Source organism: Mycetohabitans sp. B8, assembly GCF_021991875.1.
In the GTDB taxonomy this organism is placed as follows: Bacteria; Pseudomonadota; Gammaproteobacteria; order Burkholderiales; family Burkholderiaceae; genus Mycetohabitans.
Map to the genome: position 1 here is coordinate 1 of NZ_JAHLKR010000019.1, position 57,671 is coordinate 57,671.

At 61.5% G+C, this 57,671-nt stretch carries 40 protein-coding genes and 1 pseudogene (1 of these 41 running past the window's edge); 10 read left to right on the top strand and 31 right to left on the bottom strand.

Translation table 11 applies throughout. The features are described 5' to 3' along the window. Positions 1-11 precede the first annotated feature (11 nt). Complete coding sequence (locus tag KQH60_RS10730; protein ID WP_255779125.1) at positions 12-7,685, top strand: amino acid adenylation domain-containing protein; 7,674 nt, start codon at positions 12-14, stop codon at positions 7,683-7,685. Positions 7,686-8,184: 499 nt separating this feature from the next. Here the strand turns inward: KQH60_RS10730 and KQH60_RS10735 are convergent, their stop codons facing one another. The 7 genes and pseudogenes from KQH60_RS10735 to KQH60_RS10765 all read right to left on the bottom strand — a co-directional run bounded on the left by KQH60_RS10735 (position 8,185) and on the right by KQH60_RS10765 (position 24,177). After that, on the bottom strand, positions 8,185-18,438 hold the full coding sequence (locus tag KQH60_RS10735; protein ID WP_237576442.1) for a non-ribosomal peptide synthetase: 10,254 nt from the start codon (positions 18,436-18,438) through the stop codon (positions 8,185-8,187). Positions 18,439-18,900: 462 nt separating this feature from the next. Continuing rightward, positions 18,901-20,084, bottom strand: a pseudogene (locus KQH60_RS10740) (IS3 family transposase). Between the two features lie 281 nt (positions 20,085-20,365). Continuing rightward, positions 20,366-21,376 (bottom strand): 4-hydroxy-2-oxovalerate aldolase, encoded by a 1,011-nt coding sequence (gene dmpG, locus KQH60_RS10745; protein WP_237576443.1) that lies wholly within the window; start codon positions 21,374-21,376, stop codon positions 20,366-20,368. Beyond that, entirely contained in the window at positions 21,373-22,335 is a 963-nt protein-coding gene (locus KQH60_RS10750; protein WP_237576444.1) for an acetaldehyde dehydrogenase (acetylating), read from the bottom strand. The genes dmpG and KQH60_RS10750 overlap by 4 nt, the downstream gene beginning before the upstream one ends. 60 nt (positions 22,336-22,395) lie before the next feature. Next, positions 22,396-23,163: a 2-keto-4-pentenoate hydratase gene (locus KQH60_RS10755; protein WP_237576445.1), complete on the bottom strand. Its 768-nt coding sequence runs from the start codon at positions 23,161-23,163 to the stop codon at positions 22,396-22,398. Further along, positions 23,163-23,966, bottom strand: a complete 804-nt coding sequence (locus KQH60_RS10760; protein ID WP_237576446.1) for a 2-keto-4-pentenoate hydratase — start codon at positions 23,964-23,966, stop codon at positions 23,163-23,165. Before KQH60_RS10760 ends, KQH60_RS10755 begins: the two co-directional genes overlap by 1 nt. A 1-nt stretch (position 23,967) precedes the next feature. Continuing rightward, on the bottom strand, positions 23,968-24,177 hold the full coding sequence (locus KQH60_RS10765; protein WP_237576447.1) for a tautomerase family protein: 210 nt from the start codon (positions 24,175-24,177) through the stop codon (positions 23,968-23,970). A gap of 141 nt (positions 24,178-24,318) precedes the next feature. On the opposite strand from KQH60_RS10765, the gene KQH60_RS10770 reads away from it, so the two are divergent. The 5 genes from KQH60_RS10770 to KQH60_RS10790 all read left to right on the top strand — a co-directional run bounded on the left by KQH60_RS10770 (position 24,319) and on the right by KQH60_RS10790 (position 29,511). Further along, on the top strand, positions 24,319-25,215 hold the full coding sequence (locus KQH60_RS10770; RefSeq protein ID WP_237576448.1) for a LysR family transcriptional regulator: 897 nt from the start codon (positions 24,319-24,321) through the stop codon (positions 25,213-25,215). A gap of 178 nt (positions 25,216-25,393) precedes the next feature. Beyond that, entirely contained in the window at positions 25,394-26,803 is a 1,410-nt protein-coding gene (locus KQH60_RS10775; protein WP_237576449.1) for a hypothetical protein, read from the top strand. 317 nt (positions 26,804-27,120) lie between these two features. After that, positions 27,121-28,848, top strand: a complete 1,728-nt coding sequence (gene leuA, locus KQH60_RS10780; RefSeq protein ID WP_237576450.1) for a 2-isopropylmalate synthase — start codon at positions 27,121-27,123, stop codon at positions 28,846-28,848. A 53-nt stretch (positions 28,849-28,901) separates the two neighbouring features. Then, complete coding sequence (locus tag KQH60_RS10785; protein ID WP_237576451.1) at positions 28,902-29,132, top strand: hypothetical protein; 231 nt, start codon at positions 28,902-28,904, stop codon at positions 29,130-29,132. 127 nt (positions 29,133-29,259) lie between these two features. Further along, positions 29,260-29,511: a hypothetical protein gene (locus KQH60_RS10790; RefSeq protein ID WP_237576452.1), complete on the top strand. Its 252-nt coding sequence runs from the start codon at positions 29,260-29,262 to the stop codon at positions 29,509-29,511. 270 nt (positions 29,512-29,781) lie between these two features. Here the strand turns inward: KQH60_RS10790 and KQH60_RS10795 are convergent, their stop codons facing one another. The 24 genes from KQH60_RS10795 to KQH60_RS10910 all read right to left on the bottom strand — a co-directional run bounded on the left by KQH60_RS10795 (position 29,782) and on the right by KQH60_RS10910 (position 54,540). Further along, the gene (locus tag KQH60_RS10795; protein WP_237576453.1) at positions 29,782-31,002 is read right to left on the bottom strand and encodes an O-succinylhomoserine sulfhydrylase; all 1,221 of its coding nucleotides are present in this window, start codon (positions 31,000-31,002) and stop codon (positions 29,782-29,784) included. 28 nt (positions 31,003-31,030) lie between these two features. Beyond that, on the bottom strand, positions 31,031-32,566 hold the full coding sequence (purF, locus tag KQH60_RS10800; protein ID WP_237576454.1) for an amidophosphoribosyltransferase: 1,536 nt from the start codon (positions 32,564-32,566) through the stop codon (positions 31,031-31,033). Between the two features lie 36 nt (positions 32,567-32,602). Next, positions 32,603-33,109 carry a CvpA family protein gene (locus KQH60_RS10805; RefSeq protein ID WP_368669342.1) on the bottom strand — a complete coding sequence of 169 codons (507 nt, stop codon included), beginning with the start codon at positions 33,107-33,109 and terminating at the stop codon, positions 32,603-32,605. A 15-nt stretch (positions 33,110-33,124) separates the two neighbouring features. Continuing rightward, entirely contained in the window at positions 33,125-33,982 is an 858-nt protein-coding gene (locus KQH60_RS10810; protein ID WP_237576455.1) for an SPOR domain-containing protein, read from the bottom strand. 56 nt (positions 33,983-34,038) lie between these two features. Continuing rightward, positions 34,039-35,364 carry a bifunctional tetrahydrofolate synthase/dihydrofolate synthase gene (gene folC / locus KQH60_RS10815; RefSeq protein ID WP_237576457.1) on the bottom strand — a complete coding sequence of 442 codons (1,326 nt, stop codon included), beginning with the start codon at positions 35,362-35,364 and terminating at the stop codon, positions 34,039-34,041. A 28-nt stretch (positions 35,365-35,392) separates the two neighbouring features. Beyond that, positions 35,393-36,265, bottom strand: coding sequence for an acetyl-CoA carboxylase, carboxyltransferase subunit beta (gene accD, locus KQH60_RS10820; RefSeq protein ID WP_237576458.1), 873 nt, complete (start codon positions 36,263-36,265; stop codon positions 35,393-35,395). A gap of 43 nt (positions 36,266-36,308) precedes the next feature. Continuing rightward, the gene (trpA, locus tag KQH60_RS10825) at positions 36,309-37,112 is read right to left on the bottom strand and encodes a tryptophan synthase subunit alpha (RefSeq protein WP_237576459.1); all 804 of its coding nucleotides are present in this window, start codon (positions 37,110-37,112) and stop codon (positions 36,309-36,311) included. Beyond that, positions 37,099-38,007 carry a site-specific DNA-methyltransferase gene (locus KQH60_RS10830; protein WP_237576754.1) on the bottom strand — a complete coding sequence of 303 codons (909 nt, stop codon included), beginning with the start codon at positions 38,005-38,007 and terminating at the stop codon, positions 37,099-37,101. Before KQH60_RS10830 ends, trpA begins: the two co-directional genes overlap by 14 nt. A gap of 29 nt (positions 38,008-38,036) precedes the next feature. Next, positions 38,037-39,230, bottom strand: coding sequence for a tryptophan synthase subunit beta (gene trpB / locus KQH60_RS10835; protein WP_237576460.1), 1,194 nt, complete (start codon positions 39,228-39,230; stop codon positions 38,037-38,039). 48 nt (positions 39,231-39,278) lie between these two features. Next, a complete protein-coding gene (locus KQH60_RS10840; protein ID WP_237576461.1) occupies positions 39,279-39,998 on the bottom strand; it encodes a phosphoribosylanthranilate isomerase in 720 nt (239 codons plus the stop codon). Continuing rightward, positions 39,991-40,791 carry a tRNA pseudouridine(38-40) synthase TruA gene (truA, locus tag KQH60_RS10845; protein WP_237576462.1) on the bottom strand — a complete coding sequence of 267 codons (801 nt, stop codon included), beginning with the start codon at positions 40,789-40,791 and terminating at the stop codon, positions 39,991-39,993. Before truA ends, KQH60_RS10840 begins: the two co-directional genes overlap by 8 nt. Before the next feature lie 11 nt (positions 40,792-40,802). Continuing rightward, on the bottom strand, positions 40,803-42,350 hold the full coding sequence (locus KQH60_RS10850; RefSeq protein WP_237576463.1) for a FimV/HubP family polar landmark protein: 1,548 nt from the start codon (positions 42,348-42,350) through the stop codon (positions 40,803-40,805). A 185-nt stretch (positions 42,351-42,535) separates the two neighbouring features. Then, the gene (gene asd / locus KQH60_RS10855) at positions 42,536-43,657 is read right to left on the bottom strand and encodes an aspartate-semialdehyde dehydrogenase (protein ID WP_237576464.1); all 1,122 of its coding nucleotides are present in this window, start codon (positions 43,655-43,657) and stop codon (positions 42,536-42,538) included. 348 nt (positions 43,658-44,005) lie between these two features. After that, positions 44,006-45,079 carry a 3-isopropylmalate dehydrogenase gene (leuB, locus tag KQH60_RS10860; protein WP_237576465.1) on the bottom strand — a complete coding sequence of 358 codons (1,074 nt, stop codon included), beginning with the start codon at positions 45,077-45,079 and terminating at the stop codon, positions 44,006-44,008. A 58-nt stretch (positions 45,080-45,137) separates the two neighbouring features. Beyond that, a complete protein-coding gene (leuD, locus tag KQH60_RS10865) occupies positions 45,138-45,791 on the bottom strand; it encodes a 3-isopropylmalate dehydratase small subunit (protein ID WP_237576466.1) in 654 nt (217 codons plus the stop codon). Positions 45,792-45,885: 94 nt separating this feature from the next. After that, positions 45,886-46,026, bottom strand: a complete 141-nt coding sequence (locus KQH60_RS10870; RefSeq protein WP_237576467.1) for an entericidin A/B family lipoprotein — start codon at positions 46,024-46,026, stop codon at positions 45,886-45,888. 21 nt (positions 46,027-46,047) lie between these two features. Beyond that, a complete protein-coding gene (leuC, locus tag KQH60_RS10875) occupies positions 46,048-47,457 on the bottom strand; it encodes a 3-isopropylmalate dehydratase large subunit (RefSeq protein ID WP_237576468.1) in 1,410 nt (469 codons plus the stop codon). Positions 47,458-48,623: 1,166 nt separating this feature from the next. Beyond that, positions 48,624-49,925: a citrate synthase gene (gltA, locus tag KQH60_RS10880; protein ID WP_237576469.1), complete on the bottom strand. Its 1,302-nt coding sequence runs from the start codon at positions 49,923-49,925 to the stop codon at positions 48,624-48,626. A gap of 51 nt (positions 49,926-49,976) precedes the next feature. Further along, positions 49,977-50,246, bottom strand: a complete 270-nt coding sequence (locus KQH60_RS10885; protein WP_237576470.1) for a succinate dehydrogenase assembly factor 2 — start codon at positions 50,244-50,246, stop codon at positions 49,977-49,979. A 7-nt stretch (positions 50,247-50,253) separates the two neighbouring features. After that, on the bottom strand, positions 50,254-50,958 hold the full coding sequence (locus KQH60_RS10890) for a succinate dehydrogenase iron-sulfur subunit (protein WP_237576471.1): 705 nt from the start codon (positions 50,956-50,958) through the stop codon (positions 50,254-50,256). Positions 50,959-50,988: 30 nt separating this feature from the next. Then, positions 50,989-52,764, bottom strand: a complete 1,776-nt coding sequence (sdhA, locus tag KQH60_RS10895; RefSeq protein WP_237576472.1) for a succinate dehydrogenase flavoprotein subunit — start codon at positions 52,762-52,764, stop codon at positions 50,989-50,991. Positions 52,765-52,768: 4 nt separating this feature from the next. After that, the gene (gene sdhD, locus KQH60_RS10900) at positions 52,769-53,137 is read right to left on the bottom strand and encodes a succinate dehydrogenase, hydrophobic membrane anchor protein (protein ID WP_237576473.1); all 369 of its coding nucleotides are present in this window, start codon (positions 53,135-53,137) and stop codon (positions 52,769-52,771) included. After that, positions 53,138-53,548: a succinate dehydrogenase, cytochrome b556 subunit gene (gene sdhC, locus KQH60_RS10905; RefSeq protein WP_237576474.1), complete on the bottom strand. Its 411-nt coding sequence runs from the start codon at positions 53,546-53,548 to the stop codon at positions 53,138-53,140. 203 nt (positions 53,549-53,751) lie between these two features. Beyond that, positions 53,752-54,540 carry a GntR family transcriptional regulator gene (locus KQH60_RS10910; RefSeq protein WP_368669343.1) on the bottom strand — a complete coding sequence of 263 codons (789 nt, stop codon included), beginning with the start codon at positions 54,538-54,540 and terminating at the stop codon, positions 53,752-53,754. A gap of 401 nt (positions 54,541-54,941) precedes the next feature. Between KQH60_RS10910 and KQH60_RS10915 the strand changes: the two genes are divergently transcribed. The 4 genes from KQH60_RS10915 to KQH60_RS10930 all read left to right on the top strand — a co-directional run. Then, on the top strand, positions 54,942-55,925 hold the full coding sequence (locus KQH60_RS10915; RefSeq protein ID WP_237576475.1) for a malate dehydrogenase: 984 nt from the start codon (positions 54,942-54,944) through the stop codon (positions 55,923-55,925). Positions 55,926-55,950: 25 nt separating this feature from the next. Continuing rightward, positions 55,951-57,027, top strand: coding sequence for a CoA ester lyase (locus tag KQH60_RS10920; protein WP_237576755.1), 1,077 nt, complete (start codon positions 55,951-55,953; stop codon positions 57,025-57,027). Between the two features lie 66 nt (positions 57,028-57,093). Next, on the top strand, positions 57,094-57,630 hold the full coding sequence (locus KQH60_RS10925) for a hypothetical protein (protein WP_237576476.1): 537 nt from the start codon (positions 57,094-57,096) through the stop codon (positions 57,628-57,630). 30 nt (positions 57,631-57,660) lie between these two features. Beyond that, positions 57,661-57,671, top strand: partial view of a hypothetical protein gene (locus KQH60_RS10930; RefSeq protein ID WP_237576795.1) — the 5' portion only. The gene runs 247 nt beyond the window's last position; only the first 11 of its 258 coding nucleotides appear in the window; its start codon is at positions 57,661-57,663; its stop codon lies beyond the right edge, outside the window.

Consider the following 57,671-nt stretch of genomic DNA (forward strand, 5'->3'; position numbering starts at 1 on the left):
GTCAACACGATCTGGTCATCGGCACGCCGAGCGCGAACCGGGGACACACCGCGATCGAGCCGTTGATCGGCTTCTTCGTGAACACGCTGGCGTTGCGCGTGGACCTGTCGGGTGAGCCCAGTGCGGCGCAACTGCTCGAGCGGGTGCGGCGCACGACATTGGACGCGCAAACGCATCAAGACCTGCCGTTCGAGCAGGTGGTGGAAATCGTGCAGCCGTCACGCCGCCTCGCACATACGCCGCTGTTTCAGGTGATGTTCGCGTGGCAGAACAACGAGACCGAAGCGTGGCAGCTGCCGGAGTTGGAAGTCACGCCAGCGGACTTGGCCTACGATGTGGTCAAGTTCGATCTGGAGCTGAATCTGTATGAGGCGGATGAGGAGATCGTCGGCACGCTGAGTTATGCGACAGCGTTGTTTGAGCGCGCGACGATCGAACGGCACGTCGAATACCTGCAAACGATGCTGCAAGCGATGGTGGCCGACGCGCAGCAACCGGTGGCTCGCGTCGAGCTGCTCACGCCAGCCGAGCGCACCTTACTGCTGCAAACGTGGAACGCGACGCAACAGGATTATCCGGCGCACCAATGCATCCACCAGCTGTTCGAAGCACAGGCTGAGCGCACGCCTGAGGCCACCGCACTCGTGTACGAAGACCAAACGCTCAGCTACGCGCAACTCAATGCACGGGCCAATCGCCTTGCGCATCGGCTGATCGAGTTGGGCGTGCAACCCGATGCGCGCGTGGCAATCTGTGTCGAGCGCTCTCCAGCGATGGTGGTCGGGCTGCTGGCGATTCTGAAGGCAGGGGGCGCGTATGTGCCGCTCGATCCAGCGTATCCGAGCGAGCGCTTAGCGCATATTTTGGCCGATGCCGCGCCCGATATCGTGCTGGCCGATGCGGTGGGCCAGGCCGCACTCGGTGAGGCGGCGCTCGTCAAGTGCACAGTGCTCGATCCTAATGCGCTGCCCAATCGGGCGCACACGAATCCGTCGGTGCCGGGCTTGACGGCCCGCCATCTCGCCTATGTGATCTACACGTCCGGCTCCACCGGCACGCCGAAGGGCGTGATGGTCGAGCATTGCAACGTAGTCAACCTTGCCCAGGCGCAGATCGCGTGTTTTGAAGTTCGTGCAGACAGTAGAGTGTTGCAGTTTGCCTCGTTCAGTTTCGATGCGAGCGTCTCTGAAATCGTGATGGCCTTGGTCAGCGGTGCGGCCTTGTTTTTGCCACCCGATATGGTCCGTCGTGATCAGCATGCATTGTGCAATTATTTGACCTGTCATGCGATTACGCACGCGACCTTACCGCCTGCACTGCTTCAAAATGGCGAAGGGCTGTTCAGCTTTAACCTACCCCTGACGCTGATTCTGGCTGGCGAAGCACCCAGTGCAACACTGACTCGGACCTTAAACGAGCAACACACCGTATTCAATGCATATGGTCCAACCGAGGCGAGCGTTTGTGCGACAGCATGGCGTAGCTCGCGGGACTTTAACGGTGAGGTCATCCCGATCGGCCGGCCGATCGCCAACACACAAGTTTATTTGCTCGATGCCTACGGTCAACCGGTACCATTGGGCGCGGTCGGTGAACTGTATATTGGTGGTGCGGGTGTCGCACGCGGTTATCTGAACCGCCCGGAGCTCACGGCCGAGCGCTTTGTGCCCGATCCGTTCCGCAACTGCGAGGATGCGCGGATGTACAAGACGGGCGATCTGGCCCGCTACCGGCCCGATGGCAATCTGGAGTTCGTCGGCCGCAACGACCATCAAGTCAAGCTGCGTGGCTTTCGCATCGAACCGGGAGAAATCGAGGCCTGTCTCGCTGGGCACCCGCAGGTGCATGACGCTGCGGTGCTGGCGCTGGGCGACGGCGGCGACAAGCGCCTGGTCGCCTATGTGGTGGCCGAACCCGATGACGCGCTGGCCAGCACGCTGCGCGCGCATGTGGCCGCCGTGCTGCCCGAGTACATGGTGCCGGCTGCGTTCATGCGCCTGGATACGTTCCCGTTAACCCTCAACGGCAAGCTCGACCGCCGAGCATTGCCGGCACCCGAGTTTATCTCAGATCACTGCTATCGTGCCCCGCGCACGCCTCAGGAACGGACACTTGCCAAGTTGTTTACCGATGTGTTGGGTGTACCGCGCGTGGGCGTCGATGACAGCTTTTTTGATCTGGGCGGTGACAGCATTCTCTCGATCCAGTTAGTGAGCCGCGCCCGCAAGGCAGGATGGGCGATCACTCCACGCGAGGTTTTCCAGCACCAAAGCGTTGCCGCACTCGCCATTGTGGCCAAGCCGTTGGACGATACACAGCCTGCCGTGGCCGATATCGCTACCGGCGAGGTGCCGCTCACGCCCATCATCCGTTGGTTCCTTGAGTATGACGGGCCTATCGGCCGCTTTAATCAAACGATGCTGCTGCAAGTGCCGGCCGCGCTGCAAGCTGATCATCTGATCACAGCCTTGCAAGCCCTGCTCGATCACCACGACGCGTTGCGCTTACAGCTATTGCCATCGTCTGCACAAGGCGCCGGCTGGACGCTGCAGATTCCGCCTGCCGGAGCGGTATCCGCTAGCGCCTGCCTGCGTCGCGTCGAGATCGCGGAGTTGGATGAGGACGTCCGCCAGGCAAGGATCAGTCAGGAAGCGCAAGCTGCCGAAATCCGGCTCGACCCACAAGCCGGCGTGATGCTGCAAGCGGTCTGGTTTGAGGCGGGCGACGCGCCTGGCCGGTTGCTGCTGACGATTCATCACTTGGTAGTCGACGGGGTATCCTGGCGCATTCTACTGCCCGATCTGGCCAGTGCCTGGCAAGCCGCGCAGGCCGGACAGCCTATCGCGCTCGAGCCCACCGGCACCTCCTTGCGCCGTTGGGCGCAATGGCTCTCGCACGAGGCGCTGAGCGAAACTCGGCATGCCGAATTGCCATTTTGGAAGCGAATGCTGAGTGGCACTGATGCGCTTTTGTCCGCGCGCCCGCTGGACCCCGCGCACGATACCATTGCGACAGCGCAACGTCTAAGCCTAACGTTACCTGCCACGCTCACCTCGCCGTTACTCGGCGCAGTGCCGGCGCGCTTTCACGGGCGTGTCAATGATGTACTGCTGAGCGCGTTCGCGTTGGCGGTGGCCTGCTGGCGGCAACGTCAAGGGCATTATCACCCTGATGTCCTGATTGATCTGGAGGGACATGGCCGCGAATCCCGTGACGTGAGCCTGGATTTGTCGCGTACGGTGGGCTGGTTCACGAGTCTTTTTCCGGTACGGTTCGAATTGGATGAATTAGAGCTCGAGGCGGCCTTGGAGGGCGGCCCCACGCTGGGCCGGTTGGTAAAGCGCGTCAAGGAACAACTCCGCGCATTGCCGGATCATGGCTTAGGCTATGGCCTATTGCGATATTTGAATGCCGAAACCGCGCTGCATCTCAAGCATTTGCCGATGCCGCAGATCAGCTTTAATTATCTGAGCCGCTTTGCCGCTCCCGAAGCGCAAGACTGGGAACCGGCGCCTGAGAGCACGTTGGTTGGGGGGAGTGATCCGGCCATGCCGCTGTTCCACGCGATCTCATTGAACGCATTCACGCTAGATCGCCCCGACGGGCCCGAGCTCATGGCCAACTGGTCTTGGGCAGGCGCGCTTTTCACCGTCGAGCAAATGCAAGATCTGGCACAGACCTGGTTCCAGATTTTGGAAACCCTGGTCGCCTACGCTGAGCAGCCCTATGCGGGCGGCTTGACGCCCTCGGACGTACCGCTCGTGAGCCTCAGCCAGGACCAAATCGAGCAATTGGAAGCAACGCAAGCTGGACTCGAGGACATTCTGCCGCTCTCCCCATTGCAAAAGGGTCAACTCTTTCACGCCCTCCAGGCTGACCAGGGATCAAATGCTTATGCGATGCCGATGATTTTCGATCTGGAAGGCACGCTGGACAGTCAGGCCCTTCAAGCCGCGATACAGGCGCTGCTGCAACGCCATGCCAGTCTGCGCGCCAGCTTTGTGCACCAAGGGCTGAATGAGCCAGTCCAGGTGATTCCGCGCACCGTCCCGCTGCCTTGGCAGGAGAGCAACCTCAGCGGACTGGATGACGCCGCGCGTGAAGCAGCCTATCAGCGCTTTTTACAGGAAGTCTGCTCACGCCGCTTCAATCCTAGCCAGCCACCACTGTTACGTTTCGGTTTAGTCCGTCTGACGTCGAACCAATCTCGATTGGTTTTGGTATGTCATCATATCTTGCTGGACGGCTGGTCGATGCCAGTGCTGATCCAGGAGTTGTTCGCGTTATATGCCAATGGCGGTGATGGGCACGCGCTGCCGCGCGTGACACCCTATCGGGACTACCTGGCTTGGCTCAAGGCACGCGATCACGCGACTGCTGAACGCGCTTGGCGCGAGGTGCTCGCAGGACTTCAGGAACCGACCCGTCTCGCACCCGCACGGCTGACCACATCGACACTCCAAGAAAGCTTGACTTGGACGCTATCCGAGACGCTTACTCACACGCTAAACCAGCAGGCTCGCCAGCAGCGCCTCACACTGAATACCTTGGTGCAAGGCGCTTGGGGTCTCTTACTGACCCACCTAACGGGGCGCGACGATGTGGTCTTCGGTGTGACCGTGGCCGGGCGGCCGCCCGAATTGCCGGGTATCGAGCACATGGTGGGGCTATTGATCCACACCCCGCCGTTACGCTTCCAGTGCAGCCCGATGCAGCCTATCGCCGATGTGTTGGCGCGCCTCCAAGATCAGCAAATTTGCCTGCTTGAACATCAACACCTTGATCTTGCCGATATCGAGCGTGTGACTGGACTCGGTCAGCTGTTCGACACGCTGGTCGTGTTTGAAAACTACCCGGTCGATCACCGTGCGGGGCAGGCGGTGGATAAGCTAAGGATCGTGGGTATCAGCGGCAGCACCGCGACGCATTATCCGCTCAGTTTGACCGCCGTCCCGGGCGCACAGTTGTCATTCCAATTGGGTTATCGCCCTGACCTATTCGATCGTGAGACGGTCGAGCGGCTGATACAGCGCCTGATTCGCCTCTTCGAGGCCATTGCGCAGGATCCCGACCAGCTCGTTGGGCGCATCGAATGGCTCGATGCCACGGAACGGCAGCAGTTATTGGTCGACTGGAACACCACTGCGCGTCGGATACCCGAGACAACACTGTCCACGTTATTCGAAGCGCAAGTGACCCAGACGCCCGACGCCATCGCTCTGGTCTTTAAGGATCGATTGCTCAGCTATACCGAACTGAATGCGCAAGCCAACCGACTCGCGCATTGCCTGATTCGGCAAGGCATCGAGCCAGAGACACCGGTTGCGATCCTCATGCCGCGCACGCCTGAGCGGATCGTGGCCACCCTGGCCGTGATCAAGGCTGGCGGTACTTATATACCGCTGAATGACACGGATCCGGACAGCCGGTTACAAGCCGTACTGTGCGAGACGCGCGCGCGGCTCTTGCTGACAGACCGTACCTTGCAAGCACGCGGCAAAATACATGATGCCCGTATCATTGTCGTCGATGCTGATCCCTCGGCGGCTCGCGAACCGAGCCATAATCCGGCCCCGGCCTGCGCCCCTGAACAGTTGGCCTGTCTGACGTACGCCTCGGATTGCACCGGTCAGCCCAAGGGGATTGGCATTACCCATCGCAATGTGCTCAATTTGGCATTGAACGGGCCCCTGGCGGGAACACGAGAGTGCGTACTGTTGCATTCGCCGCCGACCTTCGGTGCGTCGATGTATGAACTGTGGACGCCGCTGCTTACCGGGGGGCAGGTGGTCATTGCCCCTCCAGACGCGCTTGACGTACCGGCCTTACAAGATGTAATCCAGCGTTACCAGGTCAGTGCGCTTTGGCTCACCACAGGATTGTTTCATCGAATGACCGAAGGCGATCCGAGCTGTCTCGGGACGGTGCGCCACGTGTTGGTGGAAGGCGAAGCCCTCTGCGCCGATGCAGTGCAGCAGGTGCTCGACTCGTGTCCCGAGATGAGTCTCATCCATGATTATGGGCCAACGGAGATCACCGCCTTCGCGATCTGTCATGCAATGCGAACGGCAAACTCAGAACAAGCCACTGTGCCGATCGGTACCCCGCTGGGCAACGTACAAGCTTACGTTTTAGACGCAGGTCTGAGGCCCGTTCCTGTCGGCGTGCCCGGAGAGTTGTATCTCTCAGGCGACGGGGTGGGCCGAGGCTATGTTCACCGCCCGGGATGGACAGCCGAGCGCTTTGTGCCTCATCCGTTCGGTCCGGAGGGCGCGCGTTTGTATCGCACGGGCGATCTCGTGCGTTGGCGGCCAGATCGAACGCTGGACTTCATCAGTCGCACCGATCGGCAGGTCACGATCGATGGCTGGCGCATTGAGCCTGGCGAAGTGGAAGCCGCGCTGCGCCGCCATCCGGCCGTGGCGCAAGCCGCGGTCATTGCCCGCAAGGATAGCGCGGGCCACAAACAACTCATTGGCTATGCAGTCCCTCATCAGCCTAGCGCAGAAGGCGGAGCACGCATCGAGCCGGCGGATCTGCGCCAGTATGTGGCAACACAATTACCCGCGCCGATGGTACCAGCCGCTGTGATATGGCTAGACAGCTTGCCGCTGATGTCCAACGGCAAGCTTGACCGCAAGGCACTTCCAGCATGGGATGCATGGGAGTCGATGTCATCCCAAACACCGATGGAAAAGGCGCTAGCTGAATTGTGGGCAGAGATCTTCGGATTGAAGAAGGTGCATCGCCACGACAACTTCTTTGATCTGGGCGGTCATTCACTGCTCGCAATGCGGCTTATCAGTCGTATCCATGCGCGCCTGAACGTCAGCATCACGATCCGGACTTTGTTCGAAGCGCCGAGCGTCGCTGAGTTGGCACAGCGCTTGATCATGCTGGACGGCGTACAAGAGAATGCCTTTGCCGTCCTGCTTCCCCTCCAACCGAAAGGCACTCGCCCACCGCTTTTCTGTATTCATCCCGGCGGCGGCTTGAGCTGGAGTTATATCGGTCTGTCGAGACACTTAGGTGCCGATCAACCCGTCTATGGCTTGCAAGACCGTGGATTCGATGGCGCCGTGCCACTGGCGGAAACAATCGACGCGATGGCGTCGGACTACATCGAGCACATTCGCCGCATCCAGCCTAACGGACCTTACCATTTGCTAGGATGGTCCTTCGGTGGCTATGTGGCGCACAGCATGGCGACTCAACTCGAACAGCAGGGCGAAAGCGTGGCGCTGCTGGCTTTGCTCGATAGCGATCTGAACCCCGACCGCTTGAGCGATGAGCGGGAACTCGACCAAGATGCGATATATGCTCTAGTTGCTTCTCACTATGGGGATGAAATGATTTTTGCCATAGATGAGCGGCTATGGGAAAACGCCTGTAAGGTTATGCAAAACCACAGACGTATTCGGAGGATATTTTCCCCATCCATTTATAGCGGCGATGCGCTCTTCTTTCGTGCAACCATAGCAGAAGATGGATTCCATACGCTCGCTTCCTCCAACGAGTGGAAACCATATGTGCTTGGGAATATCGCAGTCTATGATATTCATTGCAAACACGCAGACATGGTTCAGCCAGAACCGACCGCGGAAATCGGTCGCATTCTGGCGCGCAAGCTGGAGGAGCTAACAAAGATTCAACCATCCCCAAAAGCAGGAGAAATTTTAGAATGACTCATTCATTAGTTAATCTCAATAACACCTTTCTGGCTTGGGCCGACGACGCAAACGCGCACTCATTGGGGCGAGTTTTGTCGAGGTGCCGACGGGCTGGCGGACCGTGGTCAATAGCAACTTAGAAGTGGCTCTTCCCCACTTTGTGTGAAGTTTGCGCGGCGAATTAGCACCGATTCAACACACGGGTGCGAAATAACTGGAAGCCGGTGTCTGGCGGCTGAACTGTTGAGGGCGCAGCCGCCGCTATCATGCGGCTACTTGCGAAGCCAGCATGAAAAAAGACGGAGAAAACAAATTGTTGCGGGAAGAACGGCGCAAAGGAGCGCGCTAGAAGCTGGCTGCAGCGCGCACAAGCATGAGCGAACGTACGGCCCACCCACGGGAGCGCAAGGGAACTTTCCCCTTGCGCTACCCGATAAGGCCCATACTGACAGTAGCCAATCTCAGCCCAATTCACACGCTGACTCGGCCGGCAGGTTCAAGGCGGCAGTGTTGATCATGCCGCTTGTAGCGCATTCAGCTTCTGGCGCAAAATGCGACCAATCTGTGCAGTAGGCACGGGCAATTCCATGTCGTAATGTTGGCAGGCGATGTCATGAACCTCAATATTGCCTAACACGTAAGGCTGCCAGACTTCCGGTGAGATGGGTTGAGTCCATGCATCTCGTGCCATTGTCGCCCTAAAAAACAGCATATCGCCACCATAAGTACGTGGCGAAAAATTTTGAACGAGCTGCACATTATTTTGAAGTACTGCACGGGTTTTCTCCCACAAATAATGGCCAGCTTCCGACAGACTGCCTGCAGCGTGGCGTACAAACAGATGATAAAAATCGTCTTCGGTGATCTTTGACTTATTATCCCGTTGCACATAATCTGGCGTCGCATCGAGCACCGCTAGCAACGCGACCCGCTCACCCTGTTGTTCAAGCTGCGTTGCCATGCTATGGACCACTTTTCCGCCAAATGACCAACCTAGCAGATAGTAAGGCCCGCGTGGTTGGATACGGCGGATCTGCTGAATATAGTCTATCGCCATCGCTTCGATCGTGACGGCGGGCAACGAGCCACCGTCGAGTCCACGAGCTTGTAGGCCATAGACCGGTTGATCTGCCTCCAAATGGCTCACCAGGCCTCGATAGTGCCAACTTAACCCAGTCACAGGATGGACACAGAAAAGCGCAGGCCGAGCGCCATGAGGTTGAATTGGCAGTAGCACAGCAAAGGACTCGTCCTGCACGTTCTCTTGTACCGATACACGCTGCGCTAGCGCGGCAAGGGTCGGTGCTTCAAACAGAACGGGCATCGGAATGGAGACACCCAAAGCGGTGCGGCTCCGACTGATCATCTGCACCGCGAGCAGCGAATGGCCACCGAGCGCAAAGAAGTTATCGTGCCGGCTGATCCTCTCCACACCCAGCAACTCGGACCAGATCTCGGCCAACGTGGCCTCGAGCTCCCCCTGTGGTGCCTCATACGCTTGATGCGCAAACGCGTCAGCGCTGGGTGCCGGCAACGCTCGCCGATCCAGCTTGCCGTTCGGTGTCAGTGGCAATGCATCGAGCCGCACAAACGCACTGGGCACCATGTACTCGGGCAACGCTGCTGCCACATGCGTGCGCAAGGTGCCCGCTAACGCGTCATCGGGATCGGCCACCACATACGCGACTAGCCGTTTATCTTGTCCTTCGCCCCTGGCCAGCACGACCGCGTCGTGCACCTGCGTATGCTGGGTCAGACACGCCTCGATCTCGCCCAGTTCAATGCGAAAGCCGCGAAGCTTGACTTGATGATCGTTGCGGCCCAGAAACTCCAAGTTTCCATCAGGCAAGTAACGCGCCAAATCCCCGGTCTTGTACATCCGTGCATCGGGCTCGCCCACGAATGGGTCGCGCACGAAACGCTCAGCGGTCAACTCCGGGCGATTCAGGTAGCCGCGCGCCACCCCCGCGCCACCGATATACAGCTCACCCACCGCGCCCAACGGTACCGGCTGACCGTAGCGATCGAGCAAGTAAATCCGGGTGTTTGCGATCGGACGACCGATGCAACGCCCGTGATCACTCTCATCTACTACTTCATATATCGTAACGATAACCGTCGTTTCAGTCGGACCATAAGTATTCAATAAGCGCGCCCGATGGCCTCCAGCTAACCATGCACTTTGTGTCGATGCGCTTAATGTGTCTCCGCCAATGAGAATCGCACGTACGCTGCTTGCAACAGCCGCTTTTTCCTGAATTAATTGTGCCCAGAACTGAGTGGGTAAATCTACCAAGCTTATGCGGTTTGCTTCGCAAAGATCCCAAAATTGCTTGGCGTCTGCCAGCCAAGCATCCGTTCTCAAAACTAACGTTGCGCCATAGCATAAAGTGCAAAAAATTTCTTCGACTGAGGCGTCGAAAGATAACGAAGAAAATTGCAAAAGGCGATCTCGCGAACTCAGTCCAAGTCGCTGCGCCATTACTATTCCATGGTTGACTACACCACTGTGCTGAACCAAAACGCCTTTGGGTATGCCGGTGGAACCGGACGTATAGATCACATACGCGAGATGCCGGGACGTCAGTGCCAGCACCGACGGATTGGTGTCCGCCCGCGCCGGCAATACATTCGGATCGAGCACCGTGCGATGAGCCAAGGCCGCCTTACCCAGCGCCGCCCGGCCCGCTGCATCAGCCAACACAATGTCCGGCGCCGCATCCGTGAGGATATGCGCGAGCCGCTCGTCCGGATACGCGGGATCGAGCGGCACATACGCGCCCCCTGCCTTCAGGATCGCCAGCAGCCCCACCACCATCGCAGGACTACGCTGCACACAGATCGCCACCCGGGCATCGGGCTGCACACCCAGTTCGATCAACTGATGCGCCAAGCGATTCGCTTGTGCATTCAACTGGGCGTAGCTCAGCGTTTGCTCCTCGTAGACCAGCGCCATCGCCTCGGGCGTGCGCTCCACTTGTGCTTCAAACAGCTGGTGAATGCATTGGTGCGCCGGATAGTCCCGCTGCGTCGCGTTCCACGTCTGCAGCAACAACGTGCGCTCGGCCGGCGACAGTAACTCGACGCGCGTCACAGGCTGTTGAGCGTCAGCGGCCATCGCCTGCAACATCGTCTGCAAATATCCGATGTGTCGCTCGATCGTCGCGCGATCGAACAGCGCCGTCGCATAGTGCAGAACGCCGACCATCTCTCCACCGGCTTCGTGCAAGTGCAGATTCAGATCGAATTTGGCCACGTCGTAAGCCCAATCCGCTGGCGTGACCTCTACCTCCGGCAAGTCCCACACAGCACGCTCGTTGCTCTGCCACGCGAACATCACCTGGAACAGCGGCGTATGCTCGAGCCGCCTCGGCGGCTGCACAATCTCCACCACCTGCTCGAACGGCACATCCTGATGCGCTTGCGCTTCCAGCGTCGTGCGTCGCACCCGCTCAAGCAGCTGTGTGGCGCTCGGCTCGCCCGACACATCCAGGCGCAACGCCAACGTGTTCACAAAAAAGCCAATCAACGGCTCAATCTGAGGATGGTGGCGATTGGCGCTCGGCGTGCCAATGACCAGATCCTCCTGCCCCGACAGCCGCGCGAGCACCGCGCTCCACGCGGCGAGCACCGTCATGAATAGCGTCGCGCCATGCGCTTGGCTTAAACGCTTCAGCGCTTGCGTGATGGACGCATCGATCCGAATCGGCACGTAGGCGCCGGCAAACGATTGCTGCGTCGGACGCGGCCGGTCGGTCGGCAATGCCAGCAACACCGGTGCATCGGCCAGCGCCATGCGCCAGTACTCGCTTTGCGCCTTGAGCCGCTCACCCGAGAGCCACTGACGCTGCCACGCCGCATAATCCGGATATTGGATCGTCAGCGCTGGCAGCGGATCCGCCTGTCCGTCACAGGCGGCGCGATACAACGTATTCAGTTCGCGCACCAGCACGCCGATTGACCAACCATCCGACACGATATGGTGCTGCACAAGCAGCATCACGTACTCGTCATCGGCCAACTGCACCCCGCACGCACGCATCAACGGGCCATGCGCCAGATCAAACGGCACTTGGGCCGCCTCAGCACTCAGTCGCACCAACTGGGCCTTCGCGTCACGCACGCCGCGCAGGTCATGCCAGGTCATCGGCATCCCCGCCTCGGCGGGCAACAGCTGCACCTGCGGCTGACCCTCGACGCTGACGAACACCGAGCGCAGCGCTTCGTGACGCGCCCACAGCGCATCCAGCGCTTGTTGCCACGCCACTCGGTTCAAGGTACCGCGCAGGCGCAATGCCATCGACATATGATACGACTCGCTCGCACCATCGAGCTGTGCGAGGAACCACAGCCGTTGCTGCGCGAACGACAACGGCAACGCCCCGTCACGCGAGATCGGCGTGATCGCGGGTAGCGCCGCACCGTCTGACGTGCGTTGCGCCTCGAGTACGGCAGCTAAGCCGGCCAATGTGGGTGCAGCAAACAACGTCGCCAGCGGCAATGTGATGCCCAGCGCAGCTGCCCGGTTCATCAAGCGCACCGCCAGCAACGAATGCCCACCGAGCGCGAAGAAGTTATCGTGCCGGCTGATCCTCTCCACACCCAGCAGCTCGGACCAGATCTCGGCCAACGTGGTTTCAAGCACACCCTGCGGTGCCTCATACACTTGATGCGCGAACGCCTCGGCGCTGGGCGCCGGCAGCGCACGCCGGTCCAGCTTGCCGTTCGGCGTCAAGGGGAAGGCGTCAAGCTGCACAAACGCACTGGGCACCATGTACTCGGGCAACACTGCCGCCACATGCGTGCGCAATGTATTGGCCAGTTGCTCATCGGGCTCAGCCACCACATATGCCACCAGCCGCTTATCTGGGCCTTCGCCCACGGCCAGCACCACTGTCTCGCGCACCTGCGCATGCTGAGTCAAGCATGCCTCGATCTCGCCGAGCTCAATGCGAAAGCCCCGGATCTTAACCTGATGGTCGTTGCGACCCAGAAACTCCAAGTTCCCATCGGGCAAGTAACGCGCCAAATCGCCCGTCTTGTACATCCGCGCATCCGCCTCGTCCACGAACGGATCGCGCACAAAGCGCTCGGCCGTCAATTCAGGGCGATTCAGGTAGCCATGTGCCACCCCTGCGCCACCGATATACAGCTCGCCCACCGCGCCCAGCGGCACCGGCTGACCGTAGCGATCGAGCAGGTAAATGCGCGTGTTCGCGATCGGACGCCCAATAGGAATGCTTGTATCCTGTTTGACATTGCGCACCTCATACCAACTCGCGTAGGTGACTGTTTCCGTTGGGCCATACACATGTAGCAGGTGCCGCGGCTTTGCTTGCTGTAGAACGCGGAACACGCATCGCGGATCCGCATTTTCCCCTCCAAACAACAAGTAATGCAGATCACTAAAAGCCTCAACCTTCTCTTTAACCATCTGGTTAAAGAGCGCCGTCGTCAAGAATAGTACTGTCACACCACTTTGCTTGAGCTTACGGGCCAACGTGGCAGGAGAAAGCAAAGTCTCCCGCTCGATAACCTCGATGCGTGCCCCATTCAACAGCGGTGCCCAGATCTCGAAAGTCGTCGCGTCAAATGCCAGGTTCGATGCGAGCGCGAAGACGGCTCCCGGCTCAACTTTTATGTAATCTGTATTTCGCACCAACCGAACCACGCCTTGATGATGGACCATCACGCCTTTGGGCACACCGGTGGAACCCGACGTATAGATCACATACGCCAGATGGCGGGATGTCAGATCCGGCACCACCGGGTTCGTCTCCGCCTGCGCCGGCAGCCGATTCGGGTCCAGCACCGTGCGATCGGTCAAGGCCGCCTCACCCAGCGCCGCCCGGCCCGCTGCATCCGCCAACACAATGTTCGGCACCGCATCCGCGAGAATATGCGCGAGCCGCTCGCCTGGATAACTTGGATCGAGCGGCACATATGCCCCACCCGCCTTCAGGATCGCCAGCAGCCCCACCACCATCGCAGGACTGCGCTGCACGCAGATCGCCACCCGGGCATCCGGCTTTACACCCAGTTCAATGAGCTGATGCGCGAAGCGATTCGCCTGTGCATTGAGCTCCACGTAGCTCAGCGTCCGCTCTTCATACACCAACGCCGGCGCCTGTGGCGTGCGCTCCACTTGTGCTTCAAACAGCTGGTGAATACATTGATGCGCCGGATAGTCCTGCTGCGTCGCGTTCCACGTCTCAAACAGTAAGGTGCGCTCCTCGTTGGGTAGCACCTCCAGCTGCTCGACCGGCCACTCGGGTGTCGTCTCCAGTGCCTCAGCCAGGCTCTCTAGCACCTGCTGCATATACCCGCACACCCGATCCGCGTCCAACGACGTCACCACCTGCGCCGTCAGTCCCAGCGCTTGACCGAAATCTTCGACCGACAGTGCCAATGGGTAATTGGTGCGCTCCTGCGCGCTCAAGAGTTCAACGCCCGGCAGCCTGCCGCTCTCACCGGTGCTAACCGCATTGTGCCGATAATTGAGCAGCGCACTGAACAGGGGCGTGCCCACCGGCACCCCGCTACAGCGCTGTGCCAGCGCCAATGACGCATGCTCATGCTCGAGCAGCGCCGCCAGGCGCGCATGCGTCGCACGCACCGCGGCCTCCACACTGCCATCCAGGTCCACTCGCAGCGGCAGCGTATTGATAAACAGTCCCATCGCACTGTCGGCGCCCTCACCCGCTTGCATCCGCCCGAATAGCACTGTCCCAAACACCACGTGCTGTTGGCCGCTGGCGCGCGCGAGCACTTGCGCCCACGCTAGGTGACACAAGCTCGCGAGGCTCACGCCCAACCGCTTCGCGTGCGCGCGCAGCCGATCGTTCAGTGCTTGGGGCAGCATCCAGTGCGCTTCGGCAACCTGTACGCCGTCTCGATGCACGTCCGTCAGGCCAAATGGCAGCGTCGGCTCCTCAATATCCGCAAGTTGCTCGGTGAAGAAACGCTCATGCCCAGTTTGACTGACACCCAGGCGCGCCTGCGCCACCAGGTTACGGAACGGTTGTGCTGCTGGCAGCGTTTCACCTTCACCTTCGATAAACGCACGCACCTCCGCGTGCATCACCTCCAGCGTCGAGTGATCGCCAATTAAGTGATGCAGCAGCTGGACCGCTAACCACCGGCCATCGGTATCTTGTGCAATCGCAAAACGCAGCAGCGGCGCTTGCGTCAGGTCCAGCCGCGTATGACGCGGATCGAAGCGTCGCGCCAACTGCTCGGCAATCGGCCCCTCCTTCGCATCCAACGTCAGTTCGATCACCGATAGCGGCGCCTGTCGCCAAACCACTTGCGCAGACGTGGACAGCCCTTCCCAAACAAACGCGGTGCGCAGAATGTCGTGCCGGTTGATAACCTGCTGAACGGCAGCCAAATACTGATCAAGCCGCTCGCGCGAGTCAAAGGCCAGCTGCGCAATCGCCAGGTACGGGTCGCCGTCAGTGGCCAACAGATGGTGAACCAGGATGCCGTCCTGCAATGGTGACAACGCATAGATGTCCTGGATGTTCGCGACACCACCGGGCACCTGTTCAACGATCCGGTCAATCTCGGCCTGCGTCAGCTCGATCAGCGGCAGCAAGTCTGGTGTGAGCGCCGTCGTCTCACGCGTGATGCGATTCGCTGGCACCGCCACGTCGCGATGCTGACCCAACGACTGGGCCAGAACGCTGAGCACCGGTGTATCGAACAACGTACGCACCGACAACTCCAAATCAACACGCCGCAAGCGCTCGATTAACCGTATTGCGAGCAGTGAATGCCCACCGAGCGTGAAGAAATTGTCGTGCCGACCGACTCGTTTGACACCCAGCAACTCGCTCCAGATCGCCGCTAGCGCGGTCTCGAGCTCGCCTTGTGGCGCTTCATACACTTGCAGCGCAAAAGCCGCGCCATCCGGCGCCGGCAGCGCACGCTGGTTCAGCTTGCCACTCAGCGTCAAAGGCAGCGTGTCAAGCTGCACGAACGCGACCGGCACCATGTAATCCGGCAGCGTTTGGCTCAGATAGGCTTTGAGTTCGACCGGTGTCATTGCCCCACCGTCAGCCGCGACCCAATAGGCCACCAAACGTCTGTCACCCAGATGATCCTCGCGTGACACCACCACTGACTGCGCGATGCTCGGATGCTTGACCAATGCCGCTTCGATTTCGCCAGGTTCGATGCGAAAGCCCCGAATCTTGATCTGCTGATCCACGCGGCCGATATATTCCAACTGCCCATCCAAGCGCCATCTTGCCAGGTCACCTGTTCGGTATAGCCGTTCGCCGGGGCTCAATGGGCTCGGTATAAAGCGTTCGGCACTCAGCTCAGGTTGATTGATATAGCCACGCGCCACTCCCGGACCCGCAATATACAATTCGCCCGTCACGCCGATCGGCATGAGCTCTAAATGCTGTCCCAGAACATAGACTCGCACATTGGGCACCGGCCGACCGATCGGCACCCTTCCTTCCTGCTGGGCGTCGGCCTTGAACCACGTTGACGCCATCGTGCATTCGCTTGGCCCGTATTGATTGACCACTGTGACTTGAGGGCCAAACGCCTTATGCACCTGTTCGCATACACTGGCCTCTAGTGGCTCACCAGAGGTCAAGATAGTGTTCAACGACGATGCAATGGGACCCGCCGGTACGGTTTCACAAAGACCGCGCAAAAAGCTTGGCGTGATACTCAGCAATTTCGTCACCGACCTTTCGCGAATCGCTGATAGATAGCGGCCTGGCTCTTTCGCCTGTTCGTTTGGCACCATGATCACGCGCGCGCCTGCTGTCAACGGACCAAACAAGTCGCGCATACAGGGGTCAAAGGCAAGACCCGTAATATTTAAAATAGTATCCGCACACGTGATGGCGTAATGGCGAGTCAGAAAACTTAAATAATTGACAACGCCACGATGCGAATGCATCACGCCTTTAGGCTGCCCTGTCGAACCTGAGGTATAAATAATGTAAGCAAGATGCTCGGCGGTGACCCCACTGTCGGGAGGTGTTTTGGGACACGCGGCAATCTTGGCCCAATCCGTATCCAAATCAATACGTCGTGCCTTAATTTCAGGCAGCCTCGCTTCAAGGTGGGATTGCGTCACCAACACCGCGACGCTCGCCTGGCGCAACATAGACGCTAAGCGCTCGGCCGGATGGCTGGGATCCAGCGGCAAATACGCGCCGCCCGCCTTCAGAATGCCTAATAGACCAATGATGGCCTCCAGCGAGCGCTCGGCGCATAGCCCCACCACGGCTTCCGGACCCACGTCTAAGGTACGCAGGTAATGCGCCAGTTGGTTTGCCCTATCGTTTAACTGCGCATAGCTCAGCGTCTGGTTCTCATAGACCAACGCCGTCGCCTCGGGCGTGCGCTCCACTTGTGCTTCAAACAGCTGGTGAATACATTGGTGTGACGGATACGCCTGTTGTGTCGCGTTCCACTCCACCAGCAGCCGATGCCGCTCTTCAGCATCGAGCAGATCGATTTGGCCAATCGGTTGCGTTGCATTCGCAGCCAGCGCGTGCACGAACCGAACGAACCGACGCTGATGCGCGTCGAGCTCTTTCACCGTATAGCATGCGGGATTCGCGTTAAAGTCGATCCGTAATTGACTACTGCCCGGGGCCCAATAGACATCAAGCACCAGATCGTCAACCGGACCATTGAGCAGATTATGGTTCGTCGACGGATAACCATCGAACGACATATCGTAGTCGAACGGCATCACATTAACCGTGGCACCGAATAGCGCTTGTCCTGGAGGCAGTTCCAATCGGCACCGTAACGCCTCGCTCGGGTAGCGTTGGTATCGGAAGCCGCGCTGGATCTGCTGCGCGGCTTGCTGCAGCAATGACGACAAGTTCATTCCCGACTGCATTGTGAACTGCAGCGGGATATCATGCGCCAGCGTGCCGGGGATGTACCGATCCGCGCCCAAGCGAGCCGTCACTGGCAAGCCCAGCACCACATCCTGCACGCCGGTCATCCGATGCAAATACACGGCCAGCGCAACTGTAAGAATCTGGGCTAACCGACCTGTATCCGTCATAAAGTCGCCCAGCGCCTGAGTCGGCAGGTAAGCTGTCTGGCGCAGCCGGTGCTGCAAGAGTGGTGCGGCACGACTCACCAGCGTCGTGGGCTCGGTCCAATCGGCGCATTGCTTGAGCCAATACGCTTCGTCTCGTTCTCGCTGAGCGGATGCCTGCTGCGCATCGCTGTCCAACAGCTGCAGAACCGAGCCAAACGCACACGGCTCAGGCTTCTTGCCTGCGCGCATCGCGCTGTACACCTGCGAGACGCGTTGCGCGATGAGCACAGCACCATAGCCATCTATGATGATATGGCAATAACGCTGATACCAAATCCATTGTCCAGAAGCGGCTTTCAGTAACGCATAGCAAAAGAGCGGACCTTGCACGAGATCCACCGGCTGCTCATAATCGGCGCGCATCCAGGCTTGCGCGCTTGTGTGAGGATTAGCCTCTGCACTAAGATCCAACACCGGCATCGACCATGCGGGTGAGCCAATTGCTTGCCGCAGCCCCTCGCTACTATCAAAAAATTGCAAGCGCAGGCTGTCCACCTCACCGATGACTTGGCACAATGCGGCTTCAAACACAGCCGGATCAATCGCGCCTTCGATCACTGTGTATTGGGCAATGTTGTTGGCTGGAATGTCTGGATGAAGCTGCTGCGCGAGCCAAATTTCCTTTTGCTCAGAAGAAAGCGAATACGTCGCAAGGGGTGTCGCGCTAACAGCCATCAATTTATCTCCAATTCAGATCAAAGATTTATTCGATTTGAGATACATGGTTCGCCCTTCCCCCACGTATTAAGGTACCGTCAAGGTTCGGGATATATTGTACGTCAGCGGCCCGTAATGTAACCTTTACCCGGCTTACCTTGGCGCAAAATTGCTTATCAGGTGCAACTTCGACCAGGGCTGCATCTTTTAGCTGCTTGATTCGATTAATTGTGCACTGCAGTTATCGTAATGCAATGAACTCCACCCACCCGAACCACAGCGGCATAATCCGTCTAGCCGAGTAGCGAGCGGCATCAAACCAATATGAGAAAAGGAATCCTTATGAATTACATAGCTACCGTGATCGGTCTGTATATTTCGAAGGATGCATTCGTTGACGCGACAATCAGGGGTATGAGACGTTCAGGAAGAAGCTCTCCCGATATCTGAACTGACCCCGCAAAGTTGGACAGTTTCGGAAAGCTAGGGTTGACTGGACTGGGTCCTGTATTGCACAGGACTCAGCCCTTTTAGTTTGAGTTTGATGCGATCGTGGTTGTAGTCGTGGATATAGCATGCCAGACTGGTCTGCAGTTCATCCAGGTTGCGTAAGCGCTCAAGATGGAAAAGCTCGGACTTGAGCGAGCCGCGTCAATCGCGCCAGCGCCTTTTTGAGCATCGTGCTCACCATCTCGAACGCCGCACGGCGGCTGCTCTCGTAAGCGACGATCTCGCCGTTGTACAAGTCCAGCACCGGCGAAAGGTAAAGCTTGTGCCCGCCCACATTGCATTCGGTGACGTCGGTCACCCACTTCTCGTTTGGACGCTGAGCGTGGAACTGACGCTGCAAGACATGAGGCGCAACGCGGCCAACGCTGCCCTTGTAGGAGCGGTATTTCTTGACGCGCACTAGAGATTTTAGCCGCAGTTCATGCATCAGACGCTGAACGCTCTTGTGGTTGATGACTTGTCCAAGGTTGCGCAACGCGAGCGTGATACGCCGATAGCCATAGCGGCCCTTGTGCTGCTCGAACAGCGTAAGGATCTTGGTCTTCAACTCAGCGTACTTGTCGGCGGCGCTCAGCGCCTTTTGCTGGTATTAAAACGTGCTGCGCGCCAAGCCGGCGACCTTCAGCAAGCCTTCCAGAGGATACTGCTGCCTTAGCGCGAGCACGATTTGCGCTTTTTGCGTTGCGCCGCTTGTTGCTGCGCTTGAGCCAAGGCTTCGAGCTTTTTTAGATACGCGTTCTCCATGCGCAAGTAGTTCAACTCCTCGAGTAACGCTTGACGAGTGCGTGTGTCGCCATCGGGCGAAGGGGGCACTGTGGTCGGCCGTTCTGGCATTTTCTTGGAGCGTCCTGGCGGGCGTTGCGACAATGCATCTACGCCCCCTCATCATACTGACGTCTCCACAGGCCGATAATGGCACGGTTGCGAATATCGAACCGCGCAGCCGCTTCGCGATCTGATAGGCCTTCGCTACGGATTTGCTGCAAAACAAACAGCTTGAGCTCTCGGCTATAGCGCGCGTACTTGCGCTTGACGCTAACGGCGCCATGCACCCAGTACCCGTGTACCCACTTGCGTATCGTCGTTTCATCTACGCCATGCCAACGAGCCATGTCGCGCAGTCCTGCTTAGCCAGATTCATACTCCTCGATGATCAATCACTTGAACTGCTCCGTGTACTTCGCCATGAGAAACACCCCAAAGGTTGGATCGGCGTCCAACTTTTGGGGTGCAGTTCATATCAAGTACTGGCTTTTTTCGCAAGAGCGAGGCAGGCCGAGGTGCTAAGCTGTTCAGCGCCGCGGCAACGCAAGCGCCTCGTGCAACACATCGAAAATTTGCGCGTCAAACTGAAATCCGAAACGACTGAACATCAATTCCCAGGCTTGGCTCGGCGTGACGTTGTGCAACGTCGGGTCGTCGGTATTCGGGTGCAGACTTAGCGAAGATCGAGTGCGACATCGACGATCATGTCTTCCTGGCCGCCCACCATCTTGCGGCGGCCAAGTTCGACCAGGATGTCAACGGTCTTCAGGCCGTACTTCTGCGCGGCCACCTCAGCATGGCGCAGAAAACTCGAATACACGCCGGCGTAGCCGAGCGCAAGCGTCTCGCGATCGACGCGCACTGGGCGGTCTTGCAACGGCCGCACCAGGTCATCGGCTGCGTCCATCAACTGATACAGGTCGCACCCGTGATTCCAGCCCTGCTTGTCGGCAGCCGCAATGAATACCTCGAGCGGCGCATTGCCCGCCCCGGCACCCATTCCGGCTAGGCTCGCATCGATGCGATCACATCCTTCTTCGACCGCAACCAGCGAATTGGCCACGCCCAGGCTCAGGTTATGGTGTGCGTGGATGCCGGTCTGCGTATCGGCACGCAGCACCTCTTTCAGCGCGCAGAACCGATCACGCACGTCGCTCATGCCGAGCGCGCCACCGGAGTCGACCACATAGATACAGCGCGCGCCATAGCTTTCCATCAGCAGCGCTTGCTCGGCCAGCTTCTGCGGCGTGGTCATGTGGCTCATCATCAGGAAACCGACTGGGTCCATGCCCAGTTCTCGGGCGTACTCCAGGTGTTGCCGCGAGACGTCAGCCTCGGTACAGTGCGTCGCCACGCGCACGACACGGGCGCCGGCATCGTACGCATTGCGCAGATCGTGGATCGTGCCGATGCCGGGCAACAGCAGCGTGGCGATTTTGGCCCTCGTCACGCTTTGCGCAGCGGCCTCGATCCATTCAACGTCGCTGTGCGCGCCGAATCCATAGTTGAAGCTAGAGCCCTGCAGCCCGTCGCCATGCGCGACCTCGATGCTGTCCACGCCGGCGCGGTCCAACGCGGCCGCGATCGCGCGCACGTTTTCCACGCTGTACTGATGCCGTATGGCGTGACTGCCGTCGCGCAACGTCACGTCGGAAATATACAGTTTCTTGTCGGTATAGCTCATTGTGCGGTCTCCCGATGGCCGCGCGCCATGCCCGCGTCGAGGCGGCGGCGCGCGATCAAGTCGCCGCATGCAAGCGCGGCCGACGTCATGATGTCCAGGTTGCCGGCATACGACGGCAGATAGTGCGCCGCGCCTTCGACCTCCAGGAACACGGACGTCTTCAGGCCATGCGTGGGTCCGATACCTGGCACATTCAGTGGACGCTGCGGCACAATCTCGTCGAATTGGACCTTCTGTTTGAGCCGGTAGCCGGGCACGTATGCCTGTACGCTCTGCACCATTTGCTCGATGCTTTGCTCGACCAACCGCGTATCGACGTGCTCGGACAGCACAAACACCGTATCGCGCATGATCAGCGGCGGCTCCGCCGGATTGAGGATAATGATTGCCTTGCCGCGCGTGGCACCGCCCAACGACTCGATCGCACGGCGCGTGGTCTCGGTGAATTCGTCGATGTTTGCGCGCGTACCGGGTCCCGCAGACTTGCTGGCAATCGACGCGACGATTTCCGCGTAGTGAACCTTAGCCACACGCGAAACCGCCGCCACAATCGGTATCGTCGCCTGGCCGCCGCACGTGACCATATTGATGTTCGACGCGGTCTCGGCCTGCAGGTTAATCGCCGGGATCACGAACGGCCCGATCGCGGCCGGCGTCAGGTCGATCACCTGCACGCCATGGGCCTGCAGGATCTCATTGTGCCGCGCATGCGCACCGGCAGACGTCGCGTCGAACACGATGTCGACGTCGTCAAACACGTCCATCTCGAGCAATCCATCGATGCCCCGCGCAGTCGTCGCCACGCCGAGTCGAGCAGCCCGCGCCAATCCGTCGGACTGCGGATCGACGCCCACCATCGCACCCATCTGCAGGTGCTTGCCGTTACGCATCACCTTGATCATCAGGTCGGTGCCGATATTGCCCGAGCCGATAATGGCGACCTTCACCTTTTGCGTCATGCTTGTACTCCAATCGTACGATTTCTTGCTAAGCGGCGCGCGTTGCGAAGCACGCGCCGCTTAGCCAGCCACGTGGAATCCGGCGCTGCCCAGCCGCTCGACGTCGATCGACACATACTGACCCGGCGCGATGTACTCAGCCGAAGTCGCGCCACCCGCCATCACAATCCAGCCGGCCTGCAGCGGCTCGCCGGCCTGCGCGGACAAGCGCGCGGCCGCCACTAGCGAACGCAGCGGGTGGCCGAGCAATGCCGCGCTCGAGCCGACTTGCCTGACTCGTCCGTCGATGTTTAGTGTCAAGCCCAGGTTCGAAAAGTCGATGTGCGGATCGCACCACGCGCCGATCACAAAGCCACTGGACGACGCGTTGTCAGCGATCACCTCGGGCAATGTGAACTTGAAGTTTTTGTAGCGCGAATCGATCACCTCGATCGCCGGTGCGATCGCCTCCACGGCGGCCAGCGCCGCAGGGGCTGTCACCTCTGCGGGCAGCGGCCGCTTAAGCAGAAATGCAATCTCCGGCTCCACGCGCGGATGCACGAAGCGCTTGAATGACACCGATGCGCCTTCCTCGAGCTGCATGGCGCAGGTCAGCCTGCCCCAGATCACATCGGACAATCCCATCTGAAGCATCTTCGCGCGACTCGTGAAACCCATCTTCACGCCCACTCTGCGCTCGCCGCGCGCAAGCCGCCGCGCAATGGACGCGGCCTGAATCGCGTAGGCGTCTTCCAACGACAGACGAGCGTCGAGATCGAACTGCTCGACCTCGTGCGCGTCGCGCGCCGCCGTATCGAGCAGTGTGGCGTATTCAGTAATGAAGCTCATCAATAGGCCTCGTTCGGATCACGTTCAAAAACTGCCCGCACGGAACCCACGCCATTGATGCGAGCTTGGACAACGTCGCCGGGCACGATCGGGACCATCGGCCCAAGCGCACCGGACAACACTAGGTCGCCGGCTTTGAGCGGCGTGCCCAAAGCCGCCATCGTGCGTGCGAGCCACACGAGTGCATTGACAGGGCTGCCCAGGCATGCGGCGCCCGCGCCGACCGACACCGGCTCGCCGCGGCGCTCCATCACCATGCCGCACAACCGCATATCAAACGCGGCAACGCTTACCGGCGTACTGCCTAGCACGAAAGCCCCCGACGACGCGTTGTCGGCGATCGTATCGGTGATCCGGATATTCCAATTCGCGATGCGGCTGCCGACGATCTCGATCGCCGGCAACGCATAGTCGATGGCGCGCAGCACGTCCACATGACTGGGACGGGCCGCCTTGATATCCTGACCGATGATGAACGCGATTTCGGCCTCGGCCTTCGGTTGTGCGAGCATCGACGTGGGAATCGGCTCGCCGTCGCCAAAGCCCATGTCATCGAACAGCATGCCGAAGTCGGGCTGGTCCACGCCGAGTTGCTGCTGCACTGCGACCGATGTAAGGCCGATCTTGCAGCCGATCACGCGCTGCCCGCGCGCGATACGCCACTGGGTGTTCTCACGTTGGATTGCATAGGCCGAATCGATCGACAACGACGGCCAGGTGTCGCGAAGTGGTGCAATGTACTCGCCGCTGCTGGCTGCTGTGCGCAGCGCCGCAGCCGCCTGCTGAATCTGTTGTGGCGTCATGTCAGGCTCCCCGCTGCGGCTGCGCGGCCGTTTCATCTTTCGTGTGCGCACCCATCGCCCAATGCATAGACGGCACTTGGGTTGCATACACACGCACGCTCTGCAGCGGTGCGCCAAGTGTCTCGTGCACCGTGACGGCGACCGCCTTGACGCAGGCCTTGACCGCGGCTTCACTGCGGCCCTCGACCAGCGAGATATGGACGATTGGCATCGTGCTTCCCTTGAAGTACTGAATCTGTCAGGCGCGAACGCGCCAGCACAGTAACAATCTTGCCAACCGCCGGACATACCGTCCAATACTGTTTTTTTACGTTACGATACTGAAACGGTATGGCATAACGAGATGCAAACGATGGATCTGAAGCAAATGCGGTACTTCCTCGCAGTCGCACAAGAACGCAATTTCGGACGCGCCGCGCAGCGGCTGCATATTGCACAGCCGCCATTGACGCGACATATCCATGCCATGGAGGCGCAGTTGGGCGTCACGCTGTTCGTGCGCAGCGCGCGCGGCGCAGAGTTGACCGAGGCGGGACGCACGCTACTGGCCGAAGTGCCCAACATCCTGGCGCTTGCCCAAAGAGCGACCGAGCAGACACAACTCGCCGGCCAGGGGCTGATCGGACGACTGGACGTGGGCATCTTCAGTTCCGGCATCCTGCAGGTGATTCCGCAGTTGCTCGCCACCTTTCATACTGAGCGGCCACGGATCAAGATAGGGCTGCACAATCTGACCAAGGCCCAACAACTCGATGCGCTGCGCGAGCGCCGGATCACGATCGGCTTCAACCGGCTGGTGCCGCACGATGACGATATCGCCGTCGAGAAAGTACTCGAGGAGCCGTATCTCGTCGCGCTATACGAGGGTCATCCGCTATGCAAGAAGGAGCGAATACGACTACGCGAGTTGGACGGCGAGCCGATGATCCTGTATCCGAACGCACCCGTGCATGGGCTCGCCCAGGAAATCGCGGCCGCCTTTGAGCAAGAACGTGTGACGTTGCGGGTGGAACAGGAGGTGGAGGATGTGGTGACCTGCATCGCGCTGGTGGCCAGCCGGTTCGGCGTCTGCATCACCACGGCTTCCGCTGCCAATCTGCGCTTGCCGGGCGTCACCTACCGGCCGCTGCAGTCGCGACGCATGCGCCACATCGAACTCAGTTGCCTGTATCGGCGCGACGACGATACGCCGATTCTGCATGCCTTCCTGGACGTGATCCGGCGACGCCGCCATGCCGGCAAGCACTAGGGGTCGTTAACACACAATAAATGTGTTTCCATTTTGATTCTCAAGGGGAATCGGGATGGTGCGCAGACTGATGAGTGACACGTAATGGGCGAAGATCGACTATCTGTTCGCTTTTGACTATTTTATGGTGCAGCATCGCTTCGCGTTGCATGTATCTGACCTCTTACCGAGCTTGCCAATGGACTTTGATCTAAACGCCGCTTTAAACAACCAGCAGACCTATCTGTGCGCGTTGGCAGCCTGCCCGGCACCCGCCGGCTCGACGCCGCCGCCATTGACGCCGTCAAGCGGTGCCCTGGCTGGTAGGTCGGCCACCGGGCCCACCACCTATCAGGACCTACCGCCCGAAGTGATTCAGCGGATCGGTGACTACGTGCCCATTCAAAACATGGGACATTTCTCGGCAATCGATCGCCATACGTATCGTTCAATGCATGACCGGCGGCTTGTCTGGCACTATTGGCAACGTGCTAACCAAGCCACGAGCTTGGCGTCAGTCAACCAGCTGCTCGATGAGATGGAGCGCACCCTCCACCAGCCAACGCAGCAGGTCGAGCCCATTGACTCGCTGCGCCGGCGTCTGCGCACGTTGCCGCAGGCCGAGCGCCTCGACGCGTTTAAGCGAGTGTTCTCGGCCGCGGACCGCATTCCAAAATACGGCGTGCGGATACAAAGGATAATGCTGCTCACGTTACGTCATCTTTTCGATAACCGTGCATTGTCTGGGCACGAGTTTCAGGAGTTGTTCGACTTTGCTCACGCAATGGCAGCGCAGCGCGGGCCCGAACAAGAAAATTTCTGGCCGGAACTGGCATACGCATTAGCGACTAGCTGGGCTTGCCCGTTCGACGCGTTTCTTGGGTATTATCAGGCGTTTTTATCTCGGTTGCCATCGTTAAGCGTAACTGAGCAAGCGGCATTGATTCCGGTATTGTGCAAAGCCTTATTTTATTTTAGACCTAGAGAATGGCGCGTGAACATTCCTGAACTGCATGCGGCCTTACGCGAACGGGCCCGGCAGCTGCCACCTTCTCATCAAGGCGCGTCAGTCGGCGCGTTGGCAAGCAAAGTTTGGAGATTGCCGCCAGCGGAGCAATTCACGATCTACGCAGAGCTGCGCGATTGGGCCTTATCGCTGCCCGACGATCAGTGGGGAGCCGCCCTATCGCTGCCAGGCGAGGAGTGGGGGGCCCCGCAGTGTTTCCTAAAAGGACTCTATAGGTTGCCGCCCGAACTACGTGCGCAGGAGTTCGCGCTAATTGAGCCCCAGCTGGCGCGCGTACCCGCGGCACAGCGTGAGCAGGTGGCGCTTGGATTGCTTTTCGATATCCATCTCCATAATTTGGATAATGCGCTGGCGCAGCGGGTGTGGCAGCAGGCGTTAAGTCTGCTCAATGGCGTGGATGCGGCAACGTTCTCGCGCTTTCTTTGCAAGCTTCGGGAGAACGCTCCAATAGCTCCGCACTTTCACCAATGGCCATTGGTTAAGGCTGAGATTATCCGCTTTATACAAACCAATCAATTTTCTGAGGCGGCGCGGACACAAATCGGCAATAGTATGCCGTGGCTCAAAAGTGAGTTGCCTTAACAGCAGCTTCGGCACGCACAACTTGGCCGGCTGCAACGTCAGTCTGACGCTAGGCTAGCCATCATTGACATCGCCACGATACTGTGATTCTATTGCTCATATGAACCGCGCACCGATCCGTCTATCGCTACGACTACTAGCCTGCTTGTTCGGGCTAGGTCTGTTTGCGCGCGCTTCATGGCAGCTTCATTAACGAAGCACCCCTGAATCCCCTGATCTGACTACCTGGCCCCGGTAACCGACCGGCGGTCTTGTTCGTCCATGCCTTCCGGTCGCCATGCCGGCCCGATGTTTTTCAACCCTTGGCGAGACGAACCATGCTGAAAGACCCTTCAATTAAATACCGTCCTTTTACGCCGATCGAGCTGCCGGATCGTGTCTGGCCCACGCGCACGATCACCCGCGCGCCGATCTGGATGAGCACCGATTTGCGCGACGGCAACCAGGCGCTGTTCGAGCCGATGGACGCCAAGCGTAAGATGCGTCTGTTCAAGTCGCTGGTCGCCATGGGTTTTAAAGAGATCGAAGTCGCCTTCCCCTCCGCCTCCGAAACGGATTTCAACTTCGTGCGAGAGTTGATTGAAGGCGGCCACATCCCCGACGACGTGACAATCGAAGTGCTCACACAAGCACGCGAAGACTTGATCGAGCGCACGTTCGCATCGCTGCGCGGTGCACCGCGTGCGATCGTCCACCTGTACAACGCCACCGCGCCGGCATTTCGCCGCATCGTATTCGGCACCGACCGCAATGGCGTGCGACAACTGACGGAGCGGGCCGCCCGCTTGATCAAGCAACTCGCGGACGCGGTGCCCCAAACACGGTTCACGCTGCAATATAGCCCGGAGACTTTTACCGCGACCGAGCTGGACTTCGCCAAGGAAGTCTGCGATGCGGTGTTCGACATCTGGCAGCCCAGCCCGGAGCACAAGGCGATCGTCAACCTGCCCGCCACCGTCGAGATGGGGACACCGAATTTCTACGCGGACCAGATCGAATGGATGCACCGTCACCTGGCGCGGCGGGACTCGCTGATCCTGTCCGTGCATCCGCATAACGACCGCGGCACGGCCGTCGCCGCGGCAGAGCTCGCGGTCATGGCCGGCGCGGATCGGATTGAAGGATGCCTGTTCGGCAATGGCGAGCGCACTGGTAACGTGGACCTCGTGACACTCGCGCTGAACCTGTACACACAAGGCGTGGACCCGGGCCTGGACTTCTCGCAGATCAACGAAATCGCGCGCACTGCCGAAGCATGTACTCAACTGCCTGTGCATCCGCGCCACCCGTACGCGGGTGACCTGGTGTTCACCGCGTTCTCGGGCTCTCACCAAGATGCAATCAAGAAAGGCTTCGCCACACAGCAGGCCCATGCCTTCTGGGAAGTCCCTTACCTGCCAATCGATCCAGGCGACCTGGGCCGTACCTATGACTCGATCATCCGCGTTAACAGTCAATCCGGCAAAGGCGGTATCGCATACCTGCTCGAACAAGGCTATGGCATCGCGCTGCCACGGCGGCTGCAGGTCGATTTCAGCGCCGCGGTACAGCGGCACACCGACGACAGCGGCCAGGAGGTCAGCGCCGCACAAATCTGGGCGTTGTTCCAGCAGGAATATGCTCGCAACGATGCGCCGCTGCGCTACATCGGCCACGAATTGTCCCAGCACGAAGGCGGCGAATCCATCGCGGTCACGGTTCAGATCCATGGCCGCCAACAGGTTCTGACCGGCACGGGCAATGGTCCACTCGATGCGCTGATGCACGCGCTGCGCACGCCGCTGCGCATTCAGCACTATGAGGAGCGCGCGTTGACCCAGGGCGCCGACGCGCAGGCCATCGCCATCGCGGAACTGGCCGGCCCCGCCGTGTGCGGCAGCGCATTCGGCGTCGGCATGGATGCGAATCTGACAACTGCGTCGATCCGCTCGGTCGTGAATGGTGTGAACCGGGCCTATGCGCGCTGTGACGCCACAAGGCAACGCACGTTCTTCGATGCCATACAGCAGGCATCCGCCAACGCCGGCGTCAGCCGGGCTGCGTAACATCCCAGTTCAACGTATGCACAGGCGCCCGGCGACGATACACCGGGTTTCGTATGCACTTGCGCCTGGAACGAGCCCTTCCACCACAGGGCACCGTAGTACACGCGCTGCCCGATGTCGAGGTCAATCGCATTCGGCGTCGCTTTCACGCCGCCCTTCAGCGTGTGCAGGCAGGGATCGATCTCGAGCAGCCCGACATGGCTTATCTGCTGCCGCAACTCGTGCGCGAACTCGTCGTCGCGCGCGGCACGCCTATCGTCCGATGCGGCGCGATGCCGCAATGAACGGAAACAATCATGACGGAACGGCAGCCCGGTACCCGTGGTCCAACCCCGTCATTGGACATCGCCGCCCGGCAGCCTTCCCCTTGCCGGCGGCCAGCATTGCAAAAACCTTGCAGACACCCAGCGCATGAACGCCGATACTGTCAATACGCCGTCACCGCGCAAGCCGTTGTTGCGCCGCCTATTGAGCCACCATGAAATAGCCACGCTGCTGCTGTTGCTGCACGCGCCGGCCGGCGCGCTCGCCGCCAAGCCGGATGTCGCCACGCTGGCGGAGGTCGGCCTAGTACGCATTGTCGATTCGTCGGAGAGCGGATCGCACGTCGAGCTGACTCCCGAAGGCGATGCAGTGCTGCGCACGTTGACCGCGTCGCGCTGATTGCGCCATCAGCGCCCTGGACGTCGCGGGGATGTCGCGGCGGACCTGGTACGCGCCGGCGCCGCGACGCCAGCCATCCGCCGCTAAGCTGGCACACGAGCCGTCCGGCCAGCATCAATGCGCAGCCGGCCATCGCGCGCAACGACCGGCGCCGCAATGGAAGCGTGGGACATTGCCCGACAATGGTTGTCGGCAGCCGACGCGTCGCGCAAGCTCGCCTGAGCGGCGGGCCATTGTGGGCGCGGCTACGTGAGCCTATCGTCAAGACGGTCAGCCGTTCAGACCGCGCTCCAGGTCGCGCTTCAAGTCATCGACCCCTTCCAGGCCGACCGACATCCGAATCAAGCCTTCGGTGATACCAGCAACCGCTCGGGCCTGCGGCGTGATCCGCGCATGCGTGGTGGTCGCCGGATGGGTCAGCGTGGTACGCGTGTCGCCAAGATTACCCGTGATCGAGCAGATCCTCGTGCCGTCAATCACGCGCCATGCGTTAGCACGCATCTGCTCGGGCGAGTCGCCCTCAAGCTCGAACGATACGATCGCGCCACCGGCACGCTGCTGACGCTGGGCGAGCGCGTGCTGCGGATGCGACTGGAGCCCCGGATAGAAGACCCGGTTCACCGCCGGATGCGTCTCCAGCCAACGCGCCAACTCGAGTGCATTGGCTGACTGCCGCTCGAGCCGCACGTGCAGCGTCTCCATGCCCTTAAGCAGCACCCATGCGTTGAACGCGGACAGCGTCGGGCCGGCGCTGCGCACGAACGGGAACACCCTCTCCATCAACAGCTGCCGCGCCCCCACCAGCGCGCCGCCGAGCACGCGACCTTGGCCGTCCAGATACTTGGTGGCCGAGTGCATCACCACGTCTGCCCCAAGCTTCAGCGGCTGCTGCAACGCCGGGCTACAGAAGCAGTTGTCGACGACGAACAACGCCCCTGCCTGCTTCGCAATCTGGCTCACCGCTTCGATGTCCGACACCTCGGTGAGCGGATTCGACGGCGTCTCCAGAAAAAACATCCGGGTGGTGGGCGCCACCGCGCGACGCCAGGCATCCAGGTCGGACGGATCGACGAACGTCGTCGTGATGCCCAGCCGCGGCAGCATCTGCGCGAACATGCCGAGCGTCGAGCCAAACAGGCTCCGAGAACTGACGATGTGTTCACCGGCCTGCAGCACTGACAATACAATCGACAGGATAGCGCTCATGCCGGAAGCGGTCGCGATGCAAGCCTCACCGCCTTCGAGCGCCGCCAGACGGTCCTGGAACATCGATACCGTCGGATTCGTGAAGCGCGAATAAGTGAAGCTGTTTTCGGAGTCGGCAAAGCGCTCGGCGGCCTGCGCCGCGCTGTCGAAACAGAAACTCGAAGTCAGCAGCAACGCTTCGGAGTGCTCGTTGAACGGCGTGCGCCGCGTACCGGCACGCACCGCCAGCGTATCGCTGGACAATCCTTGCAAGTCCCCGTCGGGCGGGTGCAGAAAATCGTTCACGGATGACGTTCGCCGATGGATTGCTTGCTTATTCAACCGCCAAATGCAGGTGCAGTTGTGAGCGATCGTTGCCTTCGCCGGCCGCATCCCGGTCCGACTGCGACGCCCGATCGAGCCGCACCCGTTCGATCTTGCTTAGATACTCGGTCGTCACGTCGCCGGTGATGTAGTGGCCATCGAAACACGATGCCTCGAAATTCTGCAGCTGCGGGTTCGTGTCACGCACCGCCTGCTTCATGTCCTCGACGTCCTGGTAGACGAGCGCATCGGCGCCGATGATCTGCGCCACTTCCTGGTCGGTCCGACCGTGCGCCACCAATTCACCGCGGGTCGGCATATCGATACCATACACATTCGGGAACCGCACTGGCGGTGCCGCCGAGGCAAAGATCACCTTGTTCGCGCCGGCGTCGCGCGCCATTTGCACGATCTCTTGTGACGTGGTGCCGCGCACGATCGAGTCATCGACGATCAGCACGTTGCGGCCCTTGAATTCGACCGCCATCGCGTTGAGCTTCTGGCGCACCGACTTCTTACGCACTGCCTGACCCGGCATGATGAAGGTACGGCCAACATAGCGGTTCTTGAAGAACCCTTCGCGATATTCGATATTGAGCTTCTTGGCGACCTGCATCGCCGCCGGCCGCGACGAATCAGGAATCGGCATCACGACATCGATCTGCATGCCGGGCAGCGTGCGCTTGATCTTCTCGGCCAAGTAGTCGCCCATGCGCAGCCGCGCGTCATAGACGGGCACGCCATCGAGTACCGAGTCAGGCCGCGCCAGGTAGACCAACTCGAAGATACACGGGTTTAGGCTGGGATGCTGTGCGCATTGCTTAGCGTGCAGCTTGCCATCCATGCCGATGAACACGGCTTCGCCGGGCGCCACGTCCCGCACGAACTCGAAACCAATGCCCTCGAGCGCGACCGATTCGGACGCAATCATCCACTCGGTGCCCTGCGCGGTGTCGTGCTTGCCGATGGCCAGCGGTCGGATACCATGCGGATCGCGAAACGCCAGCAACCCGTATCCGGCAATCAGCGCGACGATCGCATAAGAGCCCTTCACGCGCCGGTGCACGCCGGACACCGCCTTGAAGATCGCGTCAGGCTCCAGCGAGAATCCGGTCGTGGCTAACTGCAGCTCGTGTGCGAACACGTTGAGCAATACCTCGGAATCGGAACTCGTATTGATGTGCCGGCGATCGATGCGGAACATCTCGTCTTTGAGCTGTTCCCAGTTCGTCACGTTGCCGTTGTGCGCGAGGATGACGCCGAACGGTGCATTCACGTAGAACGGTTGGGCTTCCTCCGCACTGCTGGCCGAACCGGCGGTCGGATAGCGGACCTGGCCAATCCCGCAGTTGCCAGGCAACGAGCGCATGTTGCGCGTGCGGAACACGTCGCGCACCATGCCGTTTGCCTTGTACATGTGGAACGTGCTGCCGTTGGCCGTTGCAATACCGGCCGCGTCCTGGCCACGATGCTGCAGCAAGAGCAAGCTGTCGTAAATCAGCTGATTGATGGGAAACTGGGAAATTACGCCTACGATGCCGCACATGGCATGTCCTTCATAGAAATTGAATCCGGGTGCCGCTCAGAAATGCACGTACGCTGCGATCGCGGCCGGCAGGAACGGTTTCAGTTCGCGCACGCCATGCTCGGCGTAAGGCCTGAACATCGCGTTGCGCCAAAAATCCTGTCGCGGCAGCTCGGTCAACCCGGCGACCGCCACCAATACGAGTACCAGCAGCACGCCTCGTATCAGCCCAAATAGTATGCCCAACGTGCGATCGACGCCGCGCAGCCCGCCGGCGTCGGCAAGCCGGGTAAGCAGCGCACCGACCACGCCAGAGACAGCCAGTACAGCCGCCGCCAAGCCGAAGAACACGACCAGATACTGCGTCAGCACGCCGCCAGGCCAGTTCGCCGGCACATAGCGCGCCAGTGCTGGCGCATAGACCGCGGCGACAATGAACGCGACGATCCACCCGATCAGGCCGAATACCTCCGCCAGCAGCCCCCGCCACATTCCGCGCAGCGCCGACAGGCCAATGAGCGCGACCACGGCGTAGTCGAAAGCGGTTAACGTCGCGTCTGTCACTTTGTCAGCCGTTCTCTACTGCGTACGCTTGCTGTCGCCGCCCGAGGTCAAGCCGGCCTCGCGCACCTTCCTCACCGCGGCAGCGGCCGCCGAACGATCAGCGAAGGGCCCGGCGCGCAATAGGATGCGCTCGCGGCCATCGGACTGGCGCCGGCGCTCGACATAGGCTGGCACGCCGAGCGCCTTCAACCGACCCACCCAATCCCGAGCGACAGCATCGCTGTTCAGCGCGCCCAGTTGCACCACGTAGCGATTGCCGGCTGGCGCATTCGGCGTACCACCGGGGCTCGACGCGTCGAATGGCGCATCCGCACCGCTTTGCGCTCGAGCGCGCCCGGTTTCCATCGCAGTCTTGCGCCGCGGCGGCGGCGCGGTGGTCGGCGGCGTGCCGGACGGCACCGTGCCGGGCTTGGCCGTCATATTGACCGCTCCACTGGCCAACGCAGTAGCGTTGCGTGGCGGTGTCGTGGCGCGTGCGGCATCATTGGCGCCATACGCTCCGTTCGCGGTAGTAGGCGGCGGATTGCCCGGCGCCGCAGCCGGCATCCCATCATCGTCATACCCATGTGACGATGCCGGCGCCGATTCGGGCCGCGCCGGAATCTGAATGGCGATGTCGTCGGTAAAGGGCTTGGGGTGAGAGTCGAGAATCATCGGCAGTGCAACCACGGCCGCCACGACCAGCGCAATCGCACCGACCAGGCGCCGACGCGCGCGCTGTTTCTCAGGCAGCGTCGGATCGAGCAGCATCGCGTCCGGCTCCGTACCGCGCTCGGCACGCCGCTCGCTGCGGTTCGTGCGGCCGGCACGGCTCCCCGACGTGGTCCGGGACGCGCCCGCGTCGTCTTTGCTGCCGAAGGAAAACAATCCCATATGTGGCTCGTGGCGGCGCCGGCAGGCCGGTCTGCCCGGCTCGCGCGCCGCGCGGATCAATGATGCTGCATCTTACGGTAGGCCATCACGCCGGCTACCGTATAGAAACTGCCGAAAACCACGATTCTATCATTTTCGGATGCCCGGCTGAGGGCATCCTGATAGGCCAGCTGCGGATTCGCGAACCGCCGGATCGACGCGTCCGACGGCGCGTCAGGGTCGCCGCGCGCCCCACCCAGCGCCTCCAATGTCTGTTCGATGTCGATCGCACGGGCCGCGCGCGGCGTGGGTAATTCGGTCACGCACCAATGGTCGACCTCGCCTTTCAAGCGTGCAAGCACGCCGGCGATATCCTTGTCGGCCATCGCGCCGAACACCGCATAGGTGTAAGGGAAATAGCCCATGTTGCCCAGATTCTGTGCCAGCACCGCGGCCGCGTGAGGATTATGCGCGACATCAAGCACAATCGCCGGTTTGCCGGGCAACACCTGGAAGCGCCCGGGCAGCTCGACGCTGACCAGCCCGAGCCGGATATCCTGCGCGCTGACCGGCAGACGCTCGCGCAGCGCCTCAAGCGCAGCGAGCGCCGCCGCGGTATTGAGCAACTGGTTTGCGCCGCGCAGCGCCGGATAGGCCAGTGCCGCGCGTTTCAGCGAGCGGCCGCAGTAGCTCCATTGCTGCCGCTCGCTGCCGGCATGACCTTCGTAGTGAAAGTCGCGGTTAAATAGCCACAGGTCGGCGCCGATCGCCTCGGCATGCTCGACCACACTATGCGGCGGCAACGGATCGCCGACGATCGCCGGCTTGCCAGGACGAAAAATCCCCGCCTTTTCGCGGCCAATCTGCTCCCGCGTGTCGCCAAGGTAATGCTGGTGGTCCAAATCCACGCTGGTGATGACCGCACAATCGGCATCGATGATATTCACCGCGTCGAGCCGGCCGCCCAGGCCGACCTCCAGGATCACCGCATCGAGCTGGCGCGAGGCGAACAAGCGCATGATCGCCAGCGTCGTGAACTCGAAGTAAGTCAGTGACACCGGCTCGGGCAACGACAACCGTGCAACCTCGACCGCCTCAAAATGCGGCAGTAGTTCGTCATCGGTCGCATTGCGGCCGTCCACGCGTGCGCGTTCGTTAAACTCGAGCAGGTGTGGCGACGTGTGGCACCCGACGTGGTAGCCGGCACGCAGCAAAATCGCTTCCAGGATCGCGCACGTCGATCCCTTGCCGTTGGTGCCGCCCACCGTGATCACCGGGCAGTCGAACTGCAGGCCGAGCGCTGCCTTGACGCGTCCAATGCGCGCCAGCCCCATGTCGATACCGACTGGATGGGCGGTTTCCAGATGCGCGAGCCAATCCTGAAGCGTTGCGAAAACAGTCATGACAGCCCCAGTGTCGAGCGCCACCGCTTCACGCGACCGCGTCCGCCGGCTGGTGCGTCAACAGCGCGATCAGCCGGGCAATTTCCTCGCGCATCTTGCGCCGATCCACGATCATGTCAATCGCGCCTTTTTGCAGCAGGAATTCCGAACGCTGAAAGCCCTCTGGCAGTTTCTCGCGCACCGTCTGCTCGATCACGCGCGGGCCGGCGAAGCCGATCAGCGCGCGAGGCTCAGCCATCACGACATCGCCCAAGAACGCGAAGCTGGCCGACACGCCGCCCATCGTCGGGTCCGTCAGCACTGAGATGAACGGCAACTTAGCCTCGGAGAGCTTCGTGAGCATCGCCGTAGTCTTAGCCATCTGCATCAGCGATAGCACGCTTTCCTGCATCCGCGCGCCGCCCGATGCGGCAAAGCAAATAAACGGGACCTGCTGCTCGAGCGCGTTCTTTGCGCCGCGCACGAAGCGCTCGCCGACGACCGAGCCCATCGAGCCCCCCATGAACGCAAACTCGAAGCAGGCGACCACCACTGGCAATGTGTGGATCGCCCCGCCCATCACGACCATCGCGTCGGTCTCGCCGGTATCGTCCATCGCGTCCTTGAGCCGATCCGGGTATTTACGGCTGTCCTTGAACTTCAGCGCGTCGACCGGCACGATCTCCTGGCCGATTTCATAGCGGCCCTCCGGATCGAGCAACACGTCCAACCGCTCGCGCGCACCCATCCGCATGTGGTGATCGCACTTCGGACACACGTGCAGGTTGGCCTGCACATCATTGCGGTAAAGCACCGCCTCGCAGTTCGGGCACTTGACCCACAGTCCTTCCGGGATGCTCTTGCGGCTGCGCGGATCCGTTTGCTTAATCTTCGGCGGCAGCAGTTTATCCAGCCAACTCATGAAAGCTCCTCGATGCGTAGGTTCGTCGCGGCATGCGCCGGGCTCAAGCCGCGTGGTCCAGCGCGTGCCGCACCTCGGCGACAAACGCCTTGAGCACGTGCGCGGCGTCCTGCCCGGGCGTGTGCTCGAGCAGTTGGACAATGCGGCTGCCGATCACGACCGCGTCGCTAACCTGAGCGACCGCACGGGCCGTGGCGGCATCGCGAATGCCAAAACCGACTCCAATCGGCAAAGGCACCCGCGCCTTGATGGCCGGCATTTTACCTGCGATGCTGGAAACGTCGAGATTTGCCGCACCGGTCACGCCCTTGAGCGACACATAATAGACATAGCCGCTCGCCACGCGCCCAAGCGCGGCAATGCGCTCGTCGGTGGACGTTGGCGCAAGGAGGAAGATCGGATCGATGCCGTGGCCACGCATCGTATCGGCGAATTCGGCGGCTTCCTCGGGCGGATAGTCGACCACCAGCACGCCATCGACGCCGGCCTCGCGCGCCGCGGCGCCGAACGCCTCGCATCCCATCCGCTCGATCGGGTTCGCGTATCCCATCAGCACCACGGGTGTGTCACGGTCACGCTCACGAAACACGCGCACGTCGTCGAGCACGCGCCGCAGCGTGATGCCGCGCGCCAGTGCCCGTTCGGACGAGCGCTGGATCACGGGGCCGTCGGCCATCGGGTCCGAGAACGGCACACCCAGCTCGATCACGTCGGCACCGCCAGCGGCCAGCGCGTGCATAAACTCGACAGTGCGCGCCGGATCGGGGTCGCCCGCAGTCATGAAGGGAATCAGCCCCTTGCGTCGATCGCGGGTCAGCGCCGCAAACTTCGTTTTAATTCGGGACATGGAATGAAGTCTCGTCTAAAGTTGCGCGGCCTGCCTCAAGTTCAGCCAATCGCCGACGGGCAAGCGCGCAGTATTCAGGATTGATCTCGTAGCCGACAAAGCGGCGCTGGTGCCGTGCGCAGGCTACCGCGGTGGTGCCGCTACCCATGAACGGATCGAGCACCAGACCGCCCGGCGGGCAGCTAGACAGCACCATTCGCTCGATGATCTCCAGCGGCTTTTGCGTCGGATGCGCGACGCGCTCGGCATGCTGGCGGTGCAGGCGCGACACCGACCAGACGTCCTTCGGGTTGTAGCCGAGTTCGAGCCATTTGCTGCCTTCGAAAATACGCCGCGAGCGGGCCTTCTTCGTGACAGGATCGTACGGGATACGCACCGAGTCCAGGTCGAAGTAATAGTCTTTGGACACTGCGAAAAAACCGATGTTGTCGTGCACTGACGTGAACCGGCGCGTCGTGCCGCCCATGCTCGGCACGCGCCGATCCCAGATGATCTCGTTGATCATCGTGAGCCGGCGCTTCAAGAAGCAGAAGATCTCCGGCGCATATTGCCACGTGCAGAATACATACAGTGAGCCGCTCGGCTTAAGCTTTGAAATCGCCAACTCGAGCCAACGGCAGGTCCACGCGATGAAATCCTGGCCGTTGCGCTTATCCGAATCATTGCCATAGTCCTTGCCCAGCCCGTATGGCGGGTCGGCCAGAATCAGGTCGATCGACTGATCCGCCAAGCTGCCCACGTCGGCGAGGAAATCACGATTGCGCAATGCAATCCCCGGCGAGATGGCGCACGGCTGCAGCGCGTTAAGCGCCAACGCGAAGTCGCGCCCGCCGCCGGCCGGCTCGCCGTGATGATCGTCAGGTCTGACGCGTTCGCTGAATTCGTCGCCGCCCATCGTGATCGATGTCGTATCGCGCGGCGTGCTCAAAACGCAATGCCGGCGCGCTCGGCCACCGTATGCATGTCCTTGTCGCCGCGGCCCGACAAGTTCACCAGCAGCAACTGGTCACGCGCCAGACTCGGCGCGAGCTTCGCTGCATACGCAAGCGCGTGGCTGGACTCGAGCGCGGGAATGATGCCTTCGATGCGGCAGCAGTCGTGAAACGCCTTCAGTGCCTCATCATCCGTGATCCCGACGTACTGTGCACGGCCAGTATCGTGTAGCCACGCATGTTCCGGCCCGACACCCGGATAGTCCAGCCCCGCGGAAACCGAATGCGTATCGATGATCTGCCCGTTCTCGTCTTGCAACAAATAGGTGCGGTTACCATGCAGCACGCCAGGCGTGCCACCGATCAGCGATGCCGCGTGCCGGCCGGTGTCCACTCCGTCGCCGGCCGCCTCCACGCCGATCAATTGCACCGACGTATCGTCAATGTAAGGATAGAAAATGCCCATCGCATTCGAGCCGCCCCCCACGCATGCAATCACCGCGTCCGGCTGGCGGCCGACTAGCTCGGGCATCTGCACCCGACACTCGTCGCCGATCACGCGCTGAAAGTCCCGCACCATCATCGGATACGGATGAGGGCCGGCCACGGTGCCGATGATGTAGAACGTGTTCTCGACATTCGTGACCCAGTCGCGCATCGCCTCGTTCAGCGCGTCCTTCAGCGTGCGCGAGCCCGAGTCGACCGGCACGACGGTCGCCCCAAGCAGCTTCATCCGATAAACGTTCGCCGCCTGCCGGCGCACATCCTCGGCGCCCATGTACACCACGCATTCCATGCCAAGGCGCGCGGCGATCGTCGCCGTGGCCACACCGTGCTGGCCAGCGCCCGTCTCCGCGATGACGCGCGGCTTGCCCATGCGGCGCGCCAGCAACGCCTGGCCGATTACGTTGTTGACCTTGTGTGCACCAGTGTGATTCAAGTCCTCGCGCTTCAAGTAGATCTGCGCACCGCCGAGCAGCTCACTCCAACGCTGTGCGTGGTAGATCGGCGACGGACGGCCGACGAAATGCTTCAACTCGCGTGCATATTCGTCGACGAACTCGGGGTCCTGCCGGTATTGGTCGTACGCATCACGCAGCTCGGCGAGCGCATGAACCAAGGTTTCGGCGACGAACACGCCACCATAAGGGCCGAAGTGGCCACGTTCATCAGGCAAGTTGTACATTGCGTCACTCTCGTCAGACTGGGCCCGCTTGTCACGCGAGCCCACTATTCACCGGGCGCCCATCGCGGCCGCTGCCGCATCCGCGGCCCGCACGGCATCGACGAACGCCGCCATTCGGGCACGATCTTTCACACCCTTTGCACCCGGCACTTCGATGCCGCTGGACACATCCACGGCATACGGGCGCACTCGGTGAATGGCGTCAGTGACGTTTTGCGCGCTCAACCCACCACTTAAAACGGCCTGACGCGCGATGTCTGCTGGAATAAGTGACCAATCGAAAACCTTTCCGCCTCCGCCATAGCCGGCGATCAGCGTGTCGAGCAGCAAGCCCGTCGCGCAAGCATAGTTGACGGATGATTCTACCAAATCAACCGGCCGGGTATCCGGTCCGACACGTAGGGCGCGCAGCCAGCGCAAACCCGCGCGTCCCGCCAATGCAGCGCAGCGCTGCGGCGTCTCGTCGCCGTGAAATTGCACCATGCCGAGCGGCACCGCATCGAGCACCTGATCGAACAGCGCGTCATCGGCATTGACGAACAGCCCCACCACGGTCACGAATGCTGGGACACGGCGTGCCAGCGCGGCGGCAAGCTCGATGCTCACGCAACGCGGGCTAGGCGCGTAGAAGACCAGTCCAATCGCATCGGCGCCCAGTGCGACCGCGCAATCGACGTCTTGCTCAGTGGACAAGCCACACAGCTTCACGCGCGTGCGCCGCGCGTGGCAGGCCGGCGCAGCGGCCCTGGTGAGTGCGGGCTCAGTCACGATTCCATACCTCGCTGAACGGCAAACTAGAGAGATTGGGCAGCGGCACGCCGAAGTCGTCAGGATAGCCCACCTGCGCCAGATAGAGGCCGTCCGGCATGAACGTCGGCGCCGCGTGCTTACGCTCGCGAGCGGCCAGCACTTCGGCCATCCAACAGGCCGGATGCCTGCGCCGCCCCACCGACACCAGGCAGCCCATGATGTTGCGCACCATGTGGTGCAAAAACGCATTCGCGCGAAAGCGCAAATGCACGAACGGCCCGTGCTCGACGATATCGATCGCATACAGGTGCTTAACGGGGGTCTTCGCCTGGCAATCGGATGAGCGAAACGACGAAAAATCGTGCTCACCGATCAAATACCCGGCGGCCTCGCGCATCGCCTCGACATCCAGCGGCGTATGAACCCACCCGGCGCGCGTCGCGAGCATCGGTGAGCGCACCGGATGCACATACAGCACATAGAAATACGTGCGCTCGAACGCCGCAAAGCGCGCGTGAAAAGTCGGCGGCACCGGCTTGGCCCACTGCACTGAGACACTGGGCGGCAAGAACGCGTTGACTCCACGAACCCACGAAAATTCCGCCCGGTCGAGCTGTGTATCGAAATGCACGACTTGACCGAGCGCATGCACGCCCGTGTCGGTCCGGCCGGCGACGACAGTAGGCAGCGGCACTTGCGCGAACTGCTCCAGCGCACGCTCGAGCACGTTCTGCACCGTATTGCCGTGCGGCTGTGCCTGCCAGCCGCAGAACGCGGCGCCGTCATACTGGAGTCCCAGCGCAATGCGCATCGCCACCCTGCTCAAAGCGGCGCGAGCGCGGCGTGCAGCGCCTGCGCCTCTTCGAGCGTCGTCGGATCGTTCGACGCGATGACTTCGTTGACCAATGCGCGCGCGCCCGCCGCATCGCCCAACTTCATGGATTCGACGGCCAGATTGAGCTTGTTACGGGCGATCGCGGCGCGTTCGTCCGGCGCCAGTGCGACGGACGGTTGTGTGGCCAGCGGCGGCAAATCAAGATCGAAATCGAGGTTCAATGCGCCGAAATGGGCAGCACCGAGGCGGGGCGGCGGCGCAACGGAGGGTGGTAGGGCCATCGGCGCGTCGCGCTCGACGGCGACGAGCTGCGCACTGGCAATCGCCGCCTCATACCCGCTCGACGTCGTGGACGGCAGCGGCGGCAACGATAGCTCCAGCGAGGCCAGCGCGGCAGCGGCGTGTGCCGGAAAGTCGGGCGCCAGCGGCGTATGCCGCTCACCGGCGTGCGTTGCCGTGACGCTCGGCGATTCGGCTGTGGGAGTGGCTAAAACAGCACCCGATAACAGCGGCGCGGCGGCCCCCGCCGTCGCGGCGACACCCGTGGCCGCCGCGCCGACGACGGCGGCTTGCAACGCCCCATCGCCGGCATGAGCTGCCGTGCCGTCAGACGGCTCGGATCCAGTCCGCATCGCACAGGCACGATGCGGCAAACCGCCATCCGGCGCACGAGCCGCGCCCACTCGAGTCTCCTCGCGCGGGCCAACGCCCTGTGCATCACTCATGTCGCCGGTAGCTGCCGCGCGCCGCCGTCGTCGCACCCACGCGAGCAGCCCCCCCACTAGCAGGAACGCCAGCGCAGCCGCACCCGCCGCGATCGCTGGCGGCAGACGTAGCGGAGCGCCCGTGTGGGCCGGTGCATGGGTCATACCTTGGCTCGCCACCACGGCAGATGTCGAGACCGCGCGCGACGCGAACGGCGGCGTCGAGGCGACCGAGCCTGGCTCCGGCACAAGGGCTGCCATGTCCACGGTAGCCGGCGTGCTCGCTTGATGAGCCGGCATCCCCCCGGCTTGCGACGCAGACGCCGTGGACGCGCCAGAGGTCACGCCCAGGATGACGCGAGAGGAGGCCCCCGAGGACGCGACGCCACCCGGCGCGGCACGGCCCGCAACCGACGCATGGGCGCCGGGGGTCGTCGCCCCGTCCGACGCCGCGGGCGGCAGTGAATTGCCGGCGGCTCCCGACGCGGACATCGCCGACGCCGCGGCCGTCACCGTTGCCGCCGCGCCGTCGGGTACCTGGATCACCGCGCCGATCTTTAAGCGGTTCGGATCGCGCCCCATGAACGCACTGGGATTGGCCTCGAACAATAGTGCCACCATCCTGTCACGCATCGCTCGGTCGTTGGACTGGACCACGGCACTGGCTATGTCGGTCAGCGACTGGCCGGGCTTGATGACAAAACGATTGGAGCCGTCGGCAGCTGACGCGCCGGTATCCGTTTCGGCTGCCGCCGCGCCTGGCGACGACACTACAACCGTTACCGTCACCGCCACGGCGCCCACGCGCGCGCCCCATGCTCGAACACTCATTGATACTCCTGCCTCGCCGCGATGCATGCTAACCTGAGCCGCCGTTGGCCCGTGCCGCACGCCGGCGCCGATCCCAGTCGGCTTTTGATCACAAAAAACAGCATCTTAAAACGAAAAAGGCGCCACGCAGCGCGCAACGCCCTTGTCTTTCGCGCGCACGGGCGCGCGCGTTGCCCGTTGGTGGATCAACGTTCGAGCACAATGCGCAACATCCGGCGTAGCGGTTCGGCAGCGCCCCACAGCAACTGGTCGCCGACTGTGAATGCCGACAGGTATTCGCCGCCCATCGCGAGCTTGCGCAACCGACCGACCGGCACCGACAGCGTGCCGGTCACGTTGGCCGGCGATAGTTCGCGCATCGACGCGTCGCGCTCGTTCGGCACGACCTTCACCCAATCGTTCGCCGTCGCCAGCATCTGATGGATCTCGTCGAGCGGCACATCCTTCTTCAGCTTGATCGTCAATGCCTGCGAGTGGCAACGCATGGCACCGATGCGCACGCACAAACCATCGACCGGGATCGACCCCGGCTCGCCGGCGGCTGGACGACCGAGAATCTTGTTCGTCTCGGCGCCGCCCTTCCATTCCTCCTTCGACATGCCGTTGCCCAGGTCCTTGTCAATCCATGGGATCAGCGCACCGGCCAGCGGCACGCCGAAATGCTGGGTCGGCATCGCGTCACTGCTCATCGCGCACGACACGCGGCGATCGATGTCCAGGATGGACGACGCGGGATCGGCCAGTTGCGACTCAACCGCGCCATGCAGCGTTCCCATCTGCGACAAAAGCTCGCGCATGTTTTGCGCGCCAGCCCCGGACGCGGCCTGATACGTCATCGCGGTCACCCAGTCGACCAGGTCGTGCTGGAACAATCCGCCCAGCGCCATCAGCATCAAGCTCACAGTACAATTCCCGCCGATGAAATCGCGTCCGCCACGCACCAGCGAATCACGAATCACGTCGAGATTGACTGGATCCAGGATGATCACCGCATCGTCCTTCATCCGCAGCGCGGATGCCGCGTCGATCCAGTAGCCCTTCCAGCCGGCTGCGCGCAATCTCGGATAGACGTCGTTCGTATAGTCGCCACCCTGACACGTAATGATCGCGTCGCAGCGCTTTAGCTCGTTGATATCGGACGCGTCCTTGAGCTTCGTGTCCGTATTCGCGAATGCCGGCGCCGCACCGCCCGCATTGCTGGTACTGAAGAAGACCGGCTCTATCAGGTCGAAATCGCGCTCCTGTTGCATGCGTTGCATCAGGACGCTGCCGACCATGCCGCGCCAACCAACGAGACCTACGTTCATGACTTACCTTCGGGATCGATTCTTCCCCGCATCGGTCCCCAGTGTGACCGCGCGGGGAAGATGAGGCGGACACGACTCAACACGATCAAGTTTTGATCGTGTTGCGGGTGCGAATAATCGTCGTGCCAATAGGCGTGCGATGCGCCGCGCGAACGCGCACCCATTTCCGCTCGCGCGAACGCGCGCGCCGACCATCACTAACGATCGTGGCAACTAGGTTCGTGAAACGGGGTGCTGGCATCATGTTGCGCAGTGTACACGAAATTGTGGTGCGATGGCGCCAAACCGGTTCAAAAAGCGAACCGATTCAGCGACTTGCACCCTCTCGGACAAATCGCCTGAGCGGCATCAGCGCGCCAGCGCCGCGATGACCGCATCGCCCATTTCGCGCGTGCCGACTTGCTTACAGCCCGGCGTGACAATGTCCGCCGTGCGATAGCCTTGCGCGAGCACACGCTTGACCGCGTCCTCGATCCGGTCGGCCTGCTCGGCGCGCCCAAGCGAGTAACGCAACATCATCGCAGCCGACAGGATCGTCGCGAGCGGATTGGCCACGCCCTTGCCCGCGATATCCGGCGCCGAGCCGTGCGACGGCTCATACAGGCCCTTGTTGTTCGCATCGAGCGACGCGGAGGGCAGCATCCCGATCGAGCCGGTCAGCATCGCGGCTTCGTCGGACAGGATATCGCCGAACATGTTGCCCGTAGCAATCACGTCAAATGCCTTGGGCGCCTTCACCAGTTGCATCGCCGCGTTGTCGACATACATATGCGATAGTTCAACATCCGGATAGCTGCGCGCCACATCGATCATGACGTCCTTCCACAGTTGCGACGTCTCCAGCACATTGGCTTTGTCGACCGACGTCAACCGCTTCGCGCGCTTTTGCGCGGCCTGAAAGGCCACGTGCGCGATCCGCCGCACCTCCGGCTCCGCATAGCGCATCGTGTCGAAACCCTCGCGGCTGCCGTGGAACGGGCCGTCCGGCGCGTCGCGCAGACCGCGCGGCTGGCCGAAGTAGATATCGCCGTTCAGTTCGCGCACGATCAAGATGTCCAGTCCGGACACGATCTCCGGCTTCAGCGATGACGCACCGGTCAACTCCGGATAGCAAATCGCCGGACGAAAATTCGCGAACAACTGCAAGTGCTTGCGCAAGCCAAGGATTGCCTGCTCCGGGCGCAACGCACGCTCGAGCTGGTCGTATTTCCAATCGCCGACCGCGCCGAACAGGATCGCGTCCGCGTGCCTGGCCAGCGCCAGCGTGGCGTCCGGCAACGGGTGCCCGCTTGCCTCGTAACCGGCGCCCCCGACCGGCGCCTGCTCTAGCTCAAAGCGCTCGTCGAGCGCGTTCAGGACTTTTACCGCCTCGGTGACGATTTCCGGGCCAATCCCATCGCCCGGCAACACGGCAATTTTCATACGTTCCATTCCAAAGACATTGAATCGAAAGGCGCAACGTGCGGCGACGCGTGCCGCCTCAACCGACAAGGCGATTGTTCAGCCACGGTTGACGGGCCAGTCGCTCGGCCTCGAACTGACGAATCCGGTCGGCATGACGCAGCGTCAGACCGATGTCGTCGAACCCGTTGAGCAGGCAGTACTTGCGAAACGGCGCGATGTCGAACTCGAACGCGTGGGCGCCGTCCACGGTGCGCACCTGTTGCTGCTCCAGGTCGATCGTCAGTTGGAAGCCGTTGAATGCGGCCGTGTCGTTGAACAGCCGGTGCACATCGGAGCCGTGCAACACGATCGGCAGCAAGCCGTTCTTGAAGCAGTTGTTAAAGAAGATGTCTGCAAAGCTGGGCGCGATGATCGCCCGGAAGCCATACTGCTGCAACGCCCACGGCGCATGCTCGCGTGAACTGCCACAGCCGAAGTTCTGGCGTGCAAGCAGGATCGAGGCGCCCTGGTAGCGCGGCTGGTTCAGCACGAAATCCGGATTCAGCGGCCGCTTCGAGCAATCCTGGCCCGGCTCCCCATGGTCCAAGTAGCGCCATTCGTCAAACAGATTGGGACCAAAGCCCGTGCGCTTGATCGACTTCAGGAACTGCTTCGGAATGATGGCATCGGTGTCGACATTGTCGCGATCGAGCGGTGCGACGATACCCGTATGAACGACGAATTTTTCCATGACTTCCTCGAATGGAATCGAGTTCTGATCGGACCAGGTCGGGCCCGCCGTCGCGGGCCGTGTGCGTGACCCGCGACCTGCGGCGCGACCCGCGTTACTCCGCGGCCTTCTTGATCGCCGCGCCGGCCTCGCGCATGTCCTGCCCGAAACCCGACACGGTGTTGCATCCGGCGATCGCGGCACAGCCCAGCACCGCTGCGGCCACCCCGAACCACCTGATGAATACGCGTTTCATTCTTGTACGCTCCTCGTTGCGTCAGGCCAGCCGACGCACGTCAACAAAATGACCTTCGATGGCCGCCGCGGCCGCCATCGCTGGGCTGACCAGGTGCGTGCGCCCGCCGTTGCCCTGGCGCCCCTCGAAATTGCGATTCGATGTCGATGCGCAGCGCTCGCCCGGCTCGAGGCGGTCCGCGTTCATCGCCAAGCACATCGAGCAACCCGGCTCGCGCCATTCAAACCCGGCGTCCTTGAATACCTTGTCGAGCCCCTCGCGCTCGGCCTGCGCCTTCACGAGCCCGGAACCCGGCACGACCAGCGCCTGCCGGATGCTCGGCGCAATGCGCCGCCCGAGCTGGCGCACCACATGCGCGGCCGCGCGCAGATCCTCGATCCGCGCATTCGTGCAGGAGCCGATAAAGACCTTATCGAGCCTGATCGCCTGGATCGGCGTATCAGGCTCCAACGCCATGTACTGGAGCGCACGCTCCATCGCAGCGCGCTTGACCGGCTCCTTCTCGCGCCCCGGGTCCGGCACCTGTGCGTCGATCGAGGTGACCATTTCCGGCGACGTGCCCCATGTCACTTGCGGCACGATCTGCGCGGCATCCAGTTCGACGACGCGGTCGAAACACGCGCCTTCATCGGAGCGAAACGTGCGCCAATATTGCGCGGCCTGCTCGAACTCGGCGCCCTTCGGCGAGAACGGCCGCTCGCGCAGATAGTCGATTGTCGTGCCGTCAACCGCTACCATCCCGGCACGCGCGCCGGCCTCGATGGCCATGTTGCACACGGTCATGCGAGCTTCCATCGACAGCGCACGGATCGTCGAGCCGCCGAATTCAATCGCGTAGCCGGTGCCGCCCGCCGTGCCGATGCGCCCGATGATTGCAAGCACGATGTCCTTGGCCGTGCATCCACGCGGCAACACGCCATCGACTTTGATCAGCATGTTCTTGCTTTTTTTCTGCAACAACGTCTGCGTGGCCAGCACGTGCTCGACCTCGGACGTGCCGATGCCGTGCGCGAGCGCGCCGAACGCGCCGTGCGTCGACGTGTGAGAATCGCCGCATACGATCGTCATGCCAGGCAACGTCGCGCCCTGCTCCGGTCCAATGATGTGAACGATGCCCTGCCGCTGGTCGTTCATCTTGAATTGCGTGATGCCATAGGCGCCACAGTTGGCGTCCAACGTATCAACCTGCAGCTTGGACACCGGATCGGCAATGCCGTGGCTGCGGTCGGTGGTCGGCACGTTGTGGTCCGACACCGCCAGGTTCGCGCTGATGCGCCACACCGGTCGCTGCGCCAGCTTCAGGCCTTCGAATGCCTGTGGCGAAGTGACCTCATGCAGCAGGTGCCGATCGATATAGAGCAGCGTGGTGCCGTCTTCCTCGGTATGGACGACGTGCGAATCCCACAATTTGTCATACAGGGTCTGGGGCATGGCATTCAGTCTCGGGTCAGTGCGGGACCGTGGTATTGAAGGGACACCGTAGGTTGATATTGCTTAGGTCCACACACCGATTATGCCAGCAGCACGGGCCGATTCGCTACCCCCTTTATAAAAAACATCATAAAAAACAAGTGTTTATGGTGGTATTTTCAATACCTGGATAAATACTGCCAGCTTCATTGGGCACGCCGAACAGCGCTGGCCGTGCGCTGACCGTACACTGACCGTGCGCGGGCCGATGCACCCGCCACCCCGCGTCCGCCGCACAACTCGTTTGTCCCGACATAAGGCTCGCCTGTCAGAGCGAACCAAGCGTGGACCTCCCGCGCTACGCTTTTCCCGTGCGGCATCGGTCGATGAATTTCGGGTTTCCCCTCTTTGTTCGTTATACTGACCAAAACTGCCGGACCCGATACTGCATGCATACCGGTTCGATGCGACGACACACGACAATCGCGGCGTGAACCGGGACAGGGATACGGGACACTCATGGCAGTCGCCCCTCCTCCCGTTGCGCGATCGCCTCGTTATTCTCGCGTCAATATTTGGAGATGAACATTCCCCAAGTTACTGGCCTTGACGATTTCCGGCATCGCGACACCGGCGTTAGCAGCATGCGGCGGCGGGAACGGTAAATGGCAGGTCGCGAGCCTCGAGATCACTCGCTTCCAATACGAAGCGCGATCTGTACCGCGCCGCACCAGGGTTGATGCCCGACGAGAACGGATTGGATGCCCGACGAGAACGAATTAGGCCTGATTGCCGAGCGCAATATTCAGTGTGCATTTCGTCAGCGAGCCAAGCCGCGTATCAAAGCTTGGGCACGCATCGCCACTGCGGGCGGATAGCCGTCGCAAAGGCGCCGAATAGCGTCCGGCCGGACGGTCTCTCGCGCACTTCCGGCCGGTTCCCTGGCCCCGCCTACAACAATCCCGACGCGGGAAAAGCGCGCGGGCCAGAGGCGCCTGCTCGGCACCGCTGACCCGCTCTGTCCTCGGCCTAATCGACGTTGACTATCAGTTCACGTAGACCGCCAACTCATGTAGACCGCCAGCTCATGTAGACTGCTAGTTCACGCAAACTGCCGGTTGACACAAGCTGCCGGTGGCGAGCCGCGAGCCGCCGGATACCGACGGCCGCAACACGCCGCTGCGCGCTTACCGCTTATCGATCGGCTTGGCCTCGCGCGGCGTATGGCCAATGAACAATTGACGTGGACGGCCGATCTTTTGCTCCGGCTCGGAGATCATCTCGCTCCATTGCGCGATCCAGCCTACCGTGCGGGCCATCGCGAAAATACACGTGAACATCGACGTCGGAATACCGAGCGCGCGCTGCACGATGCCGGAATAAAAGTCCACGTTCGGATACAGCTTGCGCGAGACGAAATACTCATCCTCGAGCGCGATTTTCTCCAACTCCATCGCCAACTTGAACAGCGGATCGTCGTGCAAGCCAAGCTCGCCCAGCACTTCGTAGCATGTCTCGCGCATCAGCTTCGCGCGCGGATCGTAGTTCTTGTACACGCGGTGGCCAAACCCCATCAGCTTAACGCCGGAGTTTTTGTCCTTAACCTGCTTGATGAACTCGGGAATCTTGTCCGGCGAGCCGATTTCCTCGAGCATGTTCAGCGCCGCCTCATTGGCGCCGCCGTGTGCCGGCCCCCACAGGCACGCGATACCGGCGGCGATACACGCGAACGGGTTCGCGCCGGACGAGCCGGCCAACCGCACGGTCGACGTCGATGCGTTTTGCTCATGATCCGCGTGCAGGATCAGGATACGGTCGAGCGCGCGCACTAGCACGTCGTTGACCTCATATTCCTCGCACGGGTTCGCGAACATCATGCGCATGAAGTTCGCGCTGTACGACAGGTCGTTACGCGGATAGACGAATGGCTGGCCGATGCTGTACTTGTAGGCCATCGCGACGAGCGTCGGCAGCTTCGCGATCATCCGGATCGCCGATACGTCACGATGACGCGGATCGTTGATGTTCAGCGAATCGTGGTAAAACGCCGACAGCGCACCGACCGCCGCCGTCAAGATCGCCATCGGATGCGCGTCGCGGCGAAAGCCTCGGAAGAAGAACTGCATCTGCTCGTGGACCATCGTGTGCTTGGCCACCGTGTCGACAAATTCCTTCTTCTGCTGTTGGTTCGGCAAATCGCCCTTGAGCAGCACATAACAAGTCTCGAGGAAGTCCGCGTTCTGCGCCAACTCTTCGATCGGGTAGCCGCGGTACAGCAACTCGCCCTTGTCGCCATCGATGTAGGTGATCGAGGAGTTGCACGACGCGGTGGACATGAACCCCGGGTCATACGTGAATTTGCCGGTCTGGCCGTACAGCTTGCGAATGTCGATCGCATCGGGGCCCATCGTGCCCTTGTAGATCGGCAGTTCGACACTCGGCGAATTGTCGCTGAACGATAGCGTGGCTTTAACGTCTGACGGGGTCATGGCACATCCTCAATCGTGGTATAGGAAACAATTTGCGATATGACGCACGAATCACACCGTACGCAGCCAACCCAGTACGCGCGCCACGTCGGGTGTCGCAAGGGGTGCACCGGGTTCGCTGCGCGAGAGCAATAGGTCCATCAGTTCGTTATCGGACAACTCCAGCAGTTGCGTGAGCGCACCCACGTCCGCGTCGCTGAGTTCATGTTCATATCGGCTGAAAAAACGCTCAAAAATCAGATCGTTTTCCAGCAGGCCGCGTCGCGCGCGCCAGCGAAGCCGCGCGCGACGAGTAGGATCGGACTGATGAGACGATGACACGTCAGCCTCAAACCGCCCGGCGCACCATCAGTTCCTTGATCTTGCCGATCGCCTTTGTCGGATTGAGCCCCTTCGGGCACACGTCGACGCAGTTCATGATCGTGTGGCAACGGAACAGACGATACGGGTCTTCCAGGTTGTCCAGCCGCTCGCCGGTTGCCTGGTCGCGGCTGTCGGCGATAAATCGGTACGCTTGCAACAAGCCTGCCGGGCCGACGAACTTGTCCGGGTTCCACCAAAAGCTGGGGCACGACGTCGAGCAACTCGCACACAGGATGCACTCGTACAGGCCGTCGAGCTCGTCACGCTCGTCGGGCGACTGCAACCGCTCCTTCTCCGGCGGTGGCGTGTCGTTGATCAGGTACGGCTTGATCGAGTGATACTGGTTGAAGAACTGCGTGAAGTCGCAAATCAGGTCGCGCACCACCGGCAGACCCGGCAACGGACGCAGCACGATTTTGTGCGGCAGATCGTTCAGGTTCGTCAGGCACGCCAGCCCGTTCTTGCCGTTGATGTTCATCGCATCCGAACCGCACACGCCTTCGCGGCACGAGCGGCGAAACGAGATCGTCTCGTCGATTGACTTGAGCTTGACCAGCGCGTCGAGCAGCATCCGGTCATGCGAGTCGAGCTCGATCTCGTACGTCTGCATGCGCGGCGCGGCGTCCTTGTCCGGATCGTAGCGGTAGATTTCAAAAATACGTTTTGCCATGTTCGTTTCCTTTGACTTGCTGCGCGTCGCTCAGAAGGTCCGCGGCTTTGGCGGGACCGAATCGACCGTCAACGGCTTCATGTGGACCGGCTTGTAGTCCAGACGGTCGCCTTCGCTGAACCACAGCGTATGGCGCAGCCAGTTTTCATCGTCGCGGTGCTCATAGTCGCTCTGCGCGTGCGCACCCCGGCTTTCCTTGCGCGCTTCGGCCGACACCATCGTCGCACGAGCGACTTCGGTCAGGTTGGCCAACTCGAGCGCCTCGACGCGCGCCGTATTGAACACTTTCGACTTGTCCTTCAAATGCACGTCGCCAGCGCGCGCGCACACTTCGCGGATCTTCACAACACCTTCGGCAAGCAGCTTGGATGTGCGGAACACACCCGCATGCGCCTGCATCGTCTTGCGGATGTCCGCCGCCACCGCCTGCGTGTACTCGCCCGACGTGGACGCATCGAGCTTGGCCAGCCGCGACAACGCAAAATCGGCCGCATCGGCCGGCAGCGGCTTGTGCTCCTTCACGTCTTTCACGTGCTTGATGATGTGGTTGCCAGCCGCGCGGCCGAACACCACAAGGTCCAGCAACGAGTTCGTGCCGAGCCGGTTCGCGCCATGGACCGATACGCACGAGCATTCGCCGACCGCATAGAAGCCGTTGACCGGCTCCTTGTGGCCTTTCGGCGTGCCGACGACCTGGCCATGAATATTCGTCGGGATGCCGCCCATCTGGTAATGGATCGTCGGCACCACCGGAATCGGCTCCTTGATCGCATCGACGTTCGCGAACTTCAGCGCGATCTCGCGAATCGACGGCAGGCGCTTCATGATCGTTTCCGCGCCGATGTGCGACAGGTCCAGCAGCACGTAGTCCTTGTTCGGACCACAGCCGCGCCCTTCCTTAATTTCCTGATCCATCGAGCGCGACACAAAATCGCGAGGCGCCAAATCCTTCAGCGTCGGCGCGTAGCGCTCCATGAAGCGCTCACCGTTCGCGTTGCGCAGGATGCCGCCTTCGCCGCGCACCCCTTCGGTGATCAACACGCCGGCGCCCGCAACGCCGGTCGGGTGGAACTGCCAGAACTCCATGTCCTGCAGCGCGATGCCAGCACGGGCGGCCATCCCGAGACCGTCGCCGGTATTGATGAACGCGTTCGTCGACGCATTGAAGATGCGCCCGGCCCCACCGGTCGCGAACAGCGTACACTTGCCCTCGAGAATGTAGACGTCACCGGTTTCCATCTCGAGCGCGGTTACGCCGAGCACGTCGCCTTCGGCGTCGCGGATCAAATCCAATGCCATCCATTCGACGAAGAAGTGCGTCTTGGCCTGCACATTCTGTTGGTACAACGTATGCAGCAGCGCGTGGCCGGTGCGGTCCGCGGCCGCGCAAGCGCGTTGCACCGGTTTCTCGCCATAGTTCGCGGTATGGCCGCCGAATGGGCGCTGATAGATCGTGCCGTCAGGATTGCGGTCAAACGGCATGCCGAAGTGCTCAAGCTCATAGACCGCGTTCGTCGCCTCGCGGCACATGAACTCAATCGCGTCCTGGTCGCCAAGCCAGTCCGAGCCCTTGATCGTGTCATAGAAGTGATAGTGCCAGTTGTCCTCGCTCATGTTGCCAAGCGATGCGCCGATGCCCCCTTGCGCGGCCACCGTGTGCGAGCGGGTCGGGAACACCTTGGAGAGCACGGCGACCGACAGGCCGGCCTTCGCCAGTTGCAGCGACGCACGCATCCCGGAGCCGCCAGCGCCGACAATCACTACGTCGAACTTGCGACGCGGCAGCGAATTTTTGATTGCAACCATGCTTTTAAACTCTCCACAGAATCTGTGCGGCGTAGCCCGCGCACGCGACAAGCCAGACAATCGTCAGCACCTGCAGCACGAGCCGCACGCCGACCGGCTTCACGTAGTCCATCCAGATGTCGCGCATACCGACCCAGGCGTGGTAGAAGAGCGCGAGCAGCGTGACGAACGTCGCGAGTTTCATCCATTGAATCGAGAAGATCGCCGCCCAGCCATCATACGAAAAGTTGCCAGCCGAGAAGAACCAGACGAGCAGGATGACCGTGTAGATCGCCATGATCGCCGCGCTCGCGCGTTGCGCGATCCAGTCGCGCAGCCCATAGCGAGCGCCGACGACCAGGCGCTTCGAACCAATGCGGTGATTCGCTGCCATTTAAAAGACTCCAAACAGTTTGAGCGCGACGGCGATCGTGAGCACCGACGACACCGCGAACACAACGATCGACGTTTGCTTGCCGCCCTGCTTCGTGACCGCATAATGCGTGTCCAGCAGCAAGTGGCGCAGACCGGCGCAGAAGTGGAACAGATACGCCCACGACAGCACGAGCACGATCAGTTTGACCAGCGGAGATGAAAAGAAGGCTTTCAGGGACGCAAAGCTGAGCTCCGAAGTCAGGCTCTGCTCAAGCAGGTACAGCGAGAAAGGCAGCAGCAGGAACAGCAGCGCACCGCTAACGCGATGCAGGATGGACACACGGCCCGCGAGCGGTAGCCGGTATGTCAGTATCTGGCCGATACTGATGTTCCGGTACTCCGGTCTTGGTTTTTTTACGGCTTCAGCCATTGCTAGACCCCAAGTTGAGACATCAACCTGTAATTTTAACGCCTTTTCTTTTCGCGATGCATTGCAGCAATGTTGCGTCTGTGTGCTTCTAGGCGCCAGCGTTGCAAGTTTGTCTTGCCACCTGCGCAACAGTAGGCGTTGCGCGACGCACGCGGCGTGCGCCCAGACCGGGCGGCCGCGCGTCGGCGCCATCGTCTTTTTCGTCAGCTCAAATCGTTTTGGTAATAGTATCCAGCCGTCACGTACCAGCCTCGCCGCACCTCGACCGGTCGATCACCATACGTGTACGACACGCGATCGACCGACAGCAGCGGATCACCGGGCGCGACGCCCAACAGCGCGGCCACCGCCGCGTCGGCGGCCACCGCGCGGATCTTCTCGGATGCGCGGATCATCCGCGTGCAGAACTCCGTCTCGAACATCGCATACAGCGGCCCCTTGTACTCGGACAGCCGCTCTAGCGTGAGCCCGCGAAACATCGCACCGGGCAGCCAGATCTCGTCGAGCACCGTCGGCTTGGCCTCGAATTCGAGCACGCGCTTAACCAACACCACCGGGTCCGCGGGCTTGAGCTCCAACTGCCGTGCGATCTCGGCCGGCGCGCGCAAGCGCCGTACCTCCAGCAGGCGGCTTTCGTGCGGCTGCAACTCGCCCTGGTCGGGCAGCAGCCGCAGGAACCGGAACTGCACGCGGTCCTCGTTGTGGGTCGCCACGAACGTGCCCTTACCCTGGCGGCGCACAAGCAGGTTGCCAGCGGCCAACTCGTCGATCGCCTTGCGCACGGTGCCCTGGCTGACCTTATAGCGCGCGGCCAACTCCACCTCGCTCGGGATCATCTCGCCCGGCTTCCACTCGCCCGACTCCAGGCTCTGCGTGATCAGCGCCTTGATCTGTTGATAAAGCGGGCTAAACATGGGCGACGGCGCACCCGTGGCCGGGCCGCACTCGGTGCCGTCCGTCGTATTGCCCAAGCTCGCGTGGATCGAATTCATGGCGCTATTTCATCATGAAGGTCGCCGCACCGTCCATCTTTTTTCGCCCTATTCATCTGTCTTATATAAGACATAAGATACGGTTGACTTTACCCTCTTCGGCTCCTAAACTGCATTGCTGTGCAATGCGTCGCAGCGTTGCAATGCTTCGTGGCGTATCGCGCGTCGATCAAGCGCGATACGCCATCGCAATACGGAACGACCGAAATTTACCGGCACGCCCCGTTTAGCCGCGTGCGCGAGCACCGCATTCCAGCAAGTAGCTCGTGCACGCGGCTAAACGAGACCGCGCTTCACCGACGCACGACAAACGTCAGCCCGAGCCTGCTGCAAAGAGCCACGCGGCGCGCTTAAAATGGCGTTCTTTGTTGCGTTCAACGTCTCGTCCTGGAGATTTATCAATGGCTAAGCCCGCTCAGCGCGTTGCCGTCACCGGCGCCGCAGGTCAAATTGGTTACTCGCTGCTATTTCGCATCGCCAATGGCGACCTACTCGGCAAGGACCAACCTGTTATCCTGCAACTGCTCGACCTGCCGCAGGCGCAAGCCGCCGTCAAGGGCGTGGTGATGGAGCTTGAGGACTGCGCTTTCCCGCTGCTGTCCGGCGTGGTCGTCACGGATGATCCGAAAGTTGCATTCAAGGATGCCGACATTGCGCTGCTGGTCGGCGCCCGCCCCCGCTCCAAGGGCATGGAGCGCAAGGACCTGCTGTCGGCCAACGCCGAAATCTTCACGGTGCAGGGCCGCGCGCTCAATGAGGTCGCCAGCCGCGACGTGAAGGTGCTGGTGGTCGGCAACCCGGCCAACACCAACGCCTATATTGCGATGAAGTCGGCACCGGACCTGCCCAAGAAGAATTTCACCTCGATGCTGCGCCTGGACCACAACCGCGCGCTGTCGCAACTGGCCGCCAAGGCCGGCAAGCCGGTCGCCTCGATCGAGAAACTTGCAGTATGGGGCAACCACTCGCCGACGATGTATCCGGATTTCCGCTTTGCGACGGCCCAGGGCCAGTCACTGACCCAACTGATCAACGACGACGAATGGAACCGCAACGTGTTCATCCCGACGGTGGCCAAGCGTGGCGCGGCGATCATCGAGGCTCGCGGGCTGTCGTCGGCCGCGTCTGCGGCTAATGCGGCAATCGATCACGTGCACGACTGGGTGCTCGGCTCCAACGGCAAGTGGGTCACGATGGGCGTGCCGTCCGACGGCTCGTACGGCATCCCGGAAGACATCATCTATGGCGTGCCGGTGATCACCGAGAACGGCGAGTACAAGCGCGTCGAGGGTCTGGAGATCGATGCCTTCTCGCGTGAGAAGATGGACGCCACGCTCAACGAGTTGCTCGAGGAGCGTGACGGCGTACAACACCTGCTTGGCTGAGCCCGGCACGCGCTTCACGCCGACGATGCATGCGTTGACGCCTGCCGATGTCCTGTTCGACGACGAAGCGCCGCCTGCGCTGCTGCCCGCGTGCGATCACTACGCGGGCAGCGAGAAGCTGATGCGCAAGTCGCTCGAGCTGCAGCAGCAGCTCGGGCCGGTGTTCGACATCACGCTCGATTGCGAGGACGGCGCACAGGTCGGGCGCGAAGCCGAGCACGCGGCGCGGGTCGCCTCGCTACTGCACGGCGAAGACAACCGCTTTGGTCGCGTCGGCGTGCGCATCCACGCGTACGATCATCCGCATTGGCGCGACGACGTGCGCATCGTGCTGCATGCGCCACGGCGCCCGCCCGCCTACATCATGTTGCCGAAGGTGCGTGGGCTACACGAGGCGGCCGAGCAGTGCGCCTTCATTGACGCGGTGCGCCGCGAGGCGGGTCTGCACGCCCCCATCCCGGTTCATTTGCTCATCGAGACGCATGCCGCGCTCGATTCGGTATTTTCGCTGGCCGCGCTGCCAGCCGTGCAATCGCTGTCGTTCGGCCTGATGGATTTCGTCTCCGCTCATCACGGCGCGATTCCTGACGCCGCAATGCGCTCGCCGGGGCAATTCGACCATCCGCTGGTGCGCCGCGCCAAGCTCGAGATCGCCGCGGCCTGCCATGCGCACGGCAAGGTGCCGTCGCACAATGTGACGACCGACGTGCGCGACGCGCAACGCGTCGCGCACGATGCCGCGCGGGCCCGCGACGAGTTCGGCTACACACGGATGTGGAGCATCCATCCGGCGCAAATCGCGCCGATCGTCGCCGCCTTCGCCCCGCGCGACGACGAATTGGCGCTTGCCACCGACATCCTGCTTGCCGCACAGCACGCGCAATGGGGACCCATTCGCCACCGCGACACGCTGCACGATCGTGCGAGCTACCGCTACTACTGGTGCGTGCTACGCCGTGCGCAAGCGGCCGGTCGGCCACTTGCGCGCGACGTCGCCGCCTGGTTCACGCCTGCTGGGAACACCGAGTCGAACGCCGCCGCGGCGAATCGCGCCGCAACGACAAACCCCATATCAGTTTCATTGTTAAATAGGCGAGAATAGCGTCCGCCCAACAACACGCGCCGCCCGCGCGTCCGGTGCACGCCCCTTTTCAAGGTATTGATACAGATGAAGACACTCGCTATCGCTGCCGCCATCGGCGTGCTCTCCGCCACGCTGTTCGTGACTGCCGATGCGTGCGCCGCGACGGCTGCCGCAACCGGTGCGAGTTCCGCGTCCGCCCAATCCGGCACAAAGAAACCCGAGCCGAGCCATCGACTGTTTAAGAAGCGCGTCACCAAGAAGGCCGCCGCGAAAACGATAGCCGATCCGGTGCCGGAAGGTGCGACGAAATGGCGTTGCGCGGAAAACAGCCAGTTTTTCCTGAGTGGCGATATGAAACGCGACCAGGTTGTCACCGTGCATTGGGCAGGCAAGAATTACAAACTGCCGCGCGAGCAGACGACCACTGGCGCCGATCGCTTCCACGACGCGGCGACGGGGTTGGATCTGATCGTGATCCCGGCCAAGGCGATGCTGTTTTCTGACAAGAACAGCGCTCGACTGGCCGACGAATGCAAGACGCCCGAAATGGTCGCCGGCGCGCCGGCGCCGATCCAAACCGAGGCGCTCAAGCAGCGTCCGGGCCTGCTACAAGGTCACTGAGCCACGCCGGGCAGTACACTAGAGCGCCCCATGTCTGCGCC

What these genes read in the sequence shown, in the direction of transcription:
- dmpG (WP_237576443.1), bottom strand. Translation starts at nt 21,376, where the DNA reads ATGAGCTATACCGACAAGAAACTGTATATTTCCGACGTGACGTTGCGC.
- KQH60_RS10750 (WP_237576444.1), bottom strand. Translation starts at nt 22,335, where the DNA reads ATGACGCAAAAGGTGAAGGTCGCCATTATCGGCTCGGGCAATATCGGC.
- KQH60_RS10755 (WP_237576445.1), bottom strand. Translation starts at nt 23,163, where the DNA reads ATGAGCTTCATTACTGAATACGCCACACTGCTCGATACGGCGGCGCGC.
- KQH60_RS10760 (WP_237576446.1), bottom strand. Translation starts at nt 23,966, where the DNA reads ATGACGCCACAACAGATTCAGCAGGCGGCTGCGGCGCTGCGCACAGCA.
- KQH60_RS10765 (WP_237576447.1), bottom strand. Translation starts at nt 24,177, where the DNA reads ATGCCAATCGTCCATATCTCGCTGGTCGAGGGCCGCAGTGAAGCCGCG.
- KQH60_RS10770 (WP_237576448.1), top strand. Translation starts at nt 24,319, where the DNA reads ATGGATCTGAAGCAAATGCGGTACTTCCTCGCAGTCGCACAAGAACGC.
- KQH60_RS10775 (WP_237576449.1), top strand. Translation starts at nt 25,394, where the DNA reads ATGGACTTTGATCTAAACGCCGCTTTAAACAACCAGCAGACCTATCTG.
- leuA (WP_237576450.1), top strand. Translation starts at nt 27,121, where the DNA reads ATGCTGAAAGACCCTTCAATTAAATACCGTCCTTTTACGCCGATCGAG.
- KQH60_RS10785 (WP_237576451.1), top strand. Translation starts at nt 28,902, where the DNA reads ATGCACTTGCGCCTGGAACGAGCCCTTCCACCACAGGGCACCGTAGTA.
- KQH60_RS10790 (WP_237576452.1), top strand. Translation starts at nt 29,260, where the DNA reads ATGAACGCCGATACTGTCAATACGCCGTCACCGCGCAAGCCGTTGTTG.
- purF (WP_237576454.1), bottom strand. Translation starts at nt 32,566, where the DNA reads ATGTGCGGCATCGTAGGCGTAATTTCCCAGTTTCCCATCAATCAGCTG.
- KQH60_RS10810 (WP_237576455.1), bottom strand. Translation starts at nt 33,982, where the DNA reads ATGGGATTGTTTTCCTTCGGCAGCAAAGACGACGCGGGCGCGTCCCGG.
- folC (WP_237576457.1), bottom strand. Translation starts at nt 35,364, where the DNA reads ATGACTGTTTTCGCAACGCTTCAGGATTGGCTCGCGCATCTGGAAACC.
- accD (WP_237576458.1), bottom strand. Translation starts at nt 36,265, where the DNA reads ATGAGTTGGCTGGATAAACTGCTGCCGCCGAAGATTAAGCAAACGGAT.
- trpA (WP_237576459.1), bottom strand. Translation starts at nt 37,112, where the DNA reads ATGTCCCGAATTAAAACGAAGTTTGCGGCGCTGACCCGCGATCGACGC.
- KQH60_RS10830 (WP_237576754.1), bottom strand. Translation starts at nt 38,007, where the DNA reads ATGGGCGGCGACGAATTCAGCGAACGCGTCAGACCTGACGATCATCAC.
- trpB (WP_237576460.1), bottom strand. Translation starts at nt 39,230, where the DNA reads ATGTACAACTTGCCTGATGAACGTGGCCACTTCGGCCCTTATGGTGGC.
- truA (WP_237576462.1), bottom strand. Translation starts at nt 40,791, where the DNA reads ATGCGCATTGCGCTGGGACTCCAGTATGACGGCGCCGCGTTCTGCGGC.
- KQH60_RS10850 (WP_237576463.1), bottom strand. Translation starts at nt 42,350, where the DNA reads ATGAGTGTTCGAGCATGGGGCGCGCGCGTGGGCGCCGTGGCGGTGACG.
- asd (WP_237576464.1), bottom strand. Translation starts at nt 43,657, where the DNA reads ATGAACGTAGGTCTCGTTGGTTGGCGCGGCATGGTCGGCAGCGTCCTG.
- leuB (WP_237576465.1), bottom strand. Translation starts at nt 45,079, where the DNA reads ATGAAAATTGCCGTGTTGCCGGGCGATGGGATTGGCCCGGAAATCGTC.
- leuD (WP_237576466.1), bottom strand. Translation starts at nt 45,791, where the DNA reads ATGGAAAAATTCGTCGTTCATACGGGTATCGTCGCACCGCTCGATCGC.
- KQH60_RS10870 (WP_237576467.1), bottom strand. Translation starts at nt 46,026, where the DNA reads ATGAAACGCGTATTCATCAGGTGGTTCGGGGTGGCCGCAGCGGTGCTG.
- leuC (WP_237576468.1), bottom strand. Translation starts at nt 47,457, where the DNA reads ATGCCCCAGACCCTGTATGACAAATTGTGGGATTCGCACGTCGTCCAT.
- gltA (WP_237576469.1), bottom strand. Translation starts at nt 49,925, where the DNA reads ATGACCCCGTCAGACGTTAAAGCCACGCTATCGTTCAGCGACAATTCG.
- KQH60_RS10890 (WP_237576471.1), bottom strand. Translation starts at nt 50,958, where the DNA reads ATGGCAAAACGTATTTTTGAAATCTACCGCTACGATCCGGACAAGGAC.
- sdhA (WP_237576472.1), bottom strand. Translation starts at nt 52,764, where the DNA reads ATGGTTGCAATCAAAAATTCGCTGCCGCGTCGCAAGTTCGACGTAGTG.
- sdhD (WP_237576473.1), bottom strand. Translation starts at nt 53,137, where the DNA reads ATGGCAGCGAATCACCGCATTGGTTCGAAGCGCCTGGTCGTCGGCGCT.
- sdhC (WP_237576474.1), bottom strand. Translation starts at nt 53,548, where the DNA reads ATGGCTGAAGCCGTAAAAAAACCAAGACCGGAGTACCGGAACATCAGT.
- KQH60_RS10910 (WP_368669343.1), bottom strand. Translation starts at nt 54,540, where the DNA reads ATGAATTCGATCCACGCGAGCTTGGGCAATACGACGGACGGCACCGAG.
- KQH60_RS10915 (WP_237576475.1), top strand. Translation starts at nt 54,942, where the DNA reads ATGGCTAAGCCCGCTCAGCGCGTTGCCGTCACCGGCGCCGCAGGTCAA.
- KQH60_RS10920 (WP_237576755.1), top strand. Translation starts at nt 55,951, where the DNA reads ATGCATGCGTTGACGCCTGCCGATGTCCTGTTCGACGACGAAGCGCCG.
- KQH60_RS10925 (WP_237576476.1), top strand. Translation starts at nt 57,094, where the DNA reads ATGAAGACACTCGCTATCGCTGCCGCCATCGGCGTGCTCTCCGCCACG.